At 73.4% G+C, this 53850-nt stretch carries 50 protein-coding genes (1 of these 50 running past the window's edge); 34 read left to right on the top strand and 16 right to left on the bottom strand.

Annotated elements, in window-relative coordinates; genetic code table 11:
- The 5 genes from FH609_RS06480 to FH609_RS06500 form a co-directional block, all read left to right on the top strand.
- Positions 1-1009 carry the 3' portion of a ketosynthase chain-length factor gene (locus tag FH609_RS06480; protein ID WP_139666201.1) on the top strand. It extends 212 nt beyond the left edge of the window, so only the last 1009 of its 1221 coding nucleotides appear in the window; its start codon lies off the left edge, out of view; it ends in the stop codon at positions 1007-1009.
- A 147-nt stretch (positions 1010-1156) separates the two neighbouring features.
- Positions 1157-1429: an acyl carrier protein gene (locus tag FH609_RS06485; protein WP_139666202.1), complete on the top strand. Its 273-nt coding sequence runs from the start codon at positions 1157-1159 to the stop codon at positions 1427-1429.
- Between the two features lie 139 nt (positions 1430-1568).
- Positions 1569-2633 carry a glucose-1-phosphate thymidylyltransferase gene (locus FH609_RS06490; RefSeq protein WP_139666203.1) on the top strand — a complete coding sequence of 355 codons (1065 nt, stop codon included), beginning with the start codon at positions 1569-1571 and terminating at the stop codon, positions 2631-2633.
- Complete coding sequence (rfbB, locus tag FH609_RS06495; protein WP_139666204.1) at positions 2630-3583, top strand: dTDP-glucose 4,6-dehydratase; 954 nt, start codon at positions 2630-2632, stop codon at positions 3581-3583. The genes FH609_RS06490 and rfbB overlap by 4 nt, the downstream gene beginning before the upstream one ends.
- A 233-nt stretch (positions 3584-3816) precedes the next feature.
- Complete coding sequence (locus FH609_RS06500) at positions 3817-4641, top strand: AfsR/SARP family transcriptional regulator (protein WP_226961446.1); 825 nt, start codon at positions 3817-3819, stop codon at positions 4639-4641.
- Between the two features lie 113 nt (positions 4642-4754).
- Here FH609_RS06500 and FH609_RS06505 read toward each other — a convergent pair whose 3' ends face one another.
- Complete coding sequence (locus FH609_RS06505; RefSeq protein ID WP_139666206.1) at positions 4755-5783, bottom strand: methyltransferase; 1029 nt, start codon at positions 5781-5783, stop codon at positions 4755-4757.
- 1908 nt (positions 5784-7691) lie between these two features.
- On the opposite strand from FH609_RS06505, the gene FH609_RS06515 reads away from it, so the two are divergent.
- The 5 genes from FH609_RS06515 to FH609_RS06535 all read left to right on the top strand — a co-directional run bounded on the left by FH609_RS06515 (position 7692) and on the right by FH609_RS06535 (position 12116).
- Complete coding sequence (locus FH609_RS06515; protein ID WP_226961447.1) at positions 7692-8471, top strand: SDR family oxidoreductase; 780 nt, start codon at positions 7692-7694, stop codon at positions 8469-8471.
- 13 nt (positions 8472-8484) lie between these two features.
- Entirely contained in the window at positions 8485-9708 is a 1224-nt protein-coding gene (locus FH609_RS06520) for an FAD-dependent monooxygenase (protein ID WP_139666209.1), read from the top strand.
- A 7-nt stretch (positions 9709-9715) separates the two neighbouring features.
- On the top strand, positions 9716-10528 hold the full coding sequence (locus tag FH609_RS06525; RefSeq protein WP_139666210.1) for a cyclase family protein: 813 nt from the start codon (positions 9716-9718) through the stop codon (positions 10526-10528).
- A complete protein-coding gene (locus FH609_RS06530; protein WP_139666211.1) occupies positions 10525-11586 on the top strand; it encodes a methyltransferase in 1062 nt (353 codons plus the stop codon). The genes FH609_RS06525 and FH609_RS06530 overlap by 4 nt, the downstream gene beginning before the upstream one ends.
- Before the next feature lie 74 nt (positions 11587-11660).
- Positions 11661-12116: a nuclear transport factor 2 family protein gene (locus FH609_RS06535; RefSeq protein WP_139666212.1), complete on the top strand. Its 456-nt coding sequence runs from the start codon at positions 11661-11663 to the stop codon at positions 12114-12116.
- Between the two features lie 91 nt (positions 12117-12207).
- On the opposite strand, the gene FH609_RS06540 is transcribed toward FH609_RS06535, so the two are convergent.
- The 5 genes from FH609_RS06540 to FH609_RS06560 form a co-directional block, all read right to left on the bottom strand.
- Complete coding sequence (locus FH609_RS06540; protein WP_139666213.1) at positions 12208-12492, bottom strand: antibiotic biosynthesis monooxygenase family protein; 285 nt, start codon at positions 12490-12492, stop codon at positions 12208-12210.
- Positions 12493-12526: 34 nt separating this feature from the next.
- Positions 12527-14023, bottom strand: coding sequence for a class I adenylate-forming enzyme family protein (locus FH609_RS06545; protein ID WP_139666214.1), 1497 nt, complete (start codon positions 14021-14023; stop codon positions 12527-12529).
- Entirely contained in the window at positions 14016-14945 is a 930-nt protein-coding gene (locus tag FH609_RS06550; protein WP_139666215.1) for an SRPBCC family protein, read from the bottom strand. Before FH609_RS06550 ends, FH609_RS06545 begins: the two co-directional genes overlap by 8 nt.
- 66 nt (positions 14946-15011) lie before the next feature.
- A complete protein-coding gene (locus FH609_RS06555) occupies positions 15012-15767 on the bottom strand; it encodes an SDR family NAD(P)-dependent oxidoreductase (protein WP_139666216.1) in 756 nt (251 codons plus the stop codon).
- A gap of 8 nt (positions 15768-15775) precedes the next feature.
- On the bottom strand, positions 15776-17416 hold the full coding sequence (locus FH609_RS06560) for an FAD-dependent monooxygenase (RefSeq protein ID WP_139666217.1): 1641 nt from the start codon (positions 17414-17416) through the stop codon (positions 15776-15778).
- A 995-nt stretch (positions 17417-18411) separates the two neighbouring features.
- Between FH609_RS06560 and FH609_RS06565 the strand changes: the two genes are divergently transcribed.
- Genes FH609_RS06565 through FH609_RS06575 form a run of 3 tightly spaced genes read left to right on the top strand, consistent with a single transcriptional unit; the run spans position 18412 to position 21489 of the window.
- Entirely contained in the window at positions 18412-19929 is a 1518-nt protein-coding gene (locus tag FH609_RS06565; protein WP_139666218.1) for an FAD-dependent monooxygenase, read from the top strand.
- A 4-nt stretch (positions 19930-19933) separates the two neighbouring features.
- On the top strand, positions 19934-20557 hold the full coding sequence (locus FH609_RS06570) for a dTDP-4-dehydrorhamnose 3,5-epimerase family protein (protein ID WP_139666219.1): 624 nt from the start codon (positions 19934-19936) through the stop codon (positions 20555-20557).
- Positions 20554-21489 (top strand): NAD-dependent epimerase/dehydratase family protein, encoded by a 936-nt coding sequence (locus tag FH609_RS06575; RefSeq protein ID WP_139666220.1) that lies wholly within the window; start codon positions 20554-20556, stop codon positions 21487-21489. The genes FH609_RS06570 and FH609_RS06575 overlap by 4 nt, the downstream gene beginning before the upstream one ends.
- Positions 21490-22673: 1184 nt before the next feature.
- Here the strand turns inward: FH609_RS06575 and FH609_RS06580 are convergent.
- A complete protein-coding gene (locus FH609_RS06580) occupies positions 22674-23900 on the bottom strand; it encodes a S8 family peptidase (RefSeq protein WP_226961448.1) in 1227 nt (408 codons plus the stop codon).
- Between the two features lie 209 nt (positions 23901-24109).
- Between FH609_RS06580 and FH609_RS06585 the strand changes: the two genes are divergently transcribed.
- From FH609_RS06585 to gap, 7 genes are all read left to right on the top strand, one after another.
- Positions 24110-25360 carry a Tm-1-like ATP-binding domain-containing protein gene (locus FH609_RS06585; protein WP_139666222.1) on the top strand — a complete coding sequence of 417 codons (1251 nt, stop codon included), beginning with the start codon at positions 24110-24112 and terminating at the stop codon, positions 25358-25360.
- Positions 25361-25452: 92 nt separating this feature from the next.
- Positions 25453-26280 carry a phosphoenolpyruvate hydrolase family protein gene (locus tag FH609_RS06590; protein WP_139666223.1) on the top strand — a complete coding sequence of 276 codons (828 nt, stop codon included), beginning with the start codon at positions 25453-25455 and terminating at the stop codon, positions 26278-26280.
- Positions 26281-26348: 68 nt separating this feature from the next.
- Positions 26349-27596, top strand: coding sequence for a sensor histidine kinase (locus FH609_RS06595; RefSeq protein WP_226961449.1), 1248 nt, complete (start codon positions 26349-26351; stop codon positions 27594-27596).
- Positions 27593-28267, top strand: a complete 675-nt coding sequence (locus FH609_RS06600; protein WP_139666224.1) for a response regulator — start codon at positions 27593-27595, stop codon at positions 28265-28267. Before FH609_RS06595 ends, FH609_RS06600 begins: the two co-directional genes overlap by 4 nt.
- Positions 28268-28392: 125 nt before the next feature.
- Positions 28393-29073, top strand: coding sequence for a hypothetical protein (locus FH609_RS06605; RefSeq protein ID WP_226961450.1), 681 nt, complete (start codon positions 28393-28395; stop codon positions 29071-29073).
- Positions 29074-29086: 13 nt separating this feature from the next.
- A complete protein-coding gene (locus FH609_RS06610; protein ID WP_139666226.1) occupies positions 29087-30088 on the top strand; it encodes a GlxA family transcriptional regulator in 1002 nt (333 codons plus the stop codon).
- Between the two features lie 141 nt (positions 30089-30229).
- Positions 30230-31228 (top strand): type I glyceraldehyde-3-phosphate dehydrogenase, encoded by a 999-nt coding sequence (gene gap, locus FH609_RS06615; protein ID WP_139666227.1) that lies wholly within the window; start codon positions 30230-30232, stop codon positions 31226-31228.
- Positions 31229-31258: 30 nt separating this feature from the next.
- Here gap and FH609_RS31495 read toward each other — a convergent pair whose 3' ends face one another.
- Both FH609_RS31495 and FH609_RS06625 read right to left on the bottom strand, forming a co-directional pair.
- A complete protein-coding gene (locus FH609_RS31495) occupies positions 31259-31807 on the bottom strand; it encodes a hypothetical protein (RefSeq protein ID WP_226961451.1) in 549 nt (182 codons plus the stop codon).
- Positions 31808-31912: 105 nt separating this feature from the next.
- Positions 31913-32674: a VOC family protein gene (locus tag FH609_RS06625; protein WP_139666228.1), complete on the bottom strand. Its 762-nt coding sequence runs from the start codon at positions 32672-32674 to the stop codon at positions 31913-31915.
- Between the two features lie 406 nt (positions 32675-33080).
- Between FH609_RS06625 and FH609_RS06635 the strand changes: the two genes are divergently transcribed.
- The 4 genes from FH609_RS06635 to FH609_RS06655 all read left to right on the top strand — a co-directional run bounded on the left by FH609_RS06635 (position 33081) and on the right by FH609_RS06655 (position 36727).
- Entirely contained in the window at positions 33081-34154 is a 1074-nt protein-coding gene (locus FH609_RS06635) for a methyltransferase domain-containing protein (RefSeq protein ID WP_226961452.1), read from the top strand.
- 374 nt (positions 34155-34528) lie between these two features.
- Positions 34529-35011, top strand: a complete 483-nt coding sequence (locus FH609_RS06645; protein ID WP_139666230.1) for an NUDIX domain-containing protein — start codon at positions 34529-34531, stop codon at positions 35009-35011.
- Entirely contained in the window at positions 35008-35838 is an 831-nt protein-coding gene (locus FH609_RS06650) for a hypothetical protein (protein ID WP_193317790.1), read from the top strand. Before FH609_RS06645 ends, FH609_RS06650 begins: the two co-directional genes overlap by 4 nt.
- 40 nt (positions 35839-35878) lie before the next feature.
- On the top strand, positions 35879-36727 hold the full coding sequence (locus tag FH609_RS06655; protein WP_139666231.1) for a helix-turn-helix domain-containing protein: 849 nt from the start codon (positions 35879-35881) through the stop codon (positions 36725-36727).
- A gap of 49 nt (positions 36728-36776) precedes the next feature.
- On the opposite strand, the gene FH609_RS31505 is transcribed toward FH609_RS06655, so the two are convergent.
- From FH609_RS31505 to FH609_RS06670, 4 genes are read right to left on the bottom strand one after another with little or no spacing between them, the layout of a single operon-like run.
- On the bottom strand, positions 36777-36968 hold the full coding sequence (locus FH609_RS31505; protein ID WP_139707847.1) for a DUF397 domain-containing protein: 192 nt from the start codon (positions 36966-36968) through the stop codon (positions 36777-36779).
- A 3-nt stretch (positions 36969-36971) separates the two neighbouring features.
- Positions 36972-37166, bottom strand: a complete 195-nt coding sequence (locus FH609_RS31510; protein ID WP_139707845.1) for a DUF397 domain-containing protein — start codon at positions 37164-37166, stop codon at positions 36972-36974.
- Positions 37167-37170: 4 nt separating this feature from the next.
- Positions 37171-37377, bottom strand: coding sequence for a DUF397 domain-containing protein (locus FH609_RS06665; RefSeq protein ID WP_139666232.1), 207 nt, complete (start codon positions 37375-37377; stop codon positions 37171-37173).
- Positions 37378-37382: 5 nt separating this feature from the next.
- Positions 37383-38267, bottom strand: a complete 885-nt coding sequence (locus tag FH609_RS06670) for a helix-turn-helix domain-containing protein (RefSeq protein WP_139666233.1) — start codon at positions 38265-38267, stop codon at positions 37383-37385.
- 207 nt (positions 38268-38474) lie between these two features.
- Between FH609_RS06670 and FH609_RS06675 the strand changes: the two genes are divergently transcribed.
- From FH609_RS06675 to FH609_RS06690, 4 genes are all read left to right on the top strand, one after another.
- Entirely contained in the window at positions 38475-38960 is a 486-nt protein-coding gene (locus tag FH609_RS06675; protein ID WP_226961453.1) for an ATP-binding protein, read from the top strand.
- Positions 38961-39052: 92 nt separating this feature from the next.
- A complete protein-coding gene (locus FH609_RS06680) occupies positions 39053-39385 on the top strand; it encodes a hypothetical protein (RefSeq protein ID WP_139666234.1) in 333 nt (110 codons plus the stop codon).
- On the top strand, positions 39382-39732 hold the full coding sequence (locus tag FH609_RS06685; RefSeq protein ID WP_139666235.1) for a hypothetical protein: 351 nt from the start codon (positions 39382-39384) through the stop codon (positions 39730-39732). Before FH609_RS06680 ends, FH609_RS06685 begins: the two co-directional genes overlap by 4 nt.
- A gap of 72 nt (positions 39733-39804) precedes the next feature.
- On the top strand, positions 39805-40260 hold the full coding sequence (locus FH609_RS06690) for an NUDIX domain-containing protein (protein WP_139666236.1): 456 nt from the start codon (positions 39805-39807) through the stop codon (positions 40258-40260).
- Positions 40261-40321: 61 nt separating this feature from the next.
- Here FH609_RS06690 and FH609_RS06695 read toward each other — a convergent pair whose 3' ends face one another.
- Complete coding sequence (locus FH609_RS06695) at positions 40322-41239, bottom strand: alcohol dehydrogenase catalytic domain-containing protein (protein WP_139666237.1); 918 nt, start codon at positions 41237-41239, stop codon at positions 40322-40324.
- A gap of 136 nt (positions 41240-41375) precedes the next feature.
- Between FH609_RS06695 and FH609_RS06700 the strand changes: the two genes are divergently transcribed.
- From FH609_RS06700 to FH609_RS06715, 4 genes are all read left to right on the top strand, one after another.
- Positions 41376-41813 carry a winged helix-turn-helix transcriptional regulator gene (locus FH609_RS06700; RefSeq protein ID WP_139666238.1) on the top strand — a complete coding sequence of 146 codons (438 nt, stop codon included), beginning with the start codon at positions 41376-41378 and terminating at the stop codon, positions 41811-41813.
- 1139 nt (positions 41814-42952) lie between these two features.
- Positions 42953-44014: a formylglycine-generating enzyme family protein gene (locus FH609_RS06705; RefSeq protein WP_139666239.1), complete on the top strand. Its 1062-nt coding sequence runs from the start codon at positions 42953-42955 to the stop codon at positions 44012-44014.
- A 35-nt stretch (positions 44015-44049) separates the two neighbouring features.
- The gene (locus tag FH609_RS06710) at positions 44050-45813 is read left to right on the top strand and encodes a sulfatase (protein WP_139666240.1); all 1764 of its coding nucleotides are present in this window, start codon (positions 44050-44052) and stop codon (positions 45811-45813) included.
- Positions 45814-45885: 72 nt separating this feature from the next.
- Positions 45886-47949 carry a sulfatase gene (locus FH609_RS06715; RefSeq protein ID WP_139666241.1) on the top strand — a complete coding sequence of 688 codons (2064 nt, stop codon included), beginning with the start codon at positions 45886-45888 and terminating at the stop codon, positions 47947-47949.
- A 221-nt stretch (positions 47950-48170) separates the two neighbouring features.
- Here the strand turns inward: FH609_RS06715 and FH609_RS06720 are convergent, their stop codons facing one another.
- Complete coding sequence (locus tag FH609_RS06720; protein WP_139666242.1) at positions 48171-48803, bottom strand: FMN-dependent NADH-azoreductase; 633 nt, start codon at positions 48801-48803, stop codon at positions 48171-48173.
- A 146-nt stretch (positions 48804-48949) separates the two neighbouring features.
- Here FH609_RS06720 and FH609_RS06725 point away from each other — a divergent pair, with 146 nt between their 5' ends.
- Together FH609_RS06725 and FH609_RS06730 are read left to right on the top strand one after the other, a co-directional pair.
- Positions 48950-49558, top strand: a complete 609-nt coding sequence (locus FH609_RS06725) for a TetR/AcrR family transcriptional regulator (protein ID WP_139666243.1) — start codon at positions 48950-48952, stop codon at positions 49556-49558.
- Positions 49559-49698: 140 nt separating this feature from the next.
- Positions 49699-51888, top strand: a complete 2190-nt coding sequence (locus FH609_RS06730) for an ATP-binding protein (protein WP_226961454.1) — start codon at positions 49699-49701, stop codon at positions 51886-51888.
- Between the two features lie 10 nt (positions 51889-51898).
- Here the strand turns inward: FH609_RS06730 and FH609_RS06735 are convergent, their stop codons facing one another.
- On the bottom strand, positions 51899-53647 hold the full coding sequence (locus tag FH609_RS06735) for a hypothetical protein (RefSeq protein WP_226961455.1): 1749 nt from the start codon (positions 53645-53647) through the stop codon (positions 51899-51901).
- Between the last annotated feature and the right edge of the window lie 203 nt (positions 53648-53850).

Below are 53850 nucleotides of genomic sequence, written 5' to 3' on the forward strand. Positions count from 1 at the left end.
CACCCGCCTCTCGCTGGTCGCGGCCGGCGAGGCGCTGGAGGACGCGGACCTCGACCCGAGCCGGCAGCCCATGTTCGGCGTCGGCGTCGTCACCGCCAACACCGCCGGCGGCTTCGCCTTCGGCCACAAGGAACTCGACAACCTGTGGCGGCACGGCCCCGAACACGTCAGCGCCTACCAGTCGTTCGCCTGGTTCTACGCGGTCAACACCGGCCAGATCTCCATCCGGCACGGGCTGCGCGGCGCCAGCTCCGTCGTCGTCTCCGACGCCGCCGGCGGCCTCGACGCGCTGGCCCAGGCGCGCCGGCTGCTGCGCGACGAGCTGTCCGCCGTGATCGCGGGCGCCGTCGACGGCTCGCTCTGCCCGTGGGGCTGGATCGCCGAGACCGCCAGCGGCGAGCTGAGCCCGGCCGAGGACCCGGCCCTCGCCTACCGGCCGTTCGACCCGAGGGCCGACGGCTATGTCCCCGGCGAGGGCGGCGCCCTGCTGGTGCTGGAGGAGGAGGCGTCCGCCCGCAAGCGCGGCGCGCCCCGGGTCCACGGCCAACTGCTGGGCCACGCCGCCACGTTCGGCCCCCGGCCCGACGGGTCGGGAACGGTCAGCCCGGAGCCGCTGCGCCGGGCGATCACCCTGGCCCTGGCCGACGCCGAGGTCGAGCCGGGCGACATCGACGTCGTCTTCGCCGACGGCGCGGGGCTGCCCGCCCACGACGCGGCCGAGGCCGCCGCGATCACCTCCGTCTTCGGGCGGGCCGCCGTTCCGGTGGCCCTGCCCAAGACCCTCACCGGCCGGCTGGGCGCCGGCGCGGGTCCGCTGGACACGGCCACCGCCCTGCTCGCCATCCGCGACGGCGTCATCCCGCCCGCCGTCCACACCAGGCCCGCGCCGTCGCACGGCCTGGACATCGTCACCGGCCAGCCGCGCGAGGCGGGTCTACGCGTGGTGCTGGTCCTGTCGCGCGGCCGGGGCGGCTTCCACTCGGCCGCCGTCATCGGCGCCCCGCGCTGACCGCCGGGTCGGGCGCCGGGGATCATGCCCCGGGGCCGGCCCGGTCGCCACCCTCCAGATCTTCATCCCCCGGTCTCCACCTTCCGGTCCCCACCCCAGGACCGCCGTTCAGGGAGATCGTTCACCAGAGCAAGAAGGAGTTCAGCCATGCCACAACCTCTGCCAGAGCTGACCATCGAGGTGCTCGCCCAGATCCTCAACGAGAGCGCGGGCGAGGGGGAGGACCCGGGCCCCGACGGGGGGTTCGCCGACGTTCCCTTCAGCGACCTCGGCTACGACTCCCTCGCGGTGCTGGAGACCGCCGGGCGGCTGAGACGGGACTACGGCGTCCACCTCAGCGACGACGAGGTCAGCGAGGCCGGCACGCCCCAGAGCCTTCTCGATCTGGCCCGGCGCCGGATCAGCGCCTCGGCCTCATGACCGCGCCCACGGCGTTCGCGTCCCCGGCGGCCGCGCCGGCCTCGTGCGCCACCACGGTGTTCGCCGGCTCCGGCCCCGCCGGGCACGGCGCGACGGCCGTCCGCCGGTCCGTTCCGTACCGCGCCCGTGGAGGTCACCGGTGAAGGCGCTCGTGTTGGCCGGGGGTTCGGGGACCCGCCTGCGTCCCATCACCCACACGATGGCCAAGCAGCTGGTGCCGGTCGCGGGCGAACCCGTCCTCTTCCACGGCCTGCGGGCCCTCGCCGACGCCGGGGTGAACGAGGTCGGCATGGTGGTGGGCGGCACCCGGGCGCAGATCCGGGAGGCGGTGGGCGACGGCTCGCGCTTCGGGCTGCGGGTGACCTACCTGTGGCAGGAGGAGCCGCTGGGCCTGGCCCACGCGGTGTCGATCGCCGGGGACTTCCTGGGGGACGACGAGTTCCTCATGTACCTGGGCGACAACCTGGTGCTGGGCGGGCTGCGCTCCATGGTGGACGGCTACCGGGCCGAACGCCCCGCCGCGCGGCTGCTGTTGGCGCCGGTCGCCGACCCCCGCCGGTTCGGCGTGGCCGAGGTCGGGGACGACGGGCGGGTGGTCGGCCTCCAGGAGAAGCCGGCCGTTCCCCGGAGCGACCTGGCCGTGGTCGGCGTCTATCTCTTCGGGCCCGACATCCACAAGGCGATCGCCGAGATCGAGCCCTCGGCTCGCGGCGAGCTGGAGATCACCGACGCCATCCAGTGGCTGATCGACCGCGATCTCCGGGTGTCCGCCGACGTGTTGACGGGTTACTGGAAGGACACCGGCACCGTGGCCGACGTGTTGGAGGTGAACCGCCACCTGCTGCGCTCCCTGGTGGGGTCCACCGAGGGAGCCACCCACGACAGCGAGATCAGCGGCCCGGTGGTCATCGGGGCCGGGGCCGACGTGACGGGGTCGACCGTGATCGGCCCGTCCGTGATCGGTCCGGGGGCGGTCGTGACCGGCTCCCGCATCGGCCCGTTCGCCTCGATCGGCGAGGGCTGCCGGATCTCCGGCAGCGCGATCCGGGACTCGATCGTGATGCCCCGCTCGTCGATCGCCGGCGTGCGTGGCCTGGAGTCCTCCCTCATCGGGCAGGACGTGGAGATCTCCCGCCCGACGCCCGACACGGGCGGGCACCAGCTCGTCCTGGGCGACGGCAGCAGAGTGGGGCTGGTGTCATGAACGCGCCGCGAATTCTCGTCACCGGCGGTGCCGGATTCATCGGCTCACACTATGTGCGGGCGGTGCTCGCCGACGAGTATCCCGCCTTCGCGGGAGCCGAGGTAACGATTCTCGACAAAATCACCTATGCCGGAAATCCGGAGAATCTGGCCGGACTTCCGTGTGAACTTGTCAGGGGCGATATCTGCGATATCGAACTGATGCGTGCCATCGTGCCCGGGCACGATGTCGTCATTAATTTCGCGGCGGAATCCCACGTGGACCGTTCCATTGCGGACGCGGCGGAATTCATGCGCACCAACGTGCTGGGGGTGCAGTCCCTCCTCCAGGCGTGCCTGGAGGCCGGCACCCCGCGCGTCGTCCAGGTCTCGACGGACGAGGTGTACGGCAGCATCGAGACCGGCTCGTGGGCCGAGGACGCGCCGCTGGCGCCCCGCTCCCCGTACGCGGCGGCCAAGGCTGGCGGCGACCTGATCGCCCGTGCCTACGCCGTCACCCACGGCCTGCCGGTGTCGATCACCCGCTGTGGCAACAACTACGGGCCACGCCAGTACCCGGAGAAGGTCATTCCGCTGTTCATCTCCCGGCTGCTGTCGGGGCGGAGGGTCCCGCTCTACGGGGACGGCCGCAACGTGCGCGACTGGGTGCACGTCGAGGACCACTGCCGGGGCGTCCAACTCGTCGCCGAGCGCGGCGAACCGGGCGAGGTCTACCACATCGCCGGCACCGCCGAACTCTCCAACCGCGAGCTGGCCACGCTCCTCGCGCGGGCCTGCGGCCGCGACGACGACGCGATCGAGCACGTCGCCGACCGCAAGGGCCACGACCGCCGCTACAGCCTCGACGACAGCAAGCTGCGGGCCCTCGGGTTCGCCCCCCGCGTGCCCTTCGAGGAGGGCCTCGCCGCCACGGTCAAGTGGTACGCGGACCGCCCCGACTGGCGCGTGTAGTCACCGGGCGTAGTAAACCACCGTAAACCCCTCGGGGAAGACCGGGTGACACGGCGCTCAAGCGCCAGAACGCGGAATCCCGCATTCCGCCGACGGGTGTCGACTTTCCTTCACATAAACACGGGATAAGCGGAGGTTCTGCCTGCTGGCCGTGGTATCGTCGCGGCCCAGCAGTGTGTGTACATGAGTGCTTAAGAGGAGTCGGAAACATTAGACCGTAGGGGGAAACAATGATGAAATTCGGCGTTCTCGGTGCTTTGACGATCAATGACGTCGAGGTGGCGGGAATTCTGACGGCGCCGAAGCCGCGAAGTGTTCTGGCGATGCTCATGCTGGAACCGGGTCGCGCGGTGTCGACCGCCTCGCTCATCCAGGAGCTGTGGGACGAACGCCCGCCCCGCAGCGCCGCCACCACGCTCCAGACCTATGTGCTACAGCTACGCCGCATGTTCCGTGACATCTCGTCACGCGCGGACAGCCACTCCAACCCGGACACCCTCGTCACCAGGGTTCCCGGCTACCTGCTGAAGGCGGAGGAGGTCGAGCACGACCTCAGCGCCTACGAGACCCTGGTGAGGCAGGGCCAGAAGTGCCTGGAGACCGGCGACAACGAGCAGGCTGACCAGCTGCTCTCCCGCGCCCTCCAGCTGTGGCGCGGCGCACCGCTCAGCGACATCCGCCCGGGGCCGCTGCTCTACCCGCAGATCTGCGGGCTGGAGGAGAGCCGCCTGGCGGCCACCGAGATGCACATCGAGGCCAACCTGAGGCTCGGCCGGCATCGGGAGATGCAGAGCGAGCTGACCGTTTTAGTAGGTACCTACCCGCTGCACGAGAGCATCCGCGTCAAGCACATGCTGGCGCTGTTCCGCTCCGGTCGGCTGTCCGCCGCGCTCGACTCGTTCCACGAGTACCGCGGCCGTCTCGTCAGTGAGTTGGGACTCGAACCGTCCCCGCGCATCAGGGGGCTCCAGCAGGCCATGCTCTGCTTCGACCCGATGGCGGACTCGCTGGCCATCCTGGACCGCGCCGACACCGACGTCCTGACCAACCTGAGCTGACGCCCGGAGCGAGGCCGAACGACCGCCTCGCCCCGGGCACCCAATCCCCGTCCCCGAATCACCCGTCCCCGAGACTGCCCGTCCCCGAGACAGTCCGTCCCGCGACAGCCGCGCTACGCCGAGGCGTCGGCGCGGCTGTCGATCAGGTGGAGGTAGGGACCCACCGGCCGCACGTCGGTCACCGTGAGCCCCGCCTCCGCCATCAGGCCCAGCAGGCTCTCCCGCAGATGCTTGCGGCCGTCCACGTTGAGCAGCAGGAGCAGGTCCATCGCCGTGGTGAACCCCGTCTCCGGGCTGCCGTCCACCAGGTTCTCGATGACGACCACCCGCCCGCCGGGGCGGGTGGCGGCGGCCACGTTGCGCAGCGCCGCCACGGTGGAGGCGTCGTCCCACTCCAGGACGTTCTTCAGGATGAACACGTCCCCCTCGACGCCCACCGACTCCCGGCAGTCGCCGGCCACCAGCTGGACGCGGTCGGCGAACTCGCCGCCGGGACGCAGCCGCGCGTCACAGTCCGGCAGCGCGCCCGGCAGGTCGAACAGCGCGCCGCGCACCGTCGGGTCGCCCTCCAGGATCTTCGTCAGCAGGTCCCCGTGGCCGCCGGCCACGTCCACCACCGTCTGGTCGCCCTTGAGCGCCAGCGCGTCGGCGATCGCCGCCGAGGACAGCCGACTGGCCTGCGTCATCGCCCGGTTGAAGACCTCAGCCGACTCCGGGGCATCCTCGTAGAGGAAGGTGAAGAAGTCCTTCCCGTGCTTCTCGGCGAAGCCGCCCTTGCCGTTGCGCACCGCCTCGCCGAGGCCCGGCCACACCGACCAGGTCCACGGCTCGGTCGCCCACAGCACCATGTCGCGCAGGCTGCGCGGGGTGTCGGTGCGCAGCAGCCGGGACACATGGGTGTGCGCGTAGCCGCCGTCCTCGCGGGCGGCGAAGACGCCCTGCGAGGCGAGGGCGCGCAGCAGCCGCTCCAGCGCGTCCGGGTCGGCGTTGACGGAACGGGCCAGCTCGGCGGCGGTGGCGCCCTCGTCGCCGAGGGCGTCGGCGACGCCGAGCTGGGCGGCGGCGCGGAGGGCTGCGGCGTGGCCGGCGGCGAGAGCGAGCCTGCGGAGCTGGGTCACGGCTTCGAGAGCGGGATTCGTCATGCGGGGGAAGGTAGTTGCGGCTGCTGGAACGGGGCTGGATCGGTGGTCGAAGTACGCTGCCGCCGGGCGCTGCCGCTGGGCTTTCAGGGTGGCGGGACCCCACCCACCCACCCTGCTTCCCGCCTCCGGCGGGGTTGCCTCCGGCGGGAACGGAGTGTCGGCCGCTAGAGGATGGGTGCGGGGTTTGTCTGCGGGCCGGTGGCCGGTGCGGGGCAGCCCGACTGGTCGTGGGTGAACAACGAGACTCTGCGGTGTGGTTGGGGATGTGGCGCGGGCCACGACGCCGGGCCTAGATGACGCACGATCGGCCGGGTGCGGGCGTAACGAATACCGGCAGGAGGCTGGCTGGGAGGGGGGGCGGGGCTTCCGGGAGGTGGGGTTCGTTGCCGCCGGGGGTGGTGGGTGATGGCGACCGTGCCCCACGGGCGCAGGGACTGCGGCTTGTTCGGGGGCCGTTTGGCCGCTGGGGGCGTGCGTGGCGCGCACCGGCTTCGCCGGCCTGCCCCGGCATGTCGCCCGTCTCGGATGTGACCGATCGTCGGGCGACTCACGGGTACGGTGCCGGTTGTTTGGTTGGAGCGGACGGTCATGGGTGGCTTCGGTCAACGACCACGCTGCCGCGCGAACATAGTCTGCCGTCTTGATAGTCCGCGCGCCGTCGACTCCCGAAGGCGGGCGCGCGGGGGGTGGGGGGACCTTTTTTATAGGTGCCCGTTTAGAAGTGAACAGATCGTTCAACTCTAGACGGGCACCTACAGAAAGAGACCCCCACCCCCCCTCCCCGGAAGCCGACAAGGCGCGGACTACCCCACCGGCAGGCGATGTTCGCGCGGCAGCGTAGTCGTTAACCGCCGCCCCGTCCTGCCAGCAGGGGTGAGGCGGCGGCCCGTCCCCCTTCAGTCGCCCGACGATCGGCCACATCCGAGACGGGCGACATGCCGGGGCAGGCCGGCGAAGCCGGTGCGCGCCACGCACGCCCCCAGCCGCCGGCCGACCCCCGAACTCGGCGCGGTCCCCGCGCCCGGAGGGCACACACCGCACTCCCGACCACCCCTGGCGGCAACGAACCCCACCTCCCGGAAGCCGCGCCCCCCTTCCCAGCCAGCCTCTTGCCGGTATTCGTTACGCCCGCACCCGGCCGATCGTGCGCCATCTAGGCCCGGCGTCGTAGCCCGCGCCAGAGCCTCCACCCCCGTGGGCGCGACTCGTCGACCAACAAACGACCAGTCGGGCTGCCCCGCACCGGCCACCGGCCCGCAGCCTTCGCCTTCCAACGCGCCGGGACCGTGCCTCCGGCAGAGGCGCCGGCGAACGTCCCACCCCGATATCGTGGCCACCGTCAGGCAGTTGGGCACACCGGAAAGGGGCTTTCGTCCATGATGCCGGTTTCCGCGAAAGTAAGTAAAAACCGCCCACCCCACCGATAAAACCCCAGGTCATTTGCTCTGCTCCCCGCGCACGCGGGGATGGTCCCTGCCAGTGGCCGCAGGCCCTCCAGGGAATGCCCTGCTCCCCGCGCACGCGGGGATGGTCCGTCGCAGGGGGAGGTCGCCCGCCGGCTCGGCAACTGCTCCCCGCGCACGCGGGGATGGTCCCGGCGGGGGCCCGTCTCGGGCGTGACCCGGGGCCGGTGACGGTGGTTCTGGTCGCCCGGCTGATTCCAGGGGCCCCTTCCTTCCAGCTGCCCGTCCGGAAGTGAACAGTTCGTTCAACGCCCCAAGCCGCCGCCCGTTCCGTCACTCCCAAAACACCCGGCCACCCCCGGGGCCTCCAGGCCCCCAGGGCCTGGGGCCCCTCCCGGGCCTCCGGCCCGCTTCCGCTGTCGCTCCAGAGCCCGTCTACCGTCCTCGCCCACGGTGAAGGGCGGGCCCATCGTCCCGCACCCCCGATGGTTGAGGAGAGATCACCGTGACGGAACCGCAAACGCGCGCCGCCCCCCAGCCGCTGCCCGGGTTGAAGGGCAAGAGCGCCCTGGTCGTCGGCGGCACCCGGGGCGTGGGCCGCGCCGTCGCCGAGAAGCTTGCCGTCTCCGGCTGCGATGTCCTCGCCGTCTGGGTCAACTCCGCTGAGCACGCCGCCGAGTTGGAGGAGGAGCTGGCGGGCGCGCCCGCCGCAGTCTCCACGGAGCAGGGCGATGTCCGCCGCCCCGGCGAGCTGCCCCGGCTGGCGCGGCTGACGAAGGAGCGGCACGGCCGGCTCGACTTCGTGGTGCACTCCGCCGCCTCCGCCCACCCGATGGCCGTCCCGGCGATCGACCCCGCCGAGATGCGGGCCGACCTGGCGACGGCCCTGGTGCCGTTGGCCTCGGCGGCCGGCTCGGCGGCCGAGTTGATGCCGGAGGGCGGCCGGATCGTGGTGATCTCCGCCAGCGTCGCCCAGGGCGTCGCGCCGCACCTGGTCAGCCTCGGCGTCGCCAAGGCCGCCCTGGAGAGCCTGACCCGGTTCGCCGCCGTCGAGTTGGCCAAGCAGGGCATCACGGTGAACGCCGTGTCCGCCGCCAAGCTCGACAAGGGCCCGGGCACCGTTCGGCCCGAGGCGCTCCGCGCCATCTCCGCCCGCACCCCCGCCGGGCGGCCCGCCACTCCGCGCGAGGTCGCGGACGCCGTGGCCCTGTTGTGTCTGCCGGAGGCCCAGTGGATCACCGGTCAGGTGATCCCGGTGGACGGCGGCCTGGGTCTGCTGGCCTGAAGGGAGTCCTGTGATGGAAGAAGCCACCGATGTGTGTGTGGTCGGCGGCGGCCCGGCCGGCATGGCCCTGGCGCTGCTGCTGTTGCGCTCCGGCGTGCGGGTCACCGTCGTCGAGAGCAGCCCCACCCTGGACCGGGAGTACCGGGGCGAGATCCTCCAGCCGGGCGGCCTGGCCGTCCTGGACGAGATCGGCGTCCTGAAGGGCGCCGCCGCCCGTGGCTCCCACCCGCTGGCCAGGTTCCGGCTGGTGGAGCGCGGCAAGACGCTGATGGCGTTCGAGTACGGGCGGCTGCGCGGCCCGCACAACTACCTGCTGAGCCTGCCGCAGGCCCACCTGCTGGCCGAACTCCGCGAGCGCTGCGAGGAGTTGCCCGGGTTCCGCTACCTGGTGGCGCGGGCCGGTTCGCTGCTGGAGGAGAACGGCGCCGTGGTGGGCGTTACGGCCAAGGGTGCCGACGGCAGCCACACCGTGACCGCCTCCTGCGTGGTCGGCGCCGACGGCCGGCACTCGAAGATCCGCCGGCTCGCCAACATCGAGCACCAGCGGCACGACATCTTCGACCAGGACGTGGTGTGGTTCCGGCTGCCCGCCAAGCGGGCGCTGGGCGAGGTGATGGTCAACCGCGCCGGCGGCAACCCGATGATCGCCTACGACTCGCACCCCGACACCCTCCAGCTGGGCTGGACGCTGCCCAAGGGCGAGTGGAAGCGGCTGGCGCCGCTGGGCATCGACGCGCTGCGGGACCGGATCGAGGCGGCCGCGCCCGACGTGGTCACCGACGTGCGCGCCGGGATTCAGAGCCTCGCCGACCTGTCGCTGCTGGACGTGTTCGGCGCGACCGCCGAACGCTGGACCGCCGACGGCCTGGTGCTGATCGGCGACGCCGCGCACACCCACGGGCCGCTGGGCGCGCAGGGCATCAACCTGGCGCTCCAGGACGCGGTGTTGCTGCACCCGGTGCTGCTGGCCGCGCTGCGGGAGAAGGACCTGAGCGCCGGCCGGCTGCGGGAGTTCGAGGACACCCGCCGCCCGCACATCAAGGCGGTCATGAAGTTCCAGACGATCCAGAGCCGGATGATGCTCTCCGCCGACGGCCTGGCGACGTTCCTGCGGCCCAAGTTGGCCCGCGTGATGATGCGCACCCCCATCGGCGCCAAGGTCACGGACCGCGTCGCGTTCGGCGCGCCCGGCATCCGGGTCGCCGACTCCCTGTTCACCGCCGACCGGAAGGAGTGACCCCACGATGCGGATGATCGACCTCTCCTCGCCCGTCGACGCGCAGGGTTGGGAGCCGGAGACCCTCAGCCACGAGGTGATCACGCCCGCCGAGGGCGCCCGGCACATGGCCGAGGAGATGAGCAAGCACTTCGGCGTCGAGTTCGACCCGGAGGTGCTGGACGACGGCGAGCTGCTGTCCATCGACACCCTGACGCTCACCACCCACACCGGCACCCACATCGACGCGCCCGCCCACTACGGCACCCGCGCCTCGTACCGGGAGGGCCCGCCGCGCACCATCGACGAGCTGCCGCTGGAGTGGTTCCACCGGCCCGCCGTGGTCCTCGACCTGACCGACGCCGAGCCCGGCGCGGTCGGGGCCGACCGGATCAGGTCCGAACTGGACCAGCTGGGCCGGGAGTTGAACCCGCTGGACATCGTGCTGCTGCACACGGGCGCGGACCAGCACGCCGGCACGGAGAAGTTCTTCACGCACTTCACCGGGCTGGACGGCCCGGCCACCCACCTGCTGCTCGACCTGGGCGTCAAGGTCATCGGGACCGACGCGTTCAGCCTGGACGCCCCGTTCGGCGACATGCTGGCCCGCTACCGGGACACCGGCGACCGGTCCGTGCTGTGGCCGGCGCACTTCGCGGGCCGGGACCGGGAGTTCTGCCAGATCGAACGGCTCGCCCACCTCGACCGGCTGCCGCGCGACGGCTTCACCCTCTCCTGCTTCCCCGTGAAGATCGCCGGCGCCGGCGCCGGCTGGACCCGCGCGGTCGCCCTGATCGACGAGCCCGACGAGCCCGACGCGCGCGAGGAGTCCCCCGCATGACCGACACCGCCCAGGAAGGGGCCGCCGCGTACTCGTTCGCGCAGGGCCCCGACATCTCCGACCGGCAGCGGCTGATGCTGCTCGCCAACGGGCAACGGTTCTCCGCCGTCGTCTACGCGCTCGCCGAACTGGGCATCGCCGACCAGCTGGTGGACGGGCCCCGGACGGTCGCCGACCTCGCCGGGGCCGTCGGCGCCCAGGAGGCCGCGCTGTACCGGCTGTTGCGCTGCGCCGCGCTGCTCGGCGTCTTCGAGGAGGTCGACGGGCGCCGCTTCCGGCTCACCCCGATCGCCGAGGGCCTGCGCACCGACCTGCCGGACGGGGTGCGGGACGCGGTGCTGCTGGACGGCTCCGCGTTCTTCTGGAGCGCGTTCGGCTCGATCCTGCACTCGGTGCGCACCGGCCGGCCCGGCTTCGACGAGGCCAACGGCATGTCGTTCTGGGAGCACCTGCGGCGCGACCAGGACGCGGGGCAGGTCTTCGACGACGCGATGACGACGATCAGCCGCCGGCTGGGCGCGCTGTTCCTGGAACGGTACGACTTCTCCCGCTTCGGCACCCTCGCCGACATCGGCGGCGGCCGGGGCTACTTCCTCTCCGAGATCCTGCGCCGCAACCCCGACAGCCAGGGCATCCTCTTCGACCGGCCCGAAGTGACGTCGACCGCCGCCGAGTTGCTCGACGAGCGCGGCGTGACCGGCCGGGTCAAGGTCGTCGGCGGCGACTTCTTCGCCGACCCGCTGCCCACCGGCGCCGACGCCTACCTGCTGAAGACCGTGCTGCACGACTGGCCCGACGACCGGGCCGTGGAGATTCTGCGTGCCGTGCGGGACGCCATCGGCGACGACGGCGGCCGGCTGCTGGTGCTGGAGCAGGTCGTCGCGCCCCTCAACACCTGGGACACCGCCAAGTTCCTCGACGTGGACATGCTGGTCGTCATGGGCGGCCAGGAGCGGAACCTGGAGGAGTGGCGCGCGCTGCTGGCCGCCGGCGGCTTCACGCTGGAGAACGAGCCGCCCGCCGGCGACTGGGCCGTCCTGGAGTGCACCCCCCGCTGAGCCCCCGCTGAAACATCCCGCTGGACCCGGCTGAACCCCGCCCAAGGAACCCCGTCTAGGAAGGCGACCATCTGATGACCGACACCCTCCCCGAGGCCGACAGCCTCGCGCGGGTCGTGCTGCACTCCGAGGTGCAGCAGTTCTACGCCCGCCACATGCAGCTCCTCGACGCCGGCCGGGCCGACGAGTGGGCGCTCACGTTCACCGAGGACGGCGTCTTCGCGCCCGAGCACCGGCCCGAGCCGGTCACCGGGCGGGCCGCGCTGACCGCCGCCGTTTCCGGCGCGTATGCCGCGCTGGTCGAGAAGGGCGAGGTGCGCCGGCACTGGCACGGGATGCTCGACGTGACCCAGAACGACGACGGCACGGTCGGCGTCCGCTGCTATGCGCTGATCGTCGGCACCCCGCTGGGCGGCGAGGCCCGCGTGGTGATGAGCTGCGTCTGCGAGGACCTGCTGGTGCGCGAGGACGGCGAGCTGAAGGTGAAGCACCGCCGCGTCACCAAGGACGGCGTGGCCGCGCCCGTCTGACGGTTCTCCTCAGGCGGCAGGCACACCAAAGGCCGGCGGCCCCGGGGCAGTTCGCCCCGGGGCCGCCGGCTTGCTGTCGTGTGACCCGCGCTCAGTGGTCGTCGACCGAGCGGTAGAGGTCGGCGTCCGGCTTCGCCAGCCCGGCCAGGCCCTTGACCCGGTTGCGGAACTCGTCGCTGCTGACGGCCTTCTTGTGCGAGTCCGCGTGGTCCCAGGTGGCGGTCTCGACGAAGATCTCCGGCTTGCTCAGCGACTGGTACAGCTCGTGGCTGATGAAGCCGGGCTGCGCCTGCATGTACTCGCTGACGTGGGCGAGCGCCGTGCGGAAGGTCTCCACGTCGCCGACGACGGTGAACTTGTTGATCAGCGTGGCCATGGAACGGCTCCTTCGTGAGTGGGGTGTTGACGGGTCAGTCGGCGGTCAGCAGCGTCGCGAGGTGCTGCCGCAGCTCCTGGCGGCGGACCTTGCCGCCGCCCGAGCGGGCGATCTCGGGGACCGCCCTGATGTGCCGGATGTGCTGGTAGTAGGGGAGTTCGGCGTTGACCTCGGCGGCCACCGCGTCGAGCGCCGGCTGGTCGGGCACCCCCGGCGCCACCACCAGGGCGGCGGCCACCGCCCCGCTGAACGGGTCCGGGTGGTCCACGACCACGCAGTCCACGACCGAGGGGTGCCGCAGCAGCACGCCCTCGACCTCCTGCGGGGAGACCAGCTCGTTGTCGCACTTGAAGACGTCCTTGAGCCGGTCCACGACGAACAGCTCGCCGTCCTCGTCGACCAGCCCCACGTCCCCGGTGGCGAACCAGCCCTCGGCGTTGAACGCCGCGCCGGCCGGCTCGCCCAGGTAGCCCTTCATCAACTGCGGCCCGCGCACCTGGATCTCGCCGCGCTCGCCGGTGCCCACCGGCTTGCCCGTCGTCAGGTCCACGATCCGGCACTCGGTCAGCGGCACCGACGGGCCGCAGGAGCCCGGCTTGGGCCGCGACCGGTCGCCGCAGTGCGTCATCGGGGAGGTCTCCGCCAGGCCGTAGCCCTGGAGGACCGGGATGCCGAAGTGCTCCGACAGCCGGCTCGCCGCCGCCACCGGCAGCGCCGAGCCGCCCGAGTAGACCGCCTCCACGGAGGTCAGCCGCATCCCCGACAGCTCCGGGTGCGCGGCCAGCCGGCTCAGCCGCATCGGCAGGCTGTAGTACCGGTGCGCGCCCACCTCGTTGGCGGTGCGCAGCGACGCCGCCAGGTCCGGGTCGGTCGCCAACACCTGCTCGGCGCCCACGAACAGCGCCGCGTTGAGGTGCATCGGGTGGAACGTCGGCAGGTGGTTGAGCGTCACCGACGCCGGCCCGAGCCCGTGGGCGTGCGCGGTCTGGGCCGCGTTCACCGCCAGGTTGTGGTGCGTCTGGCAGACGCCCTTGGGCGCGCCCGTGGTGCCGCTGGTGAAGTGCACGCAGGCGACGTCGCCCGGCTCCACGGGAACGCGGTCCGCCGGCCGGCCCTCGATCAGGCTGAGGTCGTTCAGACTGGAATCCGCCAGGTCGAGGGCCGGCACCTCGGTGTCGAGCCGCTCCGCGATCTCCGGAACGGTCAGCACCAGCGCCGCGCCCGAGGCCGCGACCAGCCGGGCCAACCCCTCGGCGCGCAGCATCGGGTTGACCGGCACCACGACCCGCCCGGCGCGCAGCGCGCCGTAGTAGGCGACGACGAAGTCCGGGTGCAGCGCCGAGGTCAGCGCCACCACCGTCCCCGGACCCTCCGTCAGCGCCGCGATCCGCGCCGCGCAGGCGTCCACCCGCCGTTCCAGCTCGCCGAAGGTGAGCGACTCACCCCGGTCGGTGCGGACCGCCACCCGGTCCGGGTGGTTCCGGGCGGCGATCCGAGGCAGGTCGTCCAGCCGTGACACCGGGTCACGCACGGGCGCGCTCCTCCGCGTACGTCTTCGACAGCCGCAGGTTGGTCATCGAGTTGGTGCTCAGCACCCGGCGCAGATAGCGGCGGGCGTCCTCGACGGTGGTGCCCTCGCCCAGCACCGGCAGCGCCGACGGCTTGATGACCGCCACGTGCCGCGACTCCACGATCAGGCCCTCGCGGGTCGGCGTGAACAGCCAGTGCCCGGTGTGCGCGTCGAGCAGCGCCGGCAGCCCGATCTGCTTGTAGACGATCTTCCGGTGCGGGAAGCAGATCCGGACCGAACGGGTGGTGTGCGGCTTCCCGTCCGAGGTGGTGGTGTCCATGTCGAAGAACTGGATGTTCGGCACGTCCTCCTTGAGGTCGATCCGGGAGACGTGCTCCAGCCGCTCCGGCCAGCGGTCGGCCTCGTAGAGGATCTGGTAGGCGTCCTCGGCGGCGCCGCCGACGAACAGCGGGTCGCGGAAGTCGACCACCAGGTCGGACAGTTCCTGCCGGCGGGCCGCCGCGTCGGCCACCGTCGCCAGCAGCACCTGCCGGGCCTCCTCGGCCCGCCCGGCGGCGCCGGCGTCGGCCAGCCCCGAGGTGTCCTGGGTGAGGCTCAGCTCGGTGCGCTCGCCGTCCAGCGCGCGCACCGTCCAGGTGCCGGTGAGCCCGGCCAGCGAGGACTCCTTCGTGTCGGTGAAGGTGACCTTCGAGCCGTCCGCCTCGAACACCCGCTGCTGGGTGCGGGACCACACCTCCTCGTCCTCGGTGACGGACCAGAGGGTGACCGTGTCCTTGCCCTCACCGTCCGACTGCCGCTCGGCGGAGACGACCGAGGGCGCCAGGTAGTGCAACGGGTCGGGGTCGGCGATCAGATCGAGGACGACCTTCGCGGGGGCGTCGACGGTGACGGACTCGCCCACGGGGGCTTGGCTGGTGACCACTGGTGTTCCTTCCACGGTGAGTGCGGGCGCTGCCCGAGCCTGAACGGGCAGGCGAATGCGGGGTGTTCACCCACGGCCGGTCAGCGAGACCAGTTCGCCGGTGATGTTCTCGTTGGCGGGGGAGCAGTAGAAGACGACGGCCCTGGCGACCTCCTCCGGGCTGCCCAGCCGGCCGGTCGGCATCGCCGACGCGGCCTTCGCCAGGACGGCCGGCGGCAGGAAGCCCAGCGCCCCCTCGGTGGTGGTCAGCCCGGGGCTGACCACGTTGACCAGCACGCCGTCCGGGCCGGCGGCGCGGGCCAGGCTCAACGCGAAGCCGTGCAACGCGGACTTCGCCGCGGTGTAGATCTCCTGCCCGGCCTCTCCCTTGGTGGCCAGGTGCGAGGAGATCAACCCGATCCGGCCGTGGCCGCGCGTCCGCATCCCGGGGAGCGCGGTCTGCACGGTGCGGATCGTCGCGGTCAGGTTGTGGTGCAGCTGCGCGGACCACTCGGCCGGGTCGAGCGTCGCGAAGTCGGCGCCCGGGCCCTGCTCGGGCCGCCGCACGGCGTTGGCGACCAGCGTGTCCACCGCGCCGAAGTGCTTCTCGACGGCGGGCACCAGCGCCTCGACCGACTCCGCGTCGGCCAGGTCGTAGCGCACCGCGAGGGCCCGCTCGGGGCCGCCGAGCTGGTCCACCAGCTCGGCGGCCCGCCCGGCGGCGGCCCGGTAGGTCAGCACCACCCGGGCGCCCTCGGCGGCGAACGCGCGCACCGTGGCCTCGCCGATGCCACCGGTTCCCCCGGTGACGACGGCGACCCGGTCCCGAAGTCCGAGATCCACGCCGGCCCCTAGCGCGCGCCGGCGGCCGCGCCGGTCAGCGGGAGCCGCTGGAGCGCGCCGGCCAGCGCCTGCCGGCTGAGGGAGTCGCCGCGCGCCAGCAGATAGGCGTCCGGCCGCACCAGCAGCCAGCCGCCGGGCTTCAGTCCGAGCCGGGCGGAGACCCGCCCGTCGGCGTCCGGCACCGTGCCCTCGCCGTCGACCAGTGGCGTGTCCGTGACGGTCAACGGGGTCAGCCAGCCGCCGTGTTCGCGGCGCACCCAGTCGAGCGCGTCGGCCTGCGCGGCCTCGCCCGGCGTCGCCCGGGTGATCAGCAGCCAGCCGGGCCGGCGCAGCGCGTCCAGCAGCACCGGCCAGCCGGTGCCCGTCAGGTCGCCCTCGTCCACCTCGGTGACCCGGGTCCCGGGCGCGGGGCCCGCGCCACGGAACGGCTCCTTCGCGGTCAACTCGCGCTCCGCGTACGACAGCAGCAGGCCCGACATCCCGCCGAGCATCTCCCGCTGCATCCGCTTCCGGATCGGCGCGACCCGGCTGACCACGCCGAAGATCACCGGCAGCGCCAGGTCGGTGAACCTGCTGCGCAGCTCGATCATCTGCGTCGCCTTCTTGGTGGACTCCAGCAGCGCCTCGCCCACCGGGACCCGCTCGTCGGCGTAGCTGTCCAGCAGCTCCTCGCGGGCGTGGCCCTCGATCACCATGGTCAGCTTCCACGCCAGGTTGACGGCCTCCTGGACGCCGGTGTTCATGCCCTGCCCGGAGGCCGGGCTGTGCACATGCGCGGCGTCCCCGGCGACCAGGGCCCGCCCGGACCGCATCCGGGGCACCATCCGCTGCTGCGCGGTGAACCGCGACACCCACGTCGGGGTGCCGACCCGCACCTGGTGGCCGAGGCCCTGGGTGAGCTTCCGCTCGAAGCGGGCCGCGAGCGCCAACGGGTCGCCGTCGTAGTCCGTCTCGGCGGTGTCCAGCAGCCGCCACCGGTCGTCGGCCAGCGGCACGGCCATCATCGTGCCGCCCTTGGCGCGGACCCAGTAGATGCTGTTCGGCGGCAGCTCGCTCGTAAGCGGCGCGTCGGCCAGCAGCCAGGTCTGGTTCTCCTCGCCGATCAGCTTCAGCTCCAGCTTCTTGCGGACCGTGCTGTGGCCGCCGTCGCAGCCGACCAGCCACGGCACCCGCGTCGACTCCTTGTGCCCGTCGGCGTGTTCCAACTCCACGCTCACGCCCTCGGCGTCGGGCGCGACGTCCGTCAGCTTCACGCCCCACTCCACCTTCACGCCCAGGTCGGCGAGCGCGTTGCGGAAGACCTCCTCGGTGGCGGTCTGCTCGATGGCCAGGGTGAACGGGAAACGCGTCGGCATCGTCGAGTAGTCGGCGTCCAGCCGGGCGAGCCGGCGGCCGTCCTGGAAGAGCGTGAACGCGCGGATCTCCCGACCCCGCTTCAACATCTCCTCGATGACACCCATCTGGTCATACGCCTCCAGCGTGCGCGGATGGGTCGCGATCGCCCGGCTGGTGGTGGCGGGTTCGCTCTTCGCGTCGATCAACCGCAGCGGGATTCCGCGGCGGGCGAGTTCATGGGCCATGGCGAGCCCGACCGGGCCTGCGCCGGCCACCAGGACCTCGGGGACGTTCGAGCCTCTCGTCACTGACATCTCAACCTCTGCTGCCGTCGGCCGTGCCCTCCAGGGGTGGCGCGGTGGGTGGGCTGGGTGTCCGCACACCGTCGGGCACCGCGCTGGAGTCCGCCTCAATCCGTGGTGGATGCCGTGTTCGCGAAGATCAACGCGCCCTCCACCAGGGCTTGAGGGCCTGCCACCAGGCTGGGCGAAGCGCTGGCCGCGCGGCGTGACCCCTGGAGGCGGCGGGACGCCGCCGTTCGCTGGGCGAACGGCGGGCGACCGCCGCCGGAGCCGCCGGGCGGCGGGCCTCGGGACCCGCCCGGGGCGGGTCTGAACGCGCGTTCAGGCGACGCGAGTTGCCTGAACGGGCGGGCGCCTGCCGGCGGCGGGTGCCTGCGGCGGCAACGGGCCGGCGGGTGACCGCCGGTGGCAAGAGGCCGGCAGGTAACGGCCGGTAGGCAACAGGCCGGTGAAGCGCCGGCCGACGGAACGGACCGGCGGGTGACCGCCGGTGGGCAAGGGGACGGCGTGAGTCGGTTGGCAGGAACGGTCCGGTGAGTGCCGGCCGAAGAGGAACAGGCAGGCGGGCGACGGCTGTTGGGAACGAGCCGGTGGTGAGCGCGCCGAGCAGGAACGGCCGGCGAAGCGCCGGCCGACGGCAACAGGCCGGTGCGAGCTGGCCGATGGGAACGGGCCGGTGGGTAACCGCCGGTGGCAACAGGCCGGTGGGTAACCGCCGGTAGGCAGCAGGCCGGTGCGAACTGGTCGACGGAACGGGCCGGCGGCGTAACCGCCGGTAGGCAACACGCCGGCGGGAGCCGGTCGTTCGGTACGGGCCTGCGGGCCCAACCGCCGGAGGCAAGCGGCCGGTGGGCAACCGCCGGTAGGCGGCGGGGTCGGCGGCAAGCCGCCAGCGGCCTAGCCGCCGGAGGCAACCGGCCGAGCTAGAGAACAACCCGGCTGGGGGACCAGCCGCAGAGTGCAAGCGAACGTCAGCCGACGGGGCGGGCCGAAAAGAAGGAGCGTGCATGGACACCGACGTCCTCGTGGTGGGAGGCGGACCGGTCGGCCTGATGTTGGCGGCCGAGCTGCGGACCGGAGGGGCCCGCGTGGTCGTCCTGGAGCGGCTGAAGGAACCCAGCGGCCACTCCCGGGCGTTCCGGATGCAGGCCAGGATGCTGGACGTGCTCGACCAGCGCGGCCTCCTCGACCGCTTCACCGACGGCAACCGCACCTGGCCCAAGGCGCACTTCGCCGGCCTCGAACCCCTGCTGGACTTCGGTCATCTCCGCAACGAGCACCCCTACGCCCTCCTCATCCCGCAGGCCCGCACCGAGCAGCTCCTTGAGGAGCACACCCGCGCGTTGGGCGTCGACATCCGACGCGGGCACGCGGTGACCGCCGTCGAGGACACCGGCGACGGCGTCCGCTGCGAGGTCGAGACCGACGAGGGCCGGCACTCGCTGACCGCCTCCTACCTGGTCGGCTGCGACGGCGGCCGGTCCACCGTGCGGAAGCTCGCCGGCATCGGCTTCACCGGCTCCGACCCCACGGTCAGCGCCCTGCTCGCCGACGTCGAACTGGCCGACCCGAGCCAGCTGCCCAACGGCGTTCCCGGCACCATGCGCACCCCGCACGGGCTGTTGATGGCGATCTCCCTCCAGCCCGGCGTGACCCGCATCCTCACCACCGAGTTCGTCCCGCCGGACCCGGCGACCGCGCGCAGCGAGGTCACGCTCGACGAACTCCGCGCCACCGTCCGGCGGATCAGCGGCCTGGACGTCGACATGGACCGGCCGCGCTGGCTGTCCCGCTTCACCGACACCACCCGCCTCGCCGACACCTACCGTTCCGGCCGGGTCCTGCTGGCCGGCGACGCCGCGCACGTCCACTTCCCGATCGGCGCGCAGGGCCTCAACCTCGGGCTCCAGGACGCCGTCAACCTCGGCTGGAAGCTGGCCGCCACCGTCACCGGCCGGGCGCCCGACGGGCTGCTCGACAGCTACGGCGCGGAACGGCGACCCGTCGCCGAGCGCGTGCTGCGCGAGACCCGGGTGCAGCTCCTGCTGATGTCGCCCGACCCCAAGGTGGACCCGCTGCGCGAGGTCTTCTCCGAACTCCTCGCCATGCCGGAGGTCAACTCCCGGCTGGCGCACGAGATCACCGGCCTCGACATCCGCTACCAGCTGCCCGAGGGGCGTTACACCCACGACCTGCTGGGCTGCCCCTGCCCGCCGTTGAAGCCAGGACCGGGCGACGGCGTGCGCGCCCTGTTGCGCGCCGGGCGCGGCGCGCTGCTCGTGCCCGACACGCGCCCCGGCGTGGCCCGCGCGGCCGAGGGCCACAGCGGGCGGGTCGGCACCGTGCCCGCCGGCGAGGGGCCCGGGCTGCTGCTGCGGCCCGATGGCCATGTCGCCTGGGTCGACCCGGGCGACGACACCCCGGCCGACGACGTTCTCGCCGACCTGACCGACGCCCTGCGCCGCTGGTTCGGCGACCCCGCCCCCACCGGCACGCCCCGACCCCCGACCTCAAGGAACGGGTGACCCCATGAAGACCAGGCCACTCGCCGTCCTCGGCGGCTTCGAGTTCACCCCGAACATCCACGAGGACGAACGGGGACTGTTCGTCTCGCCGCTCCAGGAGGACGCCTTCCTGGCGGCCGTCGGCGAGCCGTTCCCGACCGCCCAGACCAACCACAGCCGCTCCGCGCGCGGCGTGCTGCGCGGGCTGCACTTCACCACGACGCCGCCCGGGCAGGCCAAGTACGTGTACTGCGCGCGCGGCCGCGCCCTCGACGCGCTCGTGGACATCCGGGTCGGCTCCCCGACGTTCGGGCGGTTCGACGTCGTGGAGATGGACGCCGTCTCGTTCCGCGCCGTCTACATCCCGGACGGCGTCGGCCACGCGTTCCTCGCGCTGGAGGACGACACCGTGATGTCCTACCTGGTCACCAGCGCCTACCGGTCCGACCTGGAACAGGCCATCGACCCGCTCGACCCGGCGCTCGGGCTGCCCTGGCCCGCCGACCTCACCCCGCTGATGTCCGAACGGGACACCAAGGCCGTCTCGTTGGCCGAGGCCGAGGCGAGCGGCATGTTGCCCCGCTATGCCGACTGCCGCCAGTGGCCGCTGCCGCCGGACCACCCGGGCCTCTCGGGCGCGCCCCGGTGAGCGGCTTCGGCCCGCCGCCGCGCCGGGTCGTGGTGCTGGGCGCCACCGGCTGCATGGGGCGGCGCATCACCCGCGCGTTCGCCGACCAGGGCACCGGGGTCACGGCCGTCGCCCGGCGCGGGCCGGCTCCGCCCGGCGCGGACCGCCTCCGCACGCTGGACGCCGCCCGCGAGACGGCCGGGCGGCTCGCCGAACTCCTCGTGGAGGAACGGGCGGAGGCCGTCGTCAACGCCACCCTCGGCTGGGGCGACGACCTGCACAGCACCAACGTCACCGTCGTCGAACGCCTGTTGGGCGCCCTGGCCTGCCTGCCCGCGCCGCCCCGGCTGGTGCACCTGGGCACCATCCACGAGTACGGGCCAGTGCCGCACGGCACCTCCATCGACGAGACCGTGCCGCCCAGGCCGCAACAGCCTTATCCGCAGTCCAAGTTGACCGCCGCAACCCAGATCCTCGCGGCGTCGGCCGCCGGCACCGTGGACGCCACCGTGCTGCGGCTGACCAACACCATCGGGCCCGAGCCGGCCGAGGAGAGCTTCTTCGGCTCCCTCGCCGCGCGGCTGCGCGACGAGCCCGACACCATCGAACTGACCGTCGCCGACGCGCACCGCGACTACCTCGACTCCCGGGACGCGGCCGACGCCGTGGTGCGCGCGGCCGCCGCGCCCGTCGGGCACGGCGTTCTCAACCTCGGCAGCGGCGAGGCGCGCCCCATCGCCGACCTGGTCGACGCCCTGGTGCGCGCCTCCGGCCGGCCGCCCGAGTCCGTGCTGACGCGGGCCGGGTCCGTGGCCAGCCGGGGCGGCGACTGGATCAGGGTCGACAACGGCCGCGCCCGCCGCCTGTTGGGCTGGCGCCCTCGGCACGACCCCGACGCGTCCATGCGCGCCCTCTGGAACAGCGTCCGCGCGGCGACGCTCCAGCCTCGCTGAGCGCTGGCCGCGAGGTTTCTGGGCCGGGGGGCGGGGCCGGGGCCGGGTGCGGGGTTTGTCTGCGGGCCGGTGGCCGGTGCGGGGCAGCCCGACTGGTCGTTCTGTTGGTTGACGAGACTCTGCGGTGTGGTTGGGGTTCTGGCGCGGGCCACGACGCCGGGCCTAGATGGCACACGATCGGCCGGGTGCGGGCGTAACGAATACCGGCAGGAGGCTGGCTGGGAGGGGGGCGCGGCTTCCGGGAGGTGGAGTTCGTTGCCGCCAGGGGTGGTGGGTGATGGCGACCGTGCCCTCCGGGCGCAGGGACTGCGGCTTGTTCGAGGGTCGGTTGGCCGCTGGGGGCGTGCGTGGCGCGCACCGGCTTCGCCGGCCTGCCCCGGCATGTCGTCCGTCTCGGACGTGACCGATCGTCGGGCGACTGGAGGGGTCGGCTCCCGCCGCTCCACTCCGCCGGCATGACGGGGCAACGGTCAATGACCACGCTGCCGCGCGAACATAGTCTGCCGTCTTGGGAGTCCGCGGGCCGTCGACTTCCGAAGGCGGGCGCGCGGGGGTGGGGGGACCTTTTTTCTAGGTGCCCGTTTAGAAGTGAACAGATCGTTCAACTCTAGACGGGCACCTATTGAAAGAGGCCCCCCACCCCCCTGCCCGGAAGTCGACAAGGTGCGGACTACTCCACCGGCAGGCGATGTTCGCGCGGCAGCGTGGTCGTTGACCGCCACCTCGTACACGGCTCGCTCAACACAGAACTAGCACTGGCCTGCGAGTCGCCCGACGATCGGTCACGTTCGAGACGGGCGACATGCCGGGGCAGGCCGGCGAAGCCGGTGCGCGCCACGCACGCCCCCAGCCGCCGGCCGACCCCCGAACTCCGCGCGGTCCCTGCGCCCGTGGGGCACGGTCGCCAGAGCTGACCCCCGTTCGGCAACGAACTCCACCTCCCGGAAGCCGCGCCCCCCTTCCCAGCCAGCCTCCTGCCGGCATTCGTTACGCCCGCACCCGGCCGATCGTGCGCCATGTAGGCCAGGCGTCGTAGCCCGCGCCAGAGCCCCAACCCCACCCCAGAGTCTCGTCAACGAACCAAACGATCAGTCGGGCTGCCCCGCACCGGCCACCGGCCCGCAGACAAACCCCGCACCCACCCACCACCCGCACCCGCACTCCTCCACCCCAATCCCCCCGCGTCAACCAACCACCTGGAGCAGCAGGTTGGCCGTCCCCGGCGGAACATCCCGCAGCCGGTCCGCCACGGCGGCAGCCTGAATCGCCGTCCAGACGTCGGCCGGCCCCGCCGCCGGCTCGTCGGCGAGGTAGAGCGCGGCCACGCCCGCGACATGTGCGGCGGCCGAGGTGGACCCGGAGAGCGTCGCGGTCGCGGTGTCGGAGGTGTGCCAGGTGGAGACGATGTCCACGCCCGGCGCGTAGAGGTCGACCGCCGGGCCGTGGTTGGCGGAGCCCGCCGCCCGGTCGTCGCAGCTCGCGGTGGCGGTGGTGATGGCCTCCGGCACCCGGCCGGGCGAGTAACCTCCGGCGTCGCTCGCCGAGTTGCCCGCCGCGACGGCATAGGTGACGCCGGCCTCGATGGACCGGAGCAGCGCGTCGTCGAGCACCTGGCTGGGCCCGCCGCCGATGCCGAACGCGGCCACCGCCGGCCGGCCCTCCGCGTCGCCCGTCAGCCAGTCGATGCCGGCCACGACGTCGGCGATGGTGCCGGCGCCGCCGTCGTCGAGCACCTTCACCGACACCAGCCGCGCCCGTTTCGCGACCCCGTGCGCCTCGCCGCCGACCGTTCCCGCGACATGCGTGCCGTGGCCGTTGCCGTCGGAGCCGTCGCCGCCGGACGCGTCGAAGCCGGGCTCGGCCCGGCCGCCGAAGTCCCGGTGCGTGTAGCGGATTCCGGTGTCCACGACATAGACGGCGACGCCCTCGCCGGCCGAGTCCGGGTAGCGGTACTGGCCGTCGAGCGGTGGGTCGGGCTGGTCGATCCGGTCCAACCCGCAGGACGGCGGGTCGGGTTGCACCCCGAAGGGCCGCGACGCCCGGGAGTCGGGGGCCGGTTCGGACGCCTCGACGGCGGTGTTCCGTTCGACGAGCGCGACGGCCGGGTCGCCGGCGAGCCGCGCGGCCTGTTCCGGCGTCGCGCGCACGTGGTAGCCGCGCAGCGCGTCCCGGTAGGTGTCCAACACCGTCGCGCCGTGCCGCTCGGGCAGCGCGGTCAGCCCGGGGTCGGGGGCGCGCTCGCCTTCGGCGAGGACGACCAGGTAGCTGTCGCCCACGGCGTTCGGGGCGTGGGCGTTGACAACGGTGCCGGTCGGGGGCGCGGCGGCGCGCGCCTCGGCGGCCGGCAGGGTGCCGGCGGCGGCGAGGCCGAGCAGGGCGGCGAGCGTGGCGAGGCTCTTCACTGCCTTCACGGGACTCCTCACGAAGTTCATGGCGCAGTCATGACAACCACACGCGTGGCACCCAGCCTCCCGCCCCCGCCCACCGAACGGCAACCCCGCCCACCGAACGGCAACCCCGCCCACCGAAACGGCAACCCCGCCCCGGGGCAGCGAACTCGCCGCGATACGGCCAGACTTGGGAACGGACGGCTCGACGAGGAGCGCGGGAGGCGGAGCGCATGGCCACGGTCGTGTTGATCGGCACGCTGGACACCAAGGGAGCCGAGTACGCGTGGCTCGCGGAACGGGTGCGCGCGCACGGCGCCGAGGTCCTGACGGTGGACGTCGGCACGTTCTCGGACGCGGCGGCCGACGTGCCGGCCGGCGCGGTCGCCGAGGCCGCCGGCACCGACCTGGCCGCGCTGCGCGCGGCGGGCGACCGGGGCGCGGCGATGGCGGCGATGGCCGAGGGCGCCGCCGTGGTCGCCGCGCGCCTGCACGCCGAGGGCCGGCTGGATGCCGCCTGCGCCGTCGGCGGCTCCGGCGGCTCCTCGGTCGCCGCCGGCGCGATGCGTGCGCTGCCGGTCGGCGTGCCCAAGCTGCTGGTCTCGACGATGGCCTCCGGCGACGTCTCGCCCTACGTCGGGGAGAGCGATGTGACGATCACGCACGCGGTGGTCGACGTCGCCGGCGTGAACTCCGTCTCCCGCCAGGTCTTCGGCAACGCGGCGGCGGCCGTCGCGGCGATGGCGCTCGCGCACCGCGCCCGCGAGGCCCAACCGCCGGACGGGGAACGGCCGTTGGTGGCCCTGTCCATGTTCGGCCTGACCACCCCGGCCGTGGACGAGGCGCGCGCCGAGCTGCTCGACCTCGGCTACGAGCCGCTGGTCTTCCACGCGACGGGCGCCGGCGGGCGCGCCCTGGAGAAGCTCGCCGCCGACGGCCGGCTCGCCGGGGTGCTGGACCTGACCACGACGGAACTCGCCGACGAACTGGTCGGCGGCGTGCTCAGCGCGGGCCCGCGCCGGCTGGAGGCGGCGGGCGCCCGGGGCATCCCGCAGGTGGTCTCGCTGGGCGCGCTCGACATGGTCAACTTCGGGCCACGGGCGAGCGTTCCGGCCGCGTTCCACGACCGCAGGTTCCTCGTGCACAACCCGACGGTGACGCTGATGCGCACCACGCCCGAGGAGAACGCCGAACTCGGGCGGCGGCTCGGCGCCAAGCTCGCGGCGGCCACCGGGCCGGTCGCGGTGCTGGTGCCGCTGCGCGGGCTCAGCGGGATCGACGTGCCGGGCGGCCCGTTCCACGCGCCGGACGCGGACCGCGCCCTGTTCGCCGCGCTGCGCGAGGCGCTGGCCGGCTCGCCGGTGGCGCGCGTCGAGGTGGACGCGCACCTCAACGACCCCGGCTTCGGCCGCGACGCCGCCCGCCGCCTGCACCGGATGATCACGGCGAACGGCCAACGGCCAACGGGGAACGGTCAACGGTGAACGGTGAACGCGCCGCGCCGGCGGCCCCGTTGACACCCGGCCGCGCCCGTTCCCACCCGACGTCACCCACCACCGAAGGAGCGAGAAGCGCCATGGACCGCGACACCGCGCTGGCCCGGCTGCGTGCCACCGTCGCCGCCGGCCGGCCGATCATCGGCGGGGGAGCCGGCACCGGCATCTCCGCCAAGTCGGCCGAGGCCGGCGGCATCGACCTGCTCATCATCTACAACTCCGGCCGCTACCGGATGGCCGGCCGGGGCTCGCTCGCCGGGATGCTCGCCTACGGCGACGCCAACGCCATCGTGCTGGAGATGGCCGACGAGGTGCTGCCCGTCGTCCGCGACACCCCGGTGCTGGCCGGCGTCAACGGGACCGACCCGTTCCGCGTGATGGGCCGGTTCCTGGACCGGATCGCGGCGGCCGGCTTCGTCGGGGTGCAGAACTTCCCCACCGTCGGGCTCATCGACGGGGTCTTCCGGCAGAACCTGGAGGAGACCGGCATGGGCTTCGACCTGGAGATCGAGATGATCGCGACGGCCCACCGGCGCGGCCTGCTGACCGCGCCCTACGTCTTCGACGCCGACCAGGCCACGGCCATGGCGCGGGCCGGCGCCGACGTGCTGGTGCCGCACCTCGGGCTCACCACCAAGGGCACCATCGGCGCCGCCACCGCGCTCGGCCTCGACGAGTGCGTCGAACGGATTCAGGCGATGCGCGACGCCGCCGTCGCCGTCAACCCGGACATCCTGGTGCTGTGCCACGGCGGCCCCATCGCCGAGCCCGAGGACGCGCGCCGGGTGTGGGAGCGCACCACGGGCGTCGTCGGCTTCTTCGGCGCCAGCTCGATCGAACGGCTCCCGACCGAGGTCGCGATCCGCCGCCGGACGGAGGAGTTCAAGTCCCTGCCGCTGCACCGCTGAACGCGCCCCCGCCGCTGCGCCCCCCGAACGGACCCGGCCCCGCCCGCGCCGCGCGGCATAATCCGGGTGTGCCTCTCCCGCTCCCCGCCGCCTCCACCCGCGCCCGCGCGGCGCGCCGGTTCGTGGTGCCGGCGCTGATGGCGGCGTTCCTGGCCGCGCTGGTCACCGACGAGGCCGGCGCCGCAACGCCGGACGCCGTGGTGGCGCTGGCCTCGCTGGCGGGCGTCGCGCAGGGGGCCGCGCTGTACTGGCGGCGTTCCCACCCGGTGCCGGTCATGGCCGGCTGCCTGGTCGGCGGCCTGGTGGTCCACCTCGTCGCGCCCGGCGGCGTCCTCCCGTGGGCCGGGCTGGTGGCGATCGCCTCGCTGGCCGCCGCCCGCCCGCCCCGCGTCTCGCTGCCCGCGCTCGCCGCGCTGCTGGCCCTCACCTCCCTCAACTTCCGCACCGAGCCCCGGGGCGACGCGCTGTTCGCCCTGGCCCTCGCCGTGCTGGTGTGGGCGCTCGGGGAGGCCACGCGCAACCGCAGGGCGGCGGTCGCCGAGGCGGCCCGGCGCGCCGTCATCGAGGAACAGGCCCGCATCGCACGGGAGTTGCACGATGTGCTCGCGCACAGCGTGACCGGCATCGTGGTGCGGGCCGCGGCGGCGGACGACGTGTTCGAGGAACGGCCCGACCAGGCGCGGGCGGCGCTGCGCGCCATCGACGCGGCCGGCCGGTCCGCCCTGGCCGAACTCCGCCTGCTGCTGGCGACGGTGCGCCCCGACGACGGCCCGGAGGCCGGCCGCGAACAGGATCGCGCGGCCGGCCGGAGGAACGACCGCGCGGACGAACGGCTCCCGCAGCCCGGGCTCGACCGGCTCGGCGAACTCGATGAGCCGCTGTGCGCCGCCGGCCTGTCCGTCGCGCTGACCGTGCGCGTGCCGGACCCGCTGCCGGCCGGGGTCGAGGTCTCCGCCTACCGCATCGTTCAGGAGTCCCTCACCAATGTGCTGCGGCACGCGCGCGCCCGCCGGGTCGAGGTCACCGTCCGGCTGGCGGAAAGCGCGGGCGCGGGGGGCGCGTTGGAGGTCGAGGTGCTCGACGACGGCGCGGGCGCCGGCGCGGGAACGGGCGCGGGCGCCGGCGTCCGCGCCGGCGCAAACGCCCCCGGGTACGGGCTGCTCGGGATGCGGGAACGCGCCGCCCTGCTCGGCGGCACCCTCACGGCCGGCCCCCGGACCGACGAGCCCGGCTTCCGCGTCCACGCCCACCTGCCGCTGCGCGAGCCGGCGGCCAGGCCAGCCCTGCCGATGCCGGAAGGGGGCCGCCGGCCATGACCGTGCGCGTGCTGGTGGCCGACGACCAGGAACTGGTCCGGGTCGGCTTCCGCATGATCATCGACGCCAGGCCCGACCTGGAGGTCGTGGGCGAGGCCGCCGACGGCCAGGAGGCCGTGGCCCTCGCCGCCGAACGGCGGCCCGACGTCGTCCTGATGGACGTGCGGATGCCGCGCCTGGACGGCATCGGCGCCATCGAACGCCTCGTCGCCGCCGGCAGCCAGGCGCGCATCGTCGTGCTCACCACCTACGACGTCGACGACGCGGTGCACGCCGCGCTGCGCGCCGGCGCGTGCGGCTTTCTGCTGAAGGACGTGCGCCCCGCCGAACTGGCCGAGGCGATCCGCGTGGTGGCGCGCGGCGACGCGCTCCTCGCGCCCTCCGTGACCCGCCGGCTGCTGGAGCGGCTGGCCCCCGCGCTGCCGGCGCCCGGCGATGCGCCGCCCCCGACGGCCGAGGCCCTGAACGCGCTCAGCCCGCGCGAGCACGAGGTGCTGCTCCTGGTGGCGCGCGCGTTCTCCAACGCCGAGATCGCCCGGCGGCTCGGCCTTACCGAGGCGACCGTCAAGGCCCATGTCTCGGCCGTGCTGCGGAAGTTGGGCCTGCGCGACCGCGTGCAGGCGGTGGTCCTCGCCTACGACCTGCGCCTGGTCCACCCGCGCCCCACCTGAGCGCGCGCCCCGCCCCGTTCCGTCGAAGGACGGAGCGCGCGCGCCCGCGCTTCGCCGAAAGTCGCACCCGCGCCTCACCCCCGCGCACGACGCGCACCCGCCGCCCGTTCCCTACCGTGATGACCATGGCGCTTCCCGCCCAGGTCACAACGCACGAGGAGACGACAACCATGGAGACCGAACGACTCCAGGCGGTGCGCCGGATGGTCGTCAAGCAGCGGCTGCGCCTCACCGTGAACCAGTACGAGATCAGCGCCCCGGGCGACAACGACAACGACAACAACGGGAACAACGGGAACAACGGCGACGACGACGGCGAGCTGATCGCGTTCGTCCAGCAGAAGCGGCTGGCCCTCAGGGAGCGGGTGACGTTCTGGACCGACAGCTCGCGCGCCACCGTCCTCGGCGGCTTCGCGCACCGCGACGTGATCGACCTCGGCGGCGTCTACGACGTCACCGACGCCGACGGCGGGACGCTCGGCCACTTCCGCAGAAACCTCAGGAAGTCCCTCTTCCGCACGACCTGGCACCTCGAACAGCCGGGCCTCGGCACGCTCGTCGGCACCGAGCGCAGCGGCCGGGTCGCCGCGCTCCGCCGGATCTGGGCGTTCGTTCCGTTCGCCGACGAGCTGCCGGTCGGCTGGGCCTACCACTTCGACTTCCAGCTCGACGGCGCGCCGGCGCTGTCCGTCACCCGCGCCCGCACCCTGCGGGACCGCTACCGGGTGGAGATCCACGAGCCCCGCCTGGACCGACGCCTGGTGATCGCGATGGCCGTCGCCCTCGACGCGATGCAGTCCCGCTGAGGAGAGCCGACCCATGCCCCCCGCCGACCCCGCACCGGCCCCGCCCGACGCCCCCGGGCAGGCCCCCCGCCTGCGGCGTGTCGCCGTCCTCGTGCTCGCCGGCGCCAAGCCGCTCGATGTCGGCATCCCCGCCCAGGTGTTCACGACCCGCGCGAGTATGCCCTACGAGGTGCGGGTGTGCGGCGCCGCGCCGGGGCTGGTCAGCGGGGGCGACGGCCTGTCCTATGCCGTGGAGCACGGCCTAGAGGCGCTGGCCTGGGCGGACCTCGTCTTCGTGCCCGGGTACCGGTTCCCCGACCGCGATGACCCGCCTCGGGCGGTGCTCGACGCGCTGGTCGCCGCCCACGACCGGGGCGCGCGGCTCGCCGCCATCTCGACGGGCGCCTTCGCGCTCGCCGCCACCGGCCTGCTCGACGGCCGGCGCGCCACCACCCACTGGCACTACGCCCGCGCGCTGGCGGCGCGGCACCCGCGCGTCGAGGTGGACGAGAACGTGCTCTTCGTCGACGAGGGCACCGTCCTGACCTCGGCCGGCGCGGCCTCCGGCATCGACCTGTGCCTGCACGTGCTGCGCGGCGAGTTGGGCGTTGCCGCGTCGAACCACGCCGCCCGGCGGCTGGTCGCCGCGCCCTATCGCAGCGGCGGCCAGGCGCAGTATGTGCGGCGCGGCGTGCCCGAGCCGCTCGGGGAACGGTTCGCCGCCACCCGCGAGTGGGCGTTGCGCCGGCTGGACGAGCCTCTGACCCTGGAGAGCCTGGCCGAGCACGCGGCGGTCTCGAAGCGCACCTTCTCCCGCCGCTTCGTCGACGAGACGGGCTACACGCCGATGCGCTGGCTGCTGCGCGCCCGCGTGGACACGGCCCGTGAGCTGCTGGAACGCTCCGAGCGCAGCGTCGAGCAGATCGCCGCCGACGTCGGCCTGGGCACCGGCGCCAACCTGCGGCGCCACTTCCAACGCGTCCTGGGCACCTCGCCGTTGGAGTACCGCCGCACCTTCGCCCGCGACACGACCTAGCCAGGCCGTGTCCGTGGTGAGTGAGCCCGCTGGCACGATCCTTGCGGATGCTGACGATCACGCCACTGGCAGGCCCCCCGGCACCGTGCGAGTCTCACGAAGGAGAGCGAAGGGACAACGCCTCGAAAGGCAGGACATTCCATGACCCGCATCGCCATCAACGGATTCGGCCGCATCGGGCGCAACGTGCTGCGCGCCCTGCTCGAACGCGACACCGACCTGGAGGTCGTGGCCGTCAACGACCTGACCGACCCCGCCGCCCTCGCGCGGCTCCTCGCGTTCGACTCGACGGCGGGCCGGCTGGGCCGCCCGGTGTCCGCCGAGGGCGACACCCTCGTGGTGGACGGCCGCGCCATCCGGGTGCTCGCCGAGCGCGAGCCGGCGCGGCTGCCGTGGCAGGAGCTGGGCGTCGAGATCGTGCTGGAGGCCACCGGCCGCTTCACCTCGGCGGGGGCCGCGCGCGCCCACCTCGAAGCCGGCGCGCGCCGCGTCCTGGTCAGCGCGCCCTCGGACGGCGCGGACGTCACCCTCGCCTACGGCGTCAACACCGACGCCTACGACCCGGCCGCGCACACCATCGTCTCCAACGCCTCGTGCACGACCAACGCGCTGGCGCCGCTGGCGAAGGTCCTCGACGAACTCGCCGGCATCGAGCACGGGTTCATGACCACCGTGCACGCCTACACCCAGGAGCAGAACCTCCAGGACGGCCCGCACCGCGACGCCCGCCGGGCCAGGGCCGCCGCCCTCAACATCGCGCCGACCACGACCGGCGCGGCCAAGGCCATCGGCCGCGTGCTGCCGAACCTCGACGGCAAGCTGTCCGGCGACTCGATCCGGGTGCCCGTTCCGGTCGGCTCGATCGTCGAACTCAACACGAGCGTCGCCCGCGACGTGACCCGCGAGGACGTGCTGGCGGCCTACCGCCGCGCGGCCGACGGGCCGCTCGCCGGCGTCCTGGAGTACTCCGAGGACGCGCTGGTCTCCTCCGACATCGTGGGCAACCCGGCCTCGTCGATCTTCGACTCGGCCCTCACCCGCGTGGACGGCCGCCGCGTCAAGGTCGTCGCCTGGTACGACAACGAGTGGGGCTTCTCCCAGCGCGTGGTGGACACCCTGGAACTCCTCGCCGCCGACTGAGCGCCCAGGCGCGGCGCCGCCGGGGCGCCCTCACCCGGCCGGCTCGATGCGCAGCACCGCGCTGGCCCCGTCGACCTCGACGACCTCCAGGCTCATCACGTCGTTGATGGTCGCCGGCGGGCCCACGCCGCACCGCAGCCCGATGCCGCTGCCGCCCGCCGTCGACACGCCGCCGCCACCGGAGCAGCCGGCGACGCCGAACCCTGAGCCGGTCAGCGGCGCGGCCAGCTCCACCCCGTCCTCGGTGATCGCGGTCACCTCGATCGGCCCGAGGCCGTAGTCCGGCGGCACGTTCACCACGTCGCCCGCCGTCACCTCGATCTCGCAACTCCCGTCGCCACAGGGCCCGTCGGGCGTGGGCGGCGGGGTGGCGGTCTCCTCCTCGGCCGTCGGCTCGTCGCCGCCGGACCCGCCGCCCGCGTCCTCGCCCTTCTCGGCCGGGGACTCCGACGACTCCGACGACCCGGCCCCGTCCTCGGCATCCGAGGAGTCCGACGAGCACGCCGTGAGGACGGCGAACGCGACGGCGGCGGCAACGGCGGCCCGGGCAACGGCGGTGGACGACGTTCTGCGCATCATGCCCACCATCGAAACCCATCCGCGCGGGACCCCTCCCGGCGCGACCGGCCGAGGGCCGCCGCCGAGGCCCCGGCCCCGCCCCGCCCCGCCCCGCCCGCCCCGCGTTTAGCCGGCGGCCGAGGGCGCCCGGAGGACGCAGAACTCGTGCCCGTCCGGGTCCGACAGGCACCGCCACGGCACGTCGTCGCCCTGCCCCAGGTCGATCTCGACCGCGCCGAGGTCCCGCAGCCGCGCCACCTCCGCCGCCGTGTCGTCGCCCCGGTACGGCAGCAGGTCGAGGTGCACGCGGTCCGGCACGGCCTTGCCCTCCGGCCGGCGCAGGAACTCCAGATACAGGCCGAGGCCCGTCGGCGACCGCAACGACGCCTGCTGGTCCGTCACTTCGCCCAGCGCCCACTCCGTCGCCCCGGCCCAGAACCGGGCCATGGCCCGGGGGTCCACGCAGTCGACGACCACGGCCGCGATCGGCCCGGTGTCCCGGTACACCTCGCGCGGCTCCAGCACACAGAACTCGTTGCCCTCCGGGTCGGCCAGCACCACCCACGGCACGTCGTCGCCCTGCCCCACGTCCGCCGGCGTCGCGCCGAGGTCCCGCAGCCGCTCGACCAACTCCGCCTGGTGCGCGAGCGAGGTGGTCGCCAGGTCCAGGTGCGCCCGGTTCTTCGTCGCCGACTTGGGCTCCGGGACCCGCACCACGTCCACGACCAGCGCGGCCGGGTCCGGCCACACATACTCCCCGCCCGGCTCGACGTTGGCCACGCCCGGCGCCTCGCTCGACAGCTCCCACCCCAGGGCCGCCGCCCAGAACCGGCCGACGGCCTCCTCGTCCAGGGCCTTGATGTTCACGTTCACCGGTCGCAACGCCATGCCCGCGATCCTATGCCGCCCCTCTGACACCACCCGGGAGCCCCCGCGAGGCCCCCTTGACCCCGTGCGGCGGCGGGCGCCCCTGTTCGCTGGTGGCTCCGCCGCAGGGCTGCCACGACGCACGGATATGCCAACGGGGGAGCGAGTGTCTGAAGACATCGCTTGTCGGTTCGAATCCGACTCCGCGAACTCCTGCGTAGCGCAGGATTGTGTCAACACACCTTCTCTGGAGGCCAAGTGAGCACAGCAACGATCCCCTTCGCCGCCCGTTCGACTTCGCCGTTACACCCGAAGATGAATGGGTGTTCTTCGAGAACAACCCCGCTGGAACATGGTCTTGGGTGGAGAACCGCACAGGACTGCCTATCGCCGCAGCGCACGCAGAGTACCTACAAGGAAAGTGACCGTGACTGATTCAGAGAACGCCCGTATCCGGGAGTTCGCCGAACGTCTCATCGGTGCGGATTCCAGCGCATGGACGGCGACCTTCGCCCAAGTGCCGCGCCATCACTTCGCCCCCTCCTTCTACGCCATGACAGGCGGCGGTTGGAAAGAGGTCAAGGACGGTGATCCGGGTTACCTCGACGGTGTGTACTCGGATGCCGCGCTCACCACGCAGACCGACGACAAGGGAATCCCCAACTCGTCATCGAGTGAACCCTCACTCATGCTCGCCATGCTCGAAGCCCTGAACGTTCGGCCTGGGGACGCCGTGTTCGAACTCGGCACCGGTACGGGCTACAACGCCGCTCTTCTCTGCGCGCGTCTCGGCGACGCAAGGGTTGTCAGCGTCGATGTGGACGAAGAACTCGTCAGAGTTGCCCGTGACCGGCTGGCCGAACTCGGATACTCCCCGACTCTGGCGGCCGGAGACGGGGCGGCCGGTTACCCGGAGAAAGCGCCGTACGACCGCCTGATCGCCACGGCGAGACTCCGGTCCGTCCCTCGCGCCTTCCTTGAACAGTCGGCAGACGGAGCGGTCATGGTGGTGCCGATCGGCTTCGGTGTCGCCCGACTCTCCGTGACCGGCAAAGCGGAAGCAGACGGCCACTTCATGCCGGTACCCGCGCACTTCATGCCACGCCGAGCGGAGGGTGCGGCACCGCGCTTCGCTGAACTGGAGACCCAGGAGGCCCGTCCCACGTCGGTCAACGTCGCTGAAGTGCTGGATCGGTTGAGCTTCCCGCTGTCGCTTGTCATGCCGGACTACACATCCTGTACGTGGGTTGACGACGACGGCACCCCCAGCGCCTTCGGGCTCTGGACCGGTGACGGGTCCACGGCCACGGCCACCGTGACCGGGAAGGTTCGCCAGACCGGCCCGCGTCACCTGTGGGATGAGCTGGAACAACTCGCCGTCACCTTCGAGGACATCGGCAGTGTGTCGCGGGAAGACTTCGGGATCATCGTCACGCCGGACGGTCAGCGCGTCTGGTACGGCGCCGAAGACGGTCCCTCCTGGGCGCTGACCGCAGAGTGACACACCCGGTCGCCCGTCCGTGTACTGCGCCATGGGTGCGGCGGGCTTCTCCCGGGGTTCCCGCAGCGCCGCCTTGTCGAGCTGGTATCCGGCTATCTCACCATCACTCAACCGAGTGAGGTGCGGGCATACGCCGAAACGTTCGCCATGCTGGCCGGCATGGCTCTCCACGGTGACCGGGCACGCGCGTTGCCGACCGAAGCCAGAAACTCGCTGGCCTAGTTCCCCCGCAATCCCGCGCAATCGGCTGCCCGTCGCGGGCCCGCCGTGGCTAGCGTTGGTCTGATCTACCACACCCTGATCCGCTTCCCCGCAGATCGGGGACAGCCAACCACCGCAGGCGCCAACGCGCTTGCCCTCCCGAAGAGGCGCGCATGAAGCGAATCGTCGCCCGGCTGTGGAAGCTCCTTCGCGGTCCGCTCCAGTGGCGCCTTCTGTGGCTCACACACGCCACGTTCATGGTCGGCGTCACGGGCGTGGTGCGGAACGAGAACGGGCAGGTCCTCCTGCTCAGGCACCGCATGTGGCCAGCCGACCGGCCCTGGGGTCTTCCCACCGGCTACGCGGTCAGGGGCGAGGAGTTCCCGATGACCGTCGTTCGGGAGGTACGGGAGGAAACCGGCCTCGATGTCGTCCCGGGGCGGCTCGTTCAGGTGACCAGCGGCTACAGGCTGCGCGTGGAGATCGCATACGAGGCCCTGCACGTGGGCGGAACGCTCGCGATCGACGGCTTCGAGATCCTGGAGGCGAAGTGGTTCAGCCCGGACGCGCTCCCGAAGGGGACGCAGGAGTCGCACATCCCGCTCATCAGGTCGGAATCCCTCCCCGGACGGGGCTCGCCCCCAACGAGTCCGTGATCGGCCCGAACGCACGGGCCGCGCTCGCGGCCCTCCGCGCCGATCCGTCGTCGCGCACCGGACGGCATCCCGCACACGCCTTCCGCCCCCTCCCGGCCATGCTCGCCCGGTGGGCGGCGGACGGCATCGACACGACGCCCTTTCACGCGGGTGTCGAGAACGCCCAACGCCGATATGCCGGTTACGGACTGGCCGAAATGCTGCCGTTCGACCGCGTGCTGGTCGGCAGCGCATCGACGCGCGTGGGAGCCTTCGGCGGATTCCACCACCCCGACCAGGGATACCGTCACCTCCAGATGGTTTCCCTCATCACCATGTACGGGCCGATGGAACGCCGGAATCCCCAGCACCCCGCGCTGGCCGTTCTCGACCTGCTGCGCGCGTACGCGCATGACTGCCTCCACTACGGTTCGCGTCGGCGCTACGTGGAGGTGGCCGGAACTCCGGTCCGGACCCAGTACGGGATCAACTACCGCCGCACGAACGGGCAGTCCTATTCGGCAGCCGACCGGTCCGGAAGCCACCACACGCGGAATCTCGGAGTCGTGATGGAGGGGGCGTGTGACACGGAGGCCCGTTCCCTCACCAGGGAAACGGCGGAGCGCTTCGGCGTGACGGCTCCTGCGGAAGCCCTCGACGCACTGGCGTTCCGGGACATGACGGGAACGCTGACGGCGGAGGACGCGGCCGGGCACGCGGAGATGGTGGCGGAAGGCGGAGAACGGGCGCGGTACGCGGCGGCCCTGTGCCGCTACGAGAGGGGCGTGCACCGGCGGTATGCGCGCCTGCTCGCGGAGTTCGCCCCCGGGGAGGAGGCCGAGTGCTGAGGGCGAGGTGAAAGCGTGTCAGAAGATTGGAGGGTGAACCATGGTTCGGTCAACGTCGTCCAGTGCCCAGCGTGCCCGGAGGGTTCTGGCCGACCGCCTGCGTGAGTTGGCCGGGGACGCCGGGTTGACCGGTAAGGATCTGGCCGCCCGGTGTGGCTGGCATCCTTCCAAGGTCTCCCGCATAGCAACGGCGAGGACGCGGCCGAGCGAGGACGACATCAGGGCGTGGTGCCGGGCGTGCGGCGCCGAGGACCAGACGGGCGACCTGATCGCCTCGCTGCGTGCCGTCGAGGGGATGTGGCTGTCCTGGCGCCGGCTGGAACGCGCCGGGCTCAGACGGTCCCAGGAGGAACGGCTACCGCTGTACCAACGCACGCGCCGTTTCCGCTCCTACGCCGGGTGGGCCATACCCGGGCTTCTCCAGACCCCCCGGTACACCGAGGACGTGCTCCGGACGATCCAGCGGCAGCGGCTGCCCACGGACGACGTGGCCGAGGCCGTGGCGGCCCGGGTGGAGCGGCAACGGGTGCTGAGCGACGGGCAACGGGTGTTCGCGTTCCTGATCGAGGAGCCCGTGCTGCGCAACACCCTCAGCGCTGCCGAGGTGCAGCGAGAACAGCTGGAGCGTCTTCTCACCGTGATGGGTTCGCCCCGGGTCAGTCTCGGGGTCGTCCCGGTGGCCCGGGATCGCGCCCAGCTCCCGGTCGAGAACTTCTGGATCTTCGACAACGCCCAGGTCAATGTCGAGTTGGTGTCCGGCTATCTGACGCTGACCCAGCCCAGCGAGGTCGGGGCGTACTCGGACACGTTCGGCCGGCTGGCGAGCATGGCCGTCTACGGCGCGCGGGCGCGTGCCGTGATCGAGGAGGCGCGGGACGCGCTCGCCTGACGCGCGGTGCGGCCCGCGCCCGCTCGGGGCGCGGGCCGCAGGCCCTGTGCTACTTGCCCTCGTCCCTGACGGTGGTCAGGAACGCGGACCAGGCCGGTCCGGAGAAGGTGAACGCCGGGCCGGTGGGCTTCTTGGAGTCGCGGATGGCCATCGAACGGCCGTCCAGGCGGGCTGCTTCGACGCAACTGCCGCCGTGGTCGTTGGAGTAGCTGGAAGTGAACCAACGGGCTTCGGTGAGCATGGGTTAGTGCTCCTTTGCCGTGGTCAGGGTGGTCAGGAAGGCCGACCAGGCCCCACCCGTGAAGGTGAAGGCCGGGCCGGTGGGGTTCTTGGAGTCGCGGATGGCCATGGTGCTGCCGTCCAGGCGGGCTGCTTCTACGCAGTCGCCGCCCTGGTCGTTGGAGTAGCTGGAAGTGAACCAAGTGGCGTCCGCTGGCATGGGGTTACCGCTCCTTGACCGTGGTGAGGAAGGTGTTCCAGGCGTCGGCGGAGAAGGTGAACGCCGGGCCGGTGCGGTTCTTGGTGTCGCGGATGGCCATGGCGTGGCTCTCCAGGCGGGCGGCCTCGACGCAGTCGCCGCCGTGGTCGTTGGAGTAGCTGGAGGTGAACCAGTCGGCCGTGGTGAGGTGGTGGGCCTGGGGTGCGGTCATGGTGCTCAGTGCTCCTTGATTGCTTTCTTGATCATGTTGAGCGATTCCACCGGCCCGGGGGCGAGGGCTTGCAGGTCGGTGAACGCCTCCTCGTAGCGGTCGATGTCGCGCTCCCGGCGACTGACCCAGGCGTCGGCCAGATTCTCCAGGTAGACGATGGACTTGAGCGCGGCGTTTTCAGGGAAGCGCAACACCGTGAACTTGCCGTTCATCCCGGGGTGGGCGCCCGCCGCGAACGGCACGACCTGGATCTTAACGTTCGGCAGCGCCTCGACGACCTCCACGATATGGGTCAGCTGGTCGCGCATGATCTCCCCGTCCCCGACCCGTCGATGCAGCACCGCCTCGTTGATGACGGCGGTCAGCCGCAGCGGCATCAGCGCGCGCCGCAGCACCTCCTGCCGTGCCATCCGCACGAGAACCTGTCGGTCCACCTCCTCGTTGCGCAGCCCGGCCAGCGCGTTCTCGTGCAGGACGCGGACGTAGGCCTCGGTCTGGAGCAGGCCGGGGACGAACTCGGCTTCGTAGGTGTGCAGTGAGCTGGCCGTGGCCTCCAGCCCCAGGAACGCCTTGAAGACCGGCCCGATGACCGGCCGGTACTTCGGTGACTGCCACCAGTCCTGCTTCGTCTTGGTGACGGCGGCGTAGCCCATCAGATGCGTCCGTGTCTCCTCGTCCGCCTGGTAGATCTCACACAGCGCCATGACGTCCGCCTGTTCGACGACCGTGTTCTCTCCGGTCTCCAGGCGGGTCAGCTTGGACGGGCTCCACAGCAGCCTCTTCACCACCTGACTCGCCTTCAGCCCGGTCGCCAGTCGCAACCGGCGCAGCTCGCTGCCCAGTTGAAGTCGGCACAGCGCGGGCGTCGCCGACTCGATGTCCGTGATCATCCGTAGCCCTCCCTCTCAGTTTCGCGGCGAACGTTCTGCTGGCGCAAGAAACGTTCTGAGCCAGAACGGGCGACCACCGCCGTTCCGCGTGAACTTCCTTACGGCAGCAGGGAGTTACGCAGAAATTTGACAGCGGAATTCCGGCTTTCTGGTCCTCAACATAGCCGTTCTGATGCCATTCTGAACATGGCTGCTCACACAGCGCGGTTGAACCGCGAGAAGGCCGACCGGGAGGACTCAATGGCTATCACACGAGGTGCGCTCGCCAGCCGGGATGTTCACTTCTGGGCCATAACTGTTCGCTCCCGCGAGATCGGTTACTGGCGGGCGACCGTTGCTGACATCCTGCGGGGCTGGCGGGCTCGCGAAGAGACCGTCGCGCTCGGGGAGCAGGGCGTCTCGGAACTGTTGGCCAACGTGGCGTGCCACGTGGACGATCCGCGCTGTGGGCTGCGGCTCAGCCGCGCCGAGGGGAACGTGCTCGTCGAGGTGCTGGACCGCTCGGGGCAGCCGCCGCGCGTCGGGAACCGGCCGAGCTGGTCGGCCGAACGCGGGCGCGGGCTGTGGCTGCTGCGGGAAATGGCCGACGACTTCGGCTATATGCCGGCGCCCTATCCGGAAGGCGACGGGCTCCGGATGGGAAAGGTTGTCTGGTTCTCGTGCCGGGGCGCCCTTTCCGGAGAACCCGGCTGATGAACGGGCTGCCGGAAGCCTCGGAACCCTCGGAACCTCCCGAATGGGAGTTCCTCGTTCCGAAACCGGGGCGGGGGCCGGGGAGCGGGTGGGTGCTCGGGCCGTGCTGGTTCTACTGCGGGCACCAGGTCACCGCCGTGCTGTGGATCGGCTGCGCGACCACGGTCGGCGCGGGCGCGCCGCTCTACATCTGCGGGCCGTGCCTGGACCAACTGCACGCGATGCTCTGGGACTTCACCGAGCTGAACCGGGCTGCGCCGACCGACGCGGAGGGGCGGCACGTTCCGCTCTACCGGCCGTCGGCCGTCGGGCCACCCACCGTTCCCCGGCGGCGCGCCCCGGCGCGCCCGGCCCGCACCCGGCTCGGGGAACGGCTGCTGCGCCTGGCCTCCACCGGGGCCAGGGGAGAGAAGGGAGAACAGTGAACTCGATCATCAGGGGCGCCGACTGGGTGCTGTGCGAGGAGCGCGGCGAGGGCGTGCCGGACGGGATATACGGCGTCGCGTGCATGAGCTGCGAGGCGGCGTCGCCGCTCTTCGACGACGAACAAACTCCGTGTGGAGTCTGGGCGTTGCACCACACCCAGGAACGTCCTGACCACACGTTGTTCCTCGCCCGCACCGAGCGGCACTGGCGGGTGGTGCGCCGGCCGGAGCCGGAGGACCCGGCGGCGGCGCGGCCGACCGTGCTGGACCGGGCGCTCGGACCGGCCTTCGTCGGCCTGATGTGTCTGCTGACCGCCGCCTCGGGCTACCTGCCGCTCCTCACCTGAACCACCGACCGGCCGACGACCTCACCGACCCACCACGTCAACTGTCAACCAACCGAACAGCGAAGGCACTTCATGCGTACGACCATCGTGCACTCCACCCTGCCCATCACGTTCCACATCCTCGCCACCACCGCCAGCAACCACGCGCTGATGGTGCGCGGGCAGCGGGAGGAGGGGGAGGGCTGGGTGCTGCCGCAGGGCGAGGTGCGCCCGGGGCGATGCCTGATCCTGACCGCCCGCGAGCGGCTGATGGAGGCCGCCGGCTACGACCGGCCGCTCAGCGAGGTGCTGGCGGTCACCCTGCGCACGGACGAGGACGGCGGACTCAACGGCGTCGAGTATGTGCTCGACGGCGGCGTGCTGCCGGAGGTGCCGGACAACGACCCGCGTGAGGGCGCCAGTTGGGTGCCGATGCGGGAACTGCACGAGCCGCCGGCGATCTACCAGTACGCCATCATCGCCGCCGGGCAGCGCCGCCGCCTGCCGTTCCTCGTCAACGGGGACCGGCCGGACGCCGCGTTCGTCTGACCGGGACGGGCCGGCCGCCCGGTGGCGGGCCGCGTGGCCCGGCCGCGCTCCGCGCCTCCGTTCAGGGCGCGAGCACGAGGGAGCCGCGCGTGCCGCCCGCCGCCTTCAGGCGGTGCGCGCGGGCCGCCTCGTCGAGGGGGAGGACGGAGTGCACGCGGGTCGGCAGCGCGCCGGACGCGGCGCGGGCCAGCAGGTCGGCCAGGCGCGGGCCGTCGGCCTCGGTGTTCACGGTGTGCACGGTGATCCCGCGCTCCGCCGGCGGCCCGGCGTTGGGCAGGACGCCGACGAAGGTGCCGCCGTCCCGCACCAGGGCCAGGCCGGCGTCCAGCAGCGCGGCGGCGTCGGCCACGGCGTCCCAGCCCGGCTCGGCCTCGGTGACGAAGTCGGCGCCCAGGCCCCGGACGAACTTCTCGTCCCCGGGCCTGGCCAGGCCGGTCACCCGCCAGCCGCGCTCGGGCGCGAGCGCCGCGACGTTGGCGCCGACGGCGCCGGCCGCGCCGGTCACCAGCAGCGCCGCGCCGCCGGCGTGCGCGTCGCCGAGCAGCTCGACGGCCCGGGCGGCGGCCAGCCCGTTGAGCGGCACGGTCGCGGCCGGCAGCAGGTCGAGTTCGTCGGGCACGACGGCCAGGTCGGCGGCCGGCAGGACGATCTGTTCGGCGTAGGTGCCGAAGTCCCGGTCGAAGCCGCCCGCCAGGCCGGCGACCCGCGTGCCGACGGCGAGATCGACGCCGGCCCCGACCGCCTCGACGGCGCCGGCGAACTCCCAGCCCAGGCCGGTGCGTTCGGGCTGGTTGATCAGGCCCATCGCGTGGAACGTGCCGCCGGCGACGGCGAGGTCGACGGGGTTGACGGGCGCGGCGGCGACCCGGACCCGCACCTCGCCCGGCCCGGGCTCGGCGACGGGCACCTCGACGATCTCGATCGAGTCGGGGCCCTTCGGGGTGCGGACGACGGCCATGCGGAAGGTGGTCGAACTCATGCGGTGCTCCTGGGTTTCCGTGCTCGTTCGCTGGCGGTTCCCAGACTGCTGCGGTTACTCTCCACTGGGAAGTAGGCACCTGAAAGTGCGTAGCTCACCGGCAGGGTGAAACGGTCGGCGGCGGGAGGGACCACGGATGGCGACGAGAACGGCGGCCGAGCGGCGGGCGGAGGCGAAGGCGGGCTATGACGCGTTCCTCGCCGCCTGCCCCAGCCGCCAACTGCTGGAACGGATCTCCGACAAGTGGGTCGCGCTGGTGCTCGCGGCCCTCGGCAGCGACGGGCCGCAGGTCTCCGGGGACGCCTGCACCGGCGAGCCACGGCCGATGCGCTTCTCCGAACTGGCGCGCCGGCTGTCCGGCATCAGCCAGAAGATGCTGACCCAGACGCTGCGCGCGCTGGAACGCGACGGGATGATCACGCGGACGGTGACGCCGACCGTCCCGGTCACGGTCACCTACGAGCTGACGGACCTCGGGCTCTCGCTCTGCGCGGTGATGCGGGGCATCAAGGACTGGGCCGAGACCCACATGGAACAGGTGCACGCGCACCGCGAGGCCTACGACGCGCGGTGACGTGCCGGCTCGTGCCCCGCCATCTCCTCCGCCGGTTCGACGGTGCGGGCCTTGGGCGTTGAACGATCTGTTCACTTCCAGACGGGCACCTAGAAAAAAGGTCCCCCACCCCCCGGCGCGCCCGCCTTCGGGAGTCGGCGGCGCGCGGACTACCTCACCGGCAGGCGATGTTCGCGCGGCAGCGTGGTCGTTGACCGAACACCCCACCCACCGCCCGCCCCACCCGAACAACCGGCACCGCCCCCGCCAGACGCCCGACGATCGGTCAGGTCCGAGACGGGCGACATGCCGGGGCAGGCCGGCGAAGCCGGTGCGCGCCACGCACGCCCCCAGCGGCCAACCGGCCCTCGAACTCGGCGCGGTCCCTGCGCCCGTGGGGCACGCACCGCCATTTCCGACCACCCCCGGCGGCAACGAACTCCACCTCCCGGAAGCCGCGCCCCCCTTCCCAGCCAGCCTCCTGCCGGCATTCGTTACGCCCGCACCCGGCCGATCGTGCGCCATCTAGGCCCGGCGTCGTGGTCCGCGCCAGAGCCCCCACCACACCGCAGGGTCTCGTCGACCAACGAAACGACCAGTCGGGCTGCCCCGCACCGGCCACCGGCCCGCACCCGAAGGCCCGGGAGCGCCCGGGGCCCCCAGGGCCCCGGCGCCCCCGGCGCCCACCCCGCACCCACCCCACCCCGTTGCCCCTTCCCTCTCTCCCTCCCGCCCTCGTCGCGTTCCAGCCAGCGGACGCCCCATTGAACATCCCCGCGCGATGTGGTGCGATCCCCACCATGAGGGCCACGAGGGAGACCCGCTCGGCGTGCACGGTGCTGCTGGACCAGTTCTGGCCCGGCCGCCGCGCCGACCACTTCGACGAGTTCTGTCGCTGAGCCCTCCCCTTCTCGCGGTCACCGCCCCGGAGTCGCGGGCGGCATCCCGCCACATCAGCCGAATCGGCTAGATCGGCCGGATCGCTCCGCCTGACCGCCGCCCGCACGCGGCCTCTCCCGTTCCGCGCACCACTCCGCGCACCGCTCCGCACCCGTTCCCGCACCCCGTTCCGCACGTTGCCACGCGCCGGCGTTCCCGGCGTTCCCTCCCCGGCCGCCGTGCGTCCCGCTCCGCCCTGCCCGGACCCAGGAGTTCACCCCATGTCCTGCTGCGCCCCGTCCGCCGACGGCCACCACCACGACCACGCGCCCCCCGGCGCGGGCGCCGGCGGCCAGCTGGTCGGCGTCCCCGACGCCCGCGCCGCCGCGCCGTTCCGCCCGCCCGCCACGCGGCGCGGCACGCGCGGCCAGGTGCGGCTGCCCGGCGGCACGTTCGGCATGGGCGACGCCTTCGGCGAGGGCTACGCGGCCGACGGCGAGGGCCCGGTGCACCCGGTGCGCCTCGACCCGTTCCTGATCGACGCGACCACCGTCACCAACGCCGCCTTCGCCGCGTTCGTCAAGGACACCGGCTATGTGACGGACGCCGAACGGCTGGGCCTGTCGGCGGTGTTCCACCTCTCCGTTCGAGCCGAGCCGGCCGACGTGCTGGGCCGCGCCACCGGAACGCCGTGGTGGCTGGTCGTGCGCGGCGCCTCCTGGCGCCACCCGGCCGGGCCGCTCTCCACCATCAGCGATCTCCAGAACCACCCGGTGGTGCAGGTGAGTTGGCACGACGCCCAGGCGTACTGCGCGTGGGCCGGCAAGCGGCTGCCCACCGAGGCCGAGTGGGAGTACGCCGCCCGAGGCGGACTTGAGGGCCGCCGCTTCCCTTGGGGCGACGAACTCACCCCGCGCGGCCGCTGGTTGTGCAACATCTGGCAGGGCACCTTCCCCACCCACAACACCGCCGAGGACGGCCACGACGCCACCGCGCCCGTGAAGTCCTTCCGCCCCAACGGCCACGGCCTGTGGAACATGGTCGGCAACGTCTGGGAGTGGTGCGCCGACACCTTCGATCCCGGCACCTACGCCGCGCGCGCCGGCGCGCGAAGCCCCGGGGCCGGCGCGCCGCAGGCCATGACCGGCGCGCCGGACCCCGTTCACGACCCCCGGGGCCCCGCGCACGACCCGGCCCCGGACGCCCGCCGCGTCATGCGGGGCGGCTCGTTCCTGTGCCACGACTCCTACTGCTACCGCTACCGGGTCGCCGCCCGCTCCGGCAACACCGCCGACTCGGCGGCGGCCAACATCGGCTTCCGCTGCGCCAACGACGTCGCCTGACCCACCACTTCACCCCCGCACCCCAAGGAGTTCCGATGCCCCCGAAGCGCCCGTCCGGGAAGAGATCGTCGCGTTCGCTCGGCCTGCTGGCCCTCCCCGCGCTCCTCACCCTCACCACGCTCGGCGCCCCCGGCCCCGCCACCGCCCACGACGGCCAACCGGGCGCCCCAGCGGGCGGGCACCACCGCCCGCAGCAGCCCAACATCGTCTACATCCTCGCCGACGACTTCGGCTGGACGAACCTCAGCAGCCCCCGCACCAACGCCGGCAACCCCAGCGACTACTACGAGACGCCGGCCCTGGAGCGCATCGCGCGGGAGGGCGTCGCCTTCGACAACGCCTACACCTCCGTCAACTGCACGCCCACCCGCGCCGCCCTGCTCACCGGCCTCCTCGCCCCGCGCCCGGAGAACAACATCTACCTCGTCGGCAACCTCAACCGGGGCGGCGACGACACCCTCCTCTACGGCCCGCCGCAGGGCCGCGAGGACGGCGCCACCGCCCTGCCCGCCGAGGCCGTCACCGTCGGCGAACGGCTCCAGGACGTCGGCTACACCACCGGCTACGTCGGCAAGTTCCACGTCACCAGGACCGGCGAGGACATCACCGCCCTGCACGGCTTCGACGAGAACATCGGCGGCACCAACGCCGGCGACCCCGGCAACTACCACGCCAGCGAGGGGCAGTTCGGGCCGAAGATCGGGCCCGCGCTCGACGCGTTCGCCGGCGACTACACCCAGGAGTACGTGGACGAGAACATCAGGCCGTACAGCCACGGCGTCGACCCAGCCGCCCTCGACGCCCTCGTCGGCACCGACAAGCACGTCACCGACGCCCTCGCCGACGCCACCATCGACTTCGTCGACCGCAACAGCGAGGACCCCTTCTTCGCGTTCCTCAGCTCCTACGCCGTCCACACCCCGGTCGGCGAACGGCAGGCCCGCGCCGACCTGTTGGCGAAGTACCAGGCCGCCGATCCCGGGAGCGGCCCGTCCAACCCGTCGTACGGGGCGCTCACCGAGGGCCTCGACCAGACCGTGGCCCGCGTGGTCGACCACCTGGAGACCACCCCCGACCCGCGCGCCCCGGGCCGCTCCCTCGCCGAGAACACCGTGCTCGTCTTCACCGGCGACAACGGCGGCGTCGAGCGGTTCACCGACAACGGGCCGCTGCGCGGGCAGAAGGGCGAGCTGCGCGAGGGCGGCATCCGCGTCCCGCTGATCGCCTGGAGCGCCAACCCGGAGCTGGTGGACGGCGACCGCGTCAACCACACCCCGGTCTACGCCGCCGACCACCACGCCACCATCGCCTCGCTCGCCGGCGTCCGGCCGCCCGCCCGGCAGGCGCTCGACGGGGCCGACCTCAGCGGCCTGTTCGCCGACCCGCACGCGCGGCTGCGCCGCGACGCCCTCTACTGGCACCTGCCCGGCTACCTCGTCGACGCCACCCGCGACCAGCGCCCGCAGTCGGTGATCCGCTCCGGCCGGTGGAAGCTCGTCTACTCCTACGAGGACCGCTCCTGGGAGCTGTACGACCTGCGCCGCGACCTCGGCGAGGCAGACAACCTGGCGGACGAACGCCCCGACGTCGTGCGGGAGTTGGGCGGCGACCTGATCCGCTGGCTCGACGACCTGGACGCGCCGCTGGCGACGCTCCGCGAGGGCCGCGAGCCCGTCGAGTTCACCGTCACCGGCACGACGTACGCCGACGGCGAGGCCACCCGGCGGCGCGGCGAGACCCTGGTCATCCGGCCCGGCGAGGAACTGCCGCTGGTCCTCGAAACGCCACGGCACCACTGAACGCCACGGCACCACTGAACGCCACGGCACCACTGAACGACGGCACCAGCCCAGCCCCCGGAAGGCCCCGCCATGCCCACCACCCTGTCCCACCCGTCCCACGCCTCCAGACCAGCGCCCCAACCCGGCCCCTCCCGCCGCCGGTTCCTTGGCACCGCCACCGGCACCGCCGCCGGAACCGCCGTCGCCGGCCTCGTCGCGGCCCCCGGGCCCGCCTCGGCGGCCGAGCTGGCCGCGCCGCGCGGCCGGCCCGGCCGCCGGCCCCCGAACGTCGTCTTCGTCTCCATCGACGACCTCGGCTGGGACGAACTCGGCGCCTACGGCAACACGTTCAACGAAACCCCGCACCTCGACCGGCTGGCCCGCGAGGGCGTCCGCTTCACCAGCGCCTACGCCGCCGCCCCGCTCTGCTCCCCGACCCGCGCCGCGCTCGTCACCGGCCGCTACCCGGCGCGCAGCGGCATCACCGACTTCCTGCGCGGCGAGGCCGCCGCGAGCGACAAGCACCTCTCACCCGACATCCCGACCGTCCCCGACGTGCTCCGCCCGCACGGCTACACCACGGGCCTGATCGGCAAGTGGCACCTCACCGAGACCTACAGCGGCCCCTACCGGGAGCGGCCGGGCAACCCGTTCGCCCACGGCTTCGACGAGGTGATCGCCTCCGAGGAGAAGTACATCGCCGACGGCGACTACTTCCACCCGTACTTCTTCCTGCCCGACCTGCCCGCCAGGGAGCCGAACGAGTACCTCACCGACCGGCTGGCCGCCGAGGCGGTCGACTTCCTGACCCGCCACCGCGACGAGCCGTTCTTCCTGCACCTCTCCAACTACGCGGTGCACACCGTCCTCGACGCCAAGCCCGAACTGGTCGCCAAGTACCGGGCCAAGCCGGGCGCCGACGAGTCGCCCAACCGGCCCGTGCTCGCCGCCATGCTGGAGAGCGTCGACCAGCAGGTCGGCCGCATCGCCGAAGCGCTCGCCGAACTCGGCCTGGACCGCGACACGTTGCTCCTGGTCACCTCCGACAACGGCGGCCCGTACCGCGACGCCAACCAGCCGCTGCGCGGCGGCAAGGGCGAGCTGTACGAGGGCGGCATCCGGGTGCCGCTCATCGCGCACTGGCCGGGGCGGGTGCGCGGCGGCCGCAGCGAGGACACCCCGGTCAGCACCATCGACGTGCTGCCCACCGCGCTCGACCTGGCGGGCGGCCGGCCCGGCCGGCACCGGTTCGACGGCGTCAGCCTCGCCCCGGTGCTGACGGGCGCCGGCCGGCTCCGCCGGGACGAACTGTTCTGGGTCTATCCGCACTTCATCGGCTCCACCCACCCGCACGCCGCCGTCCGCTCCGGCCGGTACAAGCTGGTGCGGTACTTCCGCGACGGGCGCGCCGAGCTGTACGACCTGGCCCGCGACCCCGGCGAGACCACCGACCTCTCCGCCCGGCACCCGGGCCGGGCCCGCGCGCTGCGCGCCCGGCTCGAAGCCCACCTCGCCGAGGTCGACGTCCTCCCGCCGACGCCGAGCCGCGCGGCCTACCCGGTGCCCGAGCTGGCCGAGACCTTCGACGGCGATCTGGCGCGGTGGAGCGTGCTGCCGGTGACCTCGCACGTGGGCGACGCCCGGGTCGAGAACGGCCGACTCGCCGTCAGCGCCGACCAGTTGACCCACCTGGTGTTCCGCTCCGACGTCACGCCCGGCTCCGACGCGGCGGCGGCCGTGCTCACCCCCGGCACCTTCGCCGAGGCCGGCACCCAGGACACCGTCTTCGTCGGCGTCGCCCAGGACGCGGACAACTACCTGCTGTTCCGCTACCACAACGGGCTGCACCGCGTCGGCTGGGACCTGCGGATCGACGGCCAACTCGTCACGGCCGGGGCCGAGCCGTTGCAGAACCTCGACGGCACCGTGGACCTCACCGGCCCCGGCGCCCGTTACGCCTTCGTGCTGCGCGGCACGAAGGCCACGGCCTACGCCGACCAGGGCGACGGCTGGGAGTTCCTGTTCACCGCCGACACCGGCGGCGCGCTCGACCTCAGCGACCCGGCCGTGCGCGCCCGTTACCGCTGGGCCACCAGCGTCCGCCTCGACGACGGCACCATCACCCTCGACGGCCTCACCGCCCACCGCGCGTAGGGCTTGCCGCCCCCGCCCCCGCACCCGGCTGGCGCACCGCTCTCCCGGACGGTCGTAGTACCCAGCGGGCGCGGGCTCACCCAACGGGCGCGGGGCGGGGGCGCGTTGCCCCTGCCCCTCGCCGGGCCGCGCCGGCCTCGCCGGGCCGCGCCGGCCTCGCCGGGCCGCGCCGGCCTCGCCGGGCCGCCCCGCGCCGGCCTCGCCCAGCGCCCCGCGTTCGTTCAGCCGCCGGCCAGCGCGCGGCCGGCCTCGCGGGCGGCGGCCAGCGCCTCGGAGTGCCGCTGCGCGGCGACGTCCCGCAGGGACTCCATGCCGGGCGTGGCCGCCGCGAGCGTGAGTTCGCGCTTGATCACGGTCAACTCGGCCTCCCACAGGTCGCCGAGGACCCGCTCCAGATAGGGCGTGGAGTGGTCCCAGCCCTCGCGCGGGGCGCCGGGGCCGTAGCCGCCGCCCAGGGTGGTGGCCAGCACGGTCGGGGTGCCCTTCAACACCGGGGTGGTGGCGCCGGCGCCCGCGATGACGAGGTCGACCCAGGTCTTGAAGTGCTGGGAGACGCCGTAGTTGTACAGCGGGACGGCCAGGATCGCGGCGTCGGCGGCCTGCACCTCCTCGGCCAGCGCCGTGCCCAGGGCCAGCGCCTCGCGCTGCGCCGGGGTGTGGTCATCCTCGGCGGCGAAGGCCGCCGTGGTCGCGAGCGCCCACGCGTCGGCCGGCAGCGCCTCCGTGCCGAGATGGCGCCGGACGACCGTGGCGTCGGGGTGGGCCGCGCGCCACTCGGCCTCGGCTATGTCGGCGATCTCGGCGCTGGCGGAGGCGCCGGGCAGGATGCTGGCGTCCAGGCGGAACAGGTTCATGATCGTGGTCCTTCGGAGGGGACGGTTCTCGTCCGGTGGTTGGTGCGGTGGCTCGTGGGTGCTCGGACACGGGCCGCGTGCTGCGGCCTCGCGACGGCATAAACGGACTTTACCCCGGTTTTGTTTCCAGCCTGTAGATTGGCCCGGTGACCAGCTCCGTCGTGCCCTTCGGGAAGCCGCGTGGCGAGCGCGCCGACGCGGCGCGCAACCGCGAGCACCTGTTGCGGACCGCCCGCGAGATGCTCGCCGAGCACGGCGCGGAGCGGGTCACCATGGACGGCCTCGCCGAGCGCGCCGGCCTCGGCAAGGGCACCGTCTTCCGCCGCTTCGGCAGCAGGGCCGGGATCTTCCGCGCGCTGCTCGACGCCGACGAGCGGCGGTTCCAGGAGCAGGTGATGTCCGGGCCGCCGCCCCTGGGCCCCGGCGCCGGCCCCGTCGAACGCCTCGTCGCCTACGGCCGCGCCCGCATCGCGTTCCTCGTCGACCACCACGCCGTCGCGCGGGCCGCCCTCGACCGCGCCCAGCCGGTCCCGGCGGGCGACGCGTCCGTTACCCAGCTCCACCTCGGGATTCTTCTCCGCCAGGCCACGTCGCTGCCCCATCTCAACGGCCTCGCGATCCAGCTCACCGCCGCCCTCGAAGGCCCGCTGCTGCTCTACCTGTCGCGTCCCGAGGCCGAGGAGGCCCTGGCGACGGAGACCGTCGAACTCCTCGGCGACGCCTGGGAGACCCTGATCGAACGCCTGGCGCGCTGAGCGCCACCGTCAACGGACCCCCGTGCCCGAATCCCGCCCCGCCGCCCGGCGATCCCGCCTCGCCCCGGCGCGTCGCCGCGCCATGGGCGATACTGTGCGTGCTCGGTCGTCGCTGACGGAACGTGAGCTGAGGGGGCGCTGTGGCGCAGGGTGACGCGGAGGGCCAACGGGGGCTGCCCGCCTCGCGGAACGAACTGTCCGCGCGGAACGAACTGTCCGGCCTGGTCGAGGGACCCGTGGTGCAGGCGGGGCAGGTGCACGGCGGGATCACGTTCCACGTGACCCAGGGACCGCAGGGGCCGCAGCCGGGCCAGCATGTCCGGCCCGACCAAGTGCCCCCGTTCACCGGCCGGTTCAGGAACCGGCAACGCGAGATCGCCCGCCTCGACGGGCTGTTGGCGGCGGCGGACGACGGCCGGGGCCCGGTCCGCCAGGTCGTGATCAGGGCCCTGCCCGGCATGGGCAAGACCTCGCTGGCGCAGCGGTGGGCCGAGACCGCGCGGGACGCCTTCCCCGACGGCCAGCTCTTCGTCGACTTCGCCGCGCTGCGCCAGGGCGCCGGCGCCGACGTGTCGGAGGCGGTGGCCATGTGCCTGCGCGCGCTGGGCGTCTCGGAGTCCGCCCTGCCCGGCACGCTCGCGGAACGCGCCAACGAACTCCGCTCCCGCACGGCGGGCAGGCGGCTGCTGTTCGTGCTCGACGACGTGAGCCGGCCCGCCGAGGTCAGGCCCCTGGTGCCCAAGGGCGCCGGCAGCGTCGTCCTCGCCACCAGCCACCAGGACCTGGGCGACCTGCTCCTGGACGGCGCGGAGCTGCTGCCGCTCGACCCCATGGAGGACGAGAGCGGCCGCGCGCTGCTGGCCGACGTCTCGGGCCGGACGATCACCCCGGCCGAACGGCCGGCGGCGGAACGCGTCGTGGCTCTCTGCGGCGGCCTGCCGGTGGCGCTCCGCGTGGTGGGGGCGCGGCTGCGGCGCGAGCGGCGGCTGACGTTCGCCGCCCTCGTCGCCGAACTGGCCGACGAGAACCGGCGGTTGCACGGACTGTCCGATGGAGGGGAGCATTCCATGTCCGCGGTCTTAGACCCCGCCTACCAGGCGCTGCCGCCCGAACAGGCCCGGGTGTACCGCCTGTTGGGCTGGCTGCCGGGGCGTTCCTTCGACGCGGGAACGGCGGCCGCCGCGCTCGGCACGACGGCCGGGGAGGTCCTGCCGCTGCTCGACGGGCTGGTCGACGCCAGCCTGCTGACCGTCACCGAGGCCGACCGGTACGCGTTCCACGACCTGGTGCGGCTGCACGCCCGGCAGCGGGCCGAGCGGGAGGAGTCCGAGCCGGCCCACCGGGAGTTGATCGAGCGCGTCGCGACGCACTTCCTGGCGTTGACCGCGTTCGCCGACCGGGCGATCCGCGCCGAGCGGCTGCGGATCGCCGACCCCGCCGCGCTGCTCGCCGGCGCGGCCGACCCGTTCGCCGAGGCGGACGGCCCGCCCCCGCTCGCCTGGCTCCGCGCGGAGCGCGGCCCGATCCTGGCCGCGCTGCGGGCCGCGAGCCAGGCCGAACTCCACGCGCTGGTCTGGCCGTTGGCCGAGAGCTTCACCGTGCTGTTCCTGCACCACAGGGACCTGCGGGCCTGGCGGGAGTCGCTGGAGCTGGGGATCGCCTCGGCCGTGGCGCTCGGCGAGACGGACGCCGAGGCGCGGCTGCGCAGCCTGCTGTCCCGGCCGCTGCTCGACCTCGACGAGGACGAACGGGCGCGCGCCGAGCTGGAGCGCGCCGAGGAGTGCGCGGCGGCGTCGGACCGGACGGATCTCCGGGCCTCGGTCGCGGAGTTCCACGGCCGGTACTGGGACCGGCACGACCCGGCCCGGGCCATCGACGCCTACCGGCGTTCGCTCGCCCTCAACCGGGAGGCCGACGAGCCGCGCGGCGCCGCCATCGCGACGTTCTTCCTGGGTCGCGCTCAGGCCGCCGCCGGCGATCCGGCGGCCGCGCTCGTCACGCTGCGGGAGGCGTTCGACGCGCTGTCGGCGCGGAACGACCGGCGGATGGCGGCGCGGGCGCTGGCCGCGATCGGCGAGGTCCACGAGCGGTCGGGCGAGGTCGAGTCGGCGGTCTCCGCGCTGCGCGAGGCGGCGGCGACGCTCACCGAGGAGGGCGCGAGCCACTACGAGGGCGAGACGCTGATCCGCCTGGCGGCGCTCCTGGAACGGACCGGCGGCGACCCGGCGTTGGTGCGGGAGTCCGTGGCGCGCGCGGCCGCGATCTGGGCGGAGACCGGCCACCCGGACGCGGAACGGCTCGCGGAGTGGCTGCGCCGCCTGGACGGCTGACGGCCGGGCCTCAGCCCTGCGGGGCGTCCCCGGCGTGGGCGCGCAGCCGCAGCCGGTGGGCGCGGCCGGGGGCGACGCGGAGGCCGAACTCCCCGGCCAGGGACGGCGTTCCGGCGCGCAGCAGGGTGTAGACGAGCGCGGCCGCGAGCCCGGCGTCGGGCCCGTCCGCGTGGTCGTCGGGCCCGCCGTCGGCCGGCCCGCCGTCGGCCTCGACGAGCCGGCCGTCCCGCAGGCCGACGAGGTGCCGGCTGGGCGGCCCGGGCGTCCCGAGCGGAACGGCGGCGGCCCGGGCGCCCGGCAGCCGGGCCAGGGTCCCCGCGATCCACGCCCGGGCCCCGGCCTCGTCCGCCGCCGGGTCACGCCCGACGATCACCGACGAACTCTCGACGAGCCGCTGATCGGGTTCGGTCTCCAGGCAGGCGAGATGAACGACGTGCCGGTCGTCCGTTGCCGCCAACTCACCGACAACGGCCGCCGGATGACGTTCCACGGTCACCGTGGGCCGGCCGTCCCGGGTGGCCAGCGAACCGGTGACCAGCCACGAGCTGACCTCGGTGGCGCGGGCCCCGGTCACCGGCAGGGCCGGCCTGGGGGGCGGGGCGTCCGGCTCGTCGAGATCCAGCAGGCCGTAGATCGCGGTGCGCAGCCGGGCGACGGCGTCGCCGGGCCGGTCGAAGGCCGCCCGCCGCACCGAGGCGTACCGGTCGGGGCCCTGCTCGCGGACGGCCCGCTCGATCTGCCCGGCGAGATCCGCACCCGCCACCAGCCGAGGCGCGATCCGGCCGAGCCGCTCCACGGCCGTCCCCGGCACCACCTCCCCGGCGCCGAACGCGCCCAACAGCGTCGGCTTGCCCAACGCCGCCCCGTACAGCGTGACCGAGCCGTGGTCGCCCACGACCGCGTCCGCGGCGACCAGCGCCGAACGCCAGGCGTGTGCCGTCGGCATCAGCAGCAGGCCGGCGTCCAGCGCCGGCGCCAGCAGCGCGCGGATCTGCCAAGCCCCGTGCGCGGCCCAGATGTTGGGGTGCAGGATCGCCGCCACCCGGTAGCCGTCGTACGGCAGCCGGGCCAGCAGCCGCCCGGCCAGCCGGGGATCGGACCCCAGCAGCGACGCCGGGCCCCACGTCGAACTCAGCACCACCAGCCGCGCCCCGTCCGGCACCCCCAGCCCCCGGCGGAGGTCAGCGGCGCGCGGCAGGCTCGTCCGCAACTCGTCGAAGCACGGGTCGCCTATGAGCAACGTCCGGCCCTTCGCCGCCGGATGCGCCTCCTCCACCTGCGCGCGCTGGTCCGGATGCGAGACCGCCAGCCACGTCCGCCCGTTCTCCAACAGCCGGTCCTGGACGACGCCGGAGACCCGGACGCCGGGGCCGGCCGGCGCCGGCACGAACTTCTGGAAGCCGACGCCGTGCGGGAGCACCAGCACCGGGCAGCCGCCGGCGTCGGGCACGTTCTCGCTGGCCGAGAGGATCAGATCGGGCCGGACCTCCGCCAGCCGCGCGGCGGGCAGCACCCGGCAGTCGTTCTCCTCCAGCAGCCGTGACACGCCGTCCTGGAACGCGGACGCCGGATCGTGCGCGAAGACCACCCCGATCCGGGGATCGCCGCGCACCACGGCCGGCAGCGTCTCCAGCACCCGGACCACCGAGGTCACGGTGCGGCTGAGCACCGCGATGGTGCGCTGGTGGGGGAACGTCCGCCACCGGGCGGCCTCCGCGCCGACCAGCGCGCGGAGCGGCCCGGCCGTGCTAGCGCCCACGGTCACCCCGAACTACCGCCGCCGCCCGCCGCGTCGCGGCGCACGGCGCGGCCCGCATAACGGCATAAGCGGGCTCCGGGCTCCGGGCTCCGGGCTCCGGGCTCCGGGCTCCGGGCTCCGGGCTCCGGGCTCCGGGCTCCGGGCTCCGGGCTCCGGGCTCCGGGCTCCGGGCTCCGGGCTCCGGGCTCCGGGCTCCGGGCTCC

Origin of the sequence: Streptomyces sp. 3MP-14, assembly GCF_006334905.2 — a bacterium.
GTDB classification, from domain to species: Bacteria; Actinomycetota; Actinomycetes; order Streptomycetales; family Streptomycetaceae; genus Streptomyces; species Streptomyces triticirhizae.

What these genes read in the sequence shown, in the direction of transcription:
- FH609_RS06560 (WP_139666217.1), bottom strand. Translation starts at nt 17,416, where the DNA reads ATGTCAGTGACGAGAGGCTCGAACGTCCCCGAGGTCCTGGTGGCCGGC.
- FH609_RS06505 (WP_139666206.1), bottom strand. Translation starts at nt 5,783, where the DNA reads ATGACGAATCCCGCTCTCGAAGCCGTGACCCAGCTCCGCAGGCTCGCT.
- FH609_RS06585 (WP_139666222.1), top strand. Translation starts at nt 24,110, where the DNA reads ATGGCCACGGTCGTGTTGATCGGCACGCTGGACACCAAGGGAGCCGAG.
- FH609_RS06590 (WP_139666223.1), top strand. Translation starts at nt 25,453, where the DNA reads ATGGACCGCGACACCGCGCTGGCCCGGCTGCGTGCCACCGTCGCCGCC.
- FH609_RS06530 (WP_139666211.1), top strand. Translation starts at nt 10,525, where the DNA reads ATGACCGACACCGCCCAGGAAGGGGCCGCCGCGTACTCGTTCGCGCAG.
- FH609_RS06690 (WP_139666236.1), top strand. Translation starts at nt 39,805, where the DNA reads ATGCGTACGACCATCGTGCACTCCACCCTGCCCATCACGTTCCACATC.
- FH609_RS06710 (WP_139666240.1), top strand. Translation starts at nt 44,050, where the DNA reads ATGCCCCCGAAGCGCCCGTCCGGGAAGAGATCGTCGCGTTCGCTCGGC.
- FH609_RS06645 (WP_139666230.1), top strand. Translation starts at nt 34,529, where the DNA reads ATGAAGCGAATCGTCGCCCGGCTGTGGAAGCTCCTTCGCGGTCCGCTC.
- FH609_RS06665 (WP_139666232.1), bottom strand. Translation starts at nt 37,377, where the DNA reads ATGACCGCACCCCAGGCCCACCACCTCACCACGGCCGACTGGTTCACC.
- FH609_RS06485 (WP_139666202.1), top strand. Translation starts at nt 1,157, where the DNA reads ATGCCACAACCTCTGCCAGAGCTGACCATCGAGGTGCTCGCCCAGATC.
- FH609_RS06700 (WP_139666238.1), top strand. Translation starts at nt 41,376, where the DNA reads ATGGCGACGAGAACGGCGGCCGAGCGGCGGGCGGAGGCGAAGGCGGGC.
- FH609_RS06525 (WP_139666210.1), top strand. Translation starts at nt 9,716, where the DNA reads ATGCGGATGATCGACCTCTCCTCGCCCGTCGACGCGCAGGGTTGGGAG.
- FH609_RS06500 (WP_226961446.1), top strand. Translation starts at nt 3,817, where the DNA reads ATGAAATTCGGCGTTCTCGGTGCTTTGACGATCAATGACGTCGAGGTG.
- gap (WP_139666227.1), top strand. Translation starts at nt 30,230, where the DNA reads ATGACCCGCATCGCCATCAACGGATTCGGCCGCATCGGGCGCAACGTG.
- FH609_RS06670 (WP_139666233.1), bottom strand. Translation starts at nt 38,267, where the DNA reads ATGATCACGGACATCGAGTCGGCGACGCCCGCGCTGTGCCGACTTCAA.
- FH609_RS31510 (WP_139707845.1), bottom strand. Translation starts at nt 37,166, where the DNA reads ATGCCAGCGGACGCCACTTGGTTCACTTCCAGCTACTCCAACGACCAG.
- FH609_RS06625 (WP_139666228.1), bottom strand. Translation starts at nt 32,674, where the DNA reads ATGGCGTTGCGACCGGTGAACGTGAACATCAAGGCCCTGGACGAGGAG.
- FH609_RS06705 (WP_139666239.1), top strand. Translation starts at nt 42,953, where the DNA reads ATGTCCTGCTGCGCCCCGTCCGCCGACGGCCACCACCACGACCACGCG.
- FH609_RS06565 (WP_139666218.1), top strand. Translation starts at nt 18,412, where the DNA reads ATGGACACCGACGTCCTCGTGGTGGGAGGCGGACCGGTCGGCCTGATG.
- FH609_RS06600 (WP_139666224.1), top strand. Translation starts at nt 27,593, where the DNA reads ATGACCGTGCGCGTGCTGGTGGCCGACGACCAGGAACTGGTCCGGGTC.
- FH609_RS06720 (WP_139666242.1), bottom strand. Translation starts at nt 48,803, where the DNA reads ATGAACCTGTTCCGCCTGGACGCCAGCATCCTGCCCGGCGCCTCCGCC.
- FH609_RS06540 (WP_139666213.1), bottom strand. Translation starts at nt 12,492, where the DNA reads ATGGCCACGCTGATCAACAAGTTCACCGTCGTCGGCGACGTGGAGACC.
- FH609_RS06715 (WP_139666241.1), top strand. Translation starts at nt 45,886, where the DNA reads ATGCCCACCACCCTGTCCCACCCGTCCCACGCCTCCAGACCAGCGCCC.
- FH609_RS06605 (WP_226961450.1), top strand. Translation starts at nt 28,393, where the DNA reads ATGGCGCTTCCCGCCCAGGTCACAACGCACGAGGAGACGACAACCATG.
- FH609_RS06520 (WP_139666209.1), top strand. Translation starts at nt 8,485, where the DNA reads ATGGAAGAAGCCACCGATGTGTGTGTGGTCGGCGGCGGCCCGGCCGGC.
- FH609_RS31495 (WP_226961451.1), bottom strand. Translation starts at nt 31,807, where the DNA reads ATGATGCGCAGAACGTCGTCCACCGCCGTTGCCCGGGCCGCCGTTGCC.
- rfbB (WP_139666204.1), top strand. Translation starts at nt 2,630, where the DNA reads ATGAACGCGCCGCGAATTCTCGTCACCGGCGGTGCCGGATTCATCGGC.
- FH609_RS31505 (WP_139707847.1), bottom strand. Translation starts at nt 36,968, where the DNA reads ATGCTCACCGAAGCCCGTTGGTTCACTTCCAGCTACTCCAACGACCAC.
- FH609_RS06695 (WP_139666237.1), bottom strand. Translation starts at nt 41,239, where the DNA reads ATGAGTTCGACCACCTTCCGCATGGCCGTCGTCCGCACCCCGAAGGGC.
- FH609_RS06570 (WP_139666219.1), top strand. Translation starts at nt 19,934, where the DNA reads ATGAAGACCAGGCCACTCGCCGTCCTCGGCGGCTTCGAGTTCACCCCG.
- FH609_RS06610 (WP_139666226.1), top strand. Translation starts at nt 29,087, where the DNA reads ATGCCCCCCGCCGACCCCGCACCGGCCCCGCCCGACGCCCCCGGGCAG.
- FH609_RS06535 (WP_139666212.1), top strand. Translation starts at nt 11,661, where the DNA reads ATGACCGACACCCTCCCCGAGGCCGACAGCCTCGCGCGGGTCGTGCTG.
- FH609_RS06655 (WP_139666231.1), top strand. Translation starts at nt 35,879, where the DNA reads ATGGTTCGGTCAACGTCGTCCAGTGCCCAGCGTGCCCGGAGGGTTCTG.